Genomic DNA, 57,671 nt, shown 5'->3' with positions numbered 1-57,671 from the left:
GTTCAAACTAAGGAGATATGTCTACTTGCGGTTAAAAGATATGGATTAGCTATTAGAGATATAAAATGGGATGAATTAGATTTCTCTAATGAAGAAATTTATGAAATATATTTAATTGCTGTTAGTAATACTGGATTTGCTTTAGAGTATTTATCTTACAATTTAATGAACTTAACTCAAGTACAAATAGAGAATATATGTATAAAGGCTATTGAATATATTGGATTGGCTTTAAAATATGTACCATGGAGTTTACTTTCATTGTCTGATGAGAAATACAAGTATTTATGTAAAAAGGCATTGGAGAATAGGGGATTTGCTTTAAAATATGTAGAAAATCAAACAGAAGAACTTTGTCTAATTGCAGTAAGAGAAGATCCTGTTGCTCTTGAGTTTGTAAAAAATCAAACAGAAGAAATATGTATTGAAGCAGTTAAAAGAAATGGATATACTCTTAAAGATGTAAATAATCAAACCTATAGAGTGTGCATTGAAGCTGTTAGAAATAATGGTAGGGCTTTAAAATGTATAAAGTGGGATAGTGGTTTTACAGAGGACCAGAAAAAAATAATCCATATTGAAGCAATAAAACAAAATGTTGGAGTTTTAGATATTATAGAAGATAAAGAAAAGTACATGAAACTGATTAACATGAAAATTTTAGAAGATACAGATGAATATATGCAATTAATAGCATTTAGAATAGATGAAAAGTGGCTATTTAATATAGGAAATCAAAAAAATATTACTGAAGAAGAGTTCAAAAAATACTTAGAAGTTCAGTATAGAACAACTGAGAAAATAGCTTATACAAAGTTTTTGGAACAATTAGAAGTTTCAAATTCAAAATAAAGAAAATATTAATAATTATACAATAAAAAAAACCACTTTTTAAAAAGTGGTACAAAAAAGTAAATACTTTATGTAAAAAAAATTAATTTTCTGTACTTTCATTATAATATTTAATTTACAAAATAGTCAATATAAATTAATTTAGAAAAATAAATATATTAAAAAGGAGAAAAAATATGGGGGAAATAATTATTAGTGAGTTAGAAGCGTTAGGAATAGAATCAAAAGAAAGAAGTTTAGAGGTAGTGTCTCATGATGGATTAAATCTTTGTTATGTAGACTGTCAAGATTATGAAATATGTAAAGAAGCAGTTAAGCAAAATGGTAGGGCTTTAAGGTATGTAAAGTGGGACGAATTAAAAGAAGAATTTTCTAATGAACAACTTAATGATCTATATTTAGAGGCCATAAGAGGAAGTGGTAGAGCAATAGCATATATAAGAGAAGAAGACAGAGAAAAATACAAAAATATGTTTAAATATAAAACTTTCTTTGATTACCTTCTTAAGGATGAAGTAGTGGCAATTCAAATAAATGGCGAATGGAGATTTACAGTTAATTCAAAAGATAATATAAATAAAGATGAATTTATAAAATGGATTGATAATGATAGGATTGAACGCATTGAGTTCTCAACATTTGATAGGAATTCATCTCTATTTAAGCAGTTAGAAAATCCAAATAGAGAAAAGTATATGGATTTTTTAAGTGGTATTAATTAAGTTTAAAAAGCTATCTAAGTTAATTAGTTGGTTGATATTTGGATAAATTAAGATATTCTGTACAAAATAGAGATTTTACATAAAATCTCTATTTTATTTTTGAAATATAATACTTTAAAGTGTTATATCTTATGCTATAAATTATAAAATATTATAACAAAAATATATGAATATCTGGAGATAAAGAAAAAATGAAAATATATGAAGATGACTTAGAAATAGTAAGGAGAAATCCTTTTTGGTTAAAGAATATAGATAACCCAAAAGAAGAAATATGTTTAGAAGCAGTTAGAAGAAATGGATTAGTTTTAGAATTTGTAGAGAAACAGACTCAAAAGATATGTCTTGAGGCAGTTGGGCAAGATGGAAGAGCACTTAAGTATGTAAAAAATCAAACTGAAAAGATTTGCATAGAAGCAGTAAGACAAGATGGATTAGCTTTAGAGTATGTAAAGAATCAAACTGAAGAGATTTGTTTAGAAGCAGTAAGACAAGATGGATTAGCTTTAATATTTATAGAAAATCAAACCGAAGAGATTTGTTTAGAAGCAGTAAAACAATATGGATTAGCTTTAGAAGATGTTATTGAACAAACGCCAAGGATATGTTTAGAGGCAGTAAAACAGGCTGGATTAGCTTTATGGTATGTAGAAGAACAAACTTATAATATATGTATAGAGGCAATAAGAAATGATGTAAGTGCTTTAATGTATGTAAAAGATCTGACAGAAGAAATTTGTTTAGAAGCAGTAAAAGAAGATGGTTTGGCCATAAGATATATTAAATGGTTCAAGCTTTTAAATAAGAGAACAACAGAGCTTTATTTGCTTGATAAAAGAAGATTAAGTAAATTATATATGGTATTAAAGAAAATAAAAAATAGGATTTCAAATAAACAAATAAAAGAAATTTGCTTAGAGGCAGTAAAACAGAATGGAAAAGCTCTTCAGTATGTAAAAGATCAAACGGAAGAAATGTGCTTAATAGCAGTAAGAGAAGACAAGGAAAATATACAATATGTAAACAATTTAACTGATAAAGTTTTTAAGGAAGCAAATTTGGATTTAGATATTTAAATTTATTATAAAAAAAATAAAATATATGTATTATTGAAAACAAAAAACTTTAGTAGGAGATTTATGGAATATATAAATAGAATATATATTGAATCAGAAAAAATAGTAGTTGATTTTAATGAAGAATTTTACAAAACGTTATTAGAAGGTGATGAAAATCAAATAATTGAACGTATAGTTACTATTTTTAATATATCAAATTATGACTTGCCACAATTTTTTAAAGATATGTCAGATGGCCTTATTAGAAAGTCTGTAAAGTTATTAAAAAGGTTATACGGGGATAATATGACTTTAATTGATTTAAATAATCTTATTTGGAACTCAAACGGGATTGGCAAAAAAATAGGAAACGATTTTTCAAAGTTACCTGTAAAGGATTCTTTACAACAAAAAGAAAATGAAGAAATAGTTACCTGGTTTTTAAAAGACTATTATTCAGGTATGACAGGCAATAGAAAAGGCACAAAGACTTATGAGCATTGTTTAGGATTTAGGATTCAAATGTCTAAATTAATTTTGTAAAAAAGTATTTGTATAATATATAAAAACAATAGTTCAAATAAATAGAGTCTTAAAAGGAGAGAAGACATGAATAATTATGATATAGATTTAGAAATGGTAAAAGAAAATGGAATGGATATAGTATTTATAGAAGAGCAAACTGAAGAAATCTGTCTTATAGCAGTAAGAGAAAACGGAATGGCTTTACAATATGTAGAAAATCAAACGAATAAAATATGCTTAGAAGCAATTAGACAAAATCCTATGTCTCTTAGAGATGTAATAAAACAGACTTATATAATGTGTCTTGAAGCAGTAAGAAAAAAAGGATTAGCTCTTAAATATGTAAATTGGGATGAATTAAATTTAACTAAAGAACATATTTCTATTTTATATCGTGAAGCAGTTAATCAAAATGCTAAAGCCTTAAAATATGTAAAAAATCAAACAGAAGGAATCTGTTTAATTGCAGTTAAAAAAGATGGAAGAATGATTAAATTCATTGAAAATCAAACAGAAGGGGTCTGTATGGAAGCTGTAAGAAACAATGGGTTAGCTTTAGAATATATAAAAGAACAAACTCCTAAATTATGTTTAGAGGCAGTAAGACAAAATGGCTTAGCTCTAAATTACGCTCAATATAAAACAGAGGAAATTTGTCTTGAAGCAGTTAAGCATAATGGTTTAGCACTTAGATATGTAGAAAATCAAACTGATGAGATATGTATTGAGGCAGTAAAGCAAAATACACAAGCTTTAGAATTTGTATAGTAGGATAAAATATTTAATGAAGCAATATATAGAATCTGATTACAAGCAGTAAAAAGAAAATGGGTTAGTTTTGGAATATGTAAATATTGATAACTTTAACTTATCTAAAGAGAAAATAAGAGATTTGAATGTTGTAGAATTAGAGCAAAATGGACATAGTCATTAAAAAACTTATTGACTTAGAAATATGAAAAATTATATTATTTAGTGATAATGCAGGAAGAAGATTAAAATTTGGATATAAAATTACTCTAATAATAAAAAGGACTCTTTAGTAAAGGGGTCTTTTTTATTCCTAAAAATGTATATAGGAGAAGTTGAATTTAGTATGTGAAGTTCAATTAGTTATAAAAAAAGAATATATAGTATATATTGATAAAAATAAATAAAAATTTAGGAGGTATGTGTGATAAAAAAAGAACTAAATGAATTAGATTTAAATATTAGTTTAGCAAAAGTATGCAAATGCCAATATTGCAATAAAATAAAATTGTGCTTTGAAAAAGAAAAATATAAAAATAAATATTGGCAAAACGTAGTAAAAGATAGGGATTTATTATATGGAGATGAAGATGAAGCTATAGAAAATACGATTATGGCATTAAATATATTAAATTCAGACTCTCCACAATTTTTTAAAGATATGTCAGATTGTCTTGTGAGAAAGTCAGTAAAATTATTAAAAAGGTTATATGGAGATGATGCAACTTTAATTGATTTAAATGATCTTGTTTGGAACTCAAATGGGATAGGGAAAAAAATAGTAAAAGAATTTTCAAGGTTATCTGCAACCAATCCAATTGAACAAAAAGAGAATGATGAGATTGTTATTTGGTTTATAAAAGATTATTATTCGGGAATGACAGGAGGCCAAGGGGGAACAAAGACATATGAACATTGTTCAGGAGCAAGGGCTCAAATATATAAATTAATATCCATAAATAAGAGTTAGAAAAATACTCTTTCTCTTTATATAAATTATAAAAAATATAATGAGTTGCTTCTAATAAATAAATAGTTTAATTTATATAAATATTGACTATATAAAATATTGATAATTGTATATTTTATATGTTATTATATATATGTATTAATGTATTTTAAATAAAAAAAATATAATAGGTTAAAAATCTTAAAAACAATTCAAAGCTTATTGTTATACACATTGTTTGAGCTATCTATTAAATTAGATAGCTTTTTTTTTATAAATATTAATCTATAATATAGTTTTCATCTTGTCTGCAAGAAAAAGGCCATTCAATTTAAATTCTTAAATATTTCATGAATAAATTCTTCTGGAGAAGGTACTATATTCCCAAAATGGTTTTTAAACCATTTTCTTTTTTTTATGTCTGGATGATTTTTAATAAATTCAATTGTTTTAGATATTTTTTTTTAACATCTTCTTCAGAAATACCTTTTTCATTAGCAATAATTTTAAATAAGTTTTCTATTTCTTGTTTAGAGTCAGTCATATATACAATAATTTCCTTTCTATGGTTATATTTACATGTATCTTAATTAAATAAAGTTGAATTCAAGTAAATTTAATCTAAAATATACTACATGAAATTATATTTTATACAGATTATTATAATATACTCTACAAATAGTTACAATATAAAAAAACAGAAAGGGAAATAGTAATATGGAAATGGATTATAAGGCATTAGGAAAAAGGATAAAAATTGCAAGAATTAAAAAAGGTATAACTCAAGAATCAATTGCTAATGAAATAGATATAACCCCATCACATCTAAGTAATGTTGAAACTGGAAAAACAAAGGTAAGTTTGCCTACTTTAATTGATATTGCTAATGCTCTTTCTATTAATATAGATGCATTGCTATGTGATAATATATTAAATTCTAAAATTGTATTTGAGGGAGAAGCTAAAGAACTATTTGAGGACTGTGATGAATATGAGACAAGAATGCTTGTTGACATATTAAAATATATGAAAGAAGTAATTCGTACAGATAGAAAAGTAAGAGATCAATTTAGTAGATAAAATGAGCTTATTTGGTTTATTATATATGTTAAAAGAGTATTATTTTAAAACAATACTCTTTTAAGTTTCAATATATATTAAATTATTCTTGAGTTTTTAAATTTGAATTATATATATTTATTTTCTGTTTCAACTGTATTATTTTCATCCATAATTTTTTTGATTCTTCTAAGCTGGTCTATATTTAGTTTACAATTACTATAAAAATGAACTCCAATTTGAGAACGTAATTCTTCAAGAATAGAATCAGTTTCAATTTCATCTAAAAGATTCTTTTCACTAAGATACAAGTAATAATCCTGAGCATAGTTTGTAACTTGATTTAAAGAATCTTTATCAAATTTATATGAAGAACCTTTTACAGTAACAGTTATATATTTACGCCCAATATTCTCTATAATACCTTCTGTATATAAGTCTTTTAAATCCTTTGTTTTTTTTGTTTCATAGTCCCCATATTTTAAATATACTGTCTGACCTTTTTTTAAATTATCCATATGATATTCCTCCTTTATTTTCATTAAATAAAACCCCTTAATTATATATATTATATCATCTAATTAAGCTATAATTAAAAATACTTATTCTTTAATTCTCTTAATTTAGGACTGCCAAATTCTTCTCTTATTGCATCTTCTAAAAGGTTATATTTTACCTGGGCTTCTCTTTCTTTGGATACACACTGTTTTATTTTGTTATTTAAGTTGTTTATATAATTTTCATTTTCAGTATTGTATAGTTTATCACTGTCTCTTGATAGAGAACGTATCATGCTATACTTAAGTATATCTTCATCAATCTTTAGGATTTGTTTGGTTGCACGTTTAATACATTTGAGGCCTCCAAAGTATTCATATACACCTATCTCAGAGGGGATATCTTGTCTTACTTCTTCATATAATTCTTTAGCCATAACATAATAATTTAAATTTCCATAAAAAAGGCAAAAGGGGACACGCTACTTCAGTGGTGTGAGGAATTTGCCCTCTTTCTATTAAGCAAGAGCCTTTAACTCATATCTATAACCATCACCTTTTTGTATTAGTTTTAAATATTTATGGTTTACATCTATCTGTTTGCCATGTTTCTTTGAATAGATTGCAAATATACCTGTACTTCTACAACTTACATTTGATACATATTGACCTATATATTTTCCTTTTGGTATATTAGCTTTTACCATATCCCCCGATTGATAGCCAAAGAACTGTTTTTGTCTTGGTAAATATGCTCTTGGAAAACCATATTTATTTAATAATGTTCTGCTTCTTGTACCTCTTCCTATAGATTTTATATATAGCTCCTTCAACCCTTTGTGTATTTTGATTTTAGGCGTTTCCTTAACACACAAAGCATCATAGTAATGAGTTTTAGGCAAGTTAGCTTTTACTCTATTATGTTTAGTTACTCCTCCAGTAGAGACTACCACATCAGAAGTTAATTTATACATTTCTCTTAAAACAGCATTCCTACTACTATTTACTTTGGCAGTATCTTTTAGATTTACTGGTTTATTAGTTTTTAAGATTGAGTTTATATTTTTTACTCTTTCTTTATCTAACTTTGATTTACTTAGAGATTGCACCCATTCATCAAGTGTATTATTTCCTTTTTCTTGGTTACAAGTTCTACAAGCTAAGGTTAAGTTTCTAATAGAATTTGAACCTCCTCTTGATTTAGGATACTTATGCTCAATTTCTAATTGATGGTCATTCGTGAGTCCTTTACAATATTGACATGTATGACCATAAGTATATAATAGATACTCACGAATTTCATACCCTAAGAGAGTGCCTTGTTGATAATCTACTCCTTCAATTAAAGGATTCAGCATTAATTGAGTATCAAACCTTACTGTTTCTATATAGATTGTCTTTATATAGCATAACTTTTTAAGTTTTATTATAAAATTTTTGACATTATCCACTATGCTTTGAATTGATGGTGGGTAACCATCCTTCAAGTCGTTTGCGATTCAAAAATCTTGGTGCTCTATACCTTGTTTTTCTATTTCTTCTTGTCCTTCTAAATGCTCTACGAGCTTCTAAGTTTTGTTTAATTTTATTCGCTCTATGCTCTATGGTTGCAAGAAGTACAACTTCGCCATTAGGTTTGTGAAGTGCTACTCCTGTTTGTTTAGCTCCTGGGTCTAATTTAATAATTAAACCTTTAGGATTAGCTTCTTTTAATTCTTTTAATCTAATAGTGAAGGGAAACTGTTTATGAACAACAGCCTTTCCTTGTTTAAGTAATTTTCTTGCTACAGCAAAGTGACAAGGAGTCAATGGTTTTTTGTTTTTATTAATTACAAACACCAAATAAAAAACCTCCTTTAAGAGTAAACTCTATGAAGTTAAGAAATTAACTTCATGGGTAACGCAGTTAGAAACTGCTCTCCTCGATAATATTATTAAGGCTTGATAGCATATTACACTGTTTGTACCCACAAACTGTTTAATAATATGCAACAGAGGCTACAAACTGGAGAAGCATTTGTAGGTGTTATGACCTTAATAATGTAGTTTAAAACTTAATCTGGTCAATATGACTTGTAGATAACTTCAAGCCTACCTCTTTAGAGGTGGGTTATTGACAAAAACTTACTTTGGCTTTACTATAAAAATCTTTCTTTGATATTTTTATTTCATAACACTTCCAAATACCTTTTGTATCATAAGTCATGTAATCAACTCTTTCATTGCCATTAATACCTATTGTAACCTCAAAACATCCAAAAGTACCTATTTTAGAAGTACTATATTTTAATGCTTTCTCTATTTGTCTTGTTAATCCTGTTTTAACCTTAATTCATCCTCCTTAGTTGAAATTTTAAATTTTTCTATTATAAAGTCTGTAATTATAAATTCATTGCAGTTTAAGCATCTGATATATTCACCTAAACTGGATTCTACTTTCGTTTCAGAAGCACATAGTGGGCATATAACAAATTCGAATTTTTGTATTGTCTTAAGCTCTAACATTGAATGAATTTCTTCATATATATCCTCAGTAGAATCATCACTTTTTAATAATAGGTATGCAGTGGATAAATATTCTTGGTTAGACTCCCTAAATAATTTAACTATAGTATTCATAAACTTCTCCAATCTTTCAGTGTTTAAATATAACTTTACCATTTATTAACTATTTAATATACATGAATTATATCAAATATATTTTATATAAACAATAAAAATGGTAATATATATAATATATATAGTATTTAAATTTAAAGAGGGTGAATTTCTTTGATAGAAAATTGTAAAGTTAGAAAACAATTAGAACAATGTAAATTTGATGAATTAAAAGCCATTTTAAGGGGTTTAAGTAAGGGAACTATAATATATCCAGGCATTATTAAAGATAAGCTCAATTTGGCTATGGAAGATGTATATACGATGTTAGAACAGATGGTTAAAGATAAAGCTATTAAAAGAGGATATGAGTTATATTGTCAAAGTTGTATTAATCCAAAAACGAAAATACTTAATTCTATAGCAGGTAGATTTTATTGTGATGTTTGTGGTAAAGAATTATATCCATTAAAAGATAGTATCGTAATATATACAGTTATCTAATTTGAAAAAAAGCTGAAACTAATACAAGATGAGTTAATTATATGAATTGTTGATTATAATCTTGAAATTATTTATAAACAAAATTATATCTCAAATAAAGAATATGTATAATATAAAAACTTTTAATTAGTTTTATTAATATAAATTTTTTAGGGAGAGATATTATATGAACAAATATGAGGCTGATTTAAAAATGGTAAAAGAAGATGGGTACTATTTAAGAACTGTTAAAAAACAAAATTATGAGATTTGTCTCCAAGCGATAGATAACTGGGGGCCAGCAATACAATTTATTAGATGGAAGACAACTAATTTATCTAAAACACAAAGGAATAATCTATGTAAAAAAGCAGTCTTAAAAGATGGTGAATTATTAAAATATGTAAAAAGACAAACAGAAGATATTTGTTTACTGGCTGTTAGAGAAAATCCATGGGCTTTAAAATATGTAAAAAGACAAACGGAAAGAATATGTATTGAAGCAGTAAAACAATGGGGTACAGTATTACAACTTGTAAAGAAACAGACACCTAAAATATGCCTTGAAGCAGTAAAACAGAATTCATTTGCTCTTTACTATGTAAAGAAACAATTTGAAGGAATATGTATGATAGCTGTAAAACAAGATGGATTTGCTTTAGAGTATGTAAAGAATCAAACGTATAAAATTTGTTTAGAAGCAGTCAAGCAAGATGGAGAATCTTTAAAATACGTAAAAAATCAGACCAAAGAGATTTGTATTGAAGCAGTAGAAAATGATGCACGTTCTATTCAGTATATAAAATGGGACCAATTAAAGTTAACTGAGTCAGAAGTTGATGAAATGCATAAACTTGCATTAACTCAGACATCAAGAGCACTTGTGTTTATTAAAGATAAAAGTAAATATATAAAAATGTTTAATATTAAATTTTCAAAAAATGATAGAAAAGTTATGGCTATTAATATAAATGAGGAGTGGCTATTTACAGTAGGATGCCAAGATAATATTACTAAGGAGAAGTTTATTCATAGAATCTATAATGAAGGTGGAGGGTTTGACAAAGAGAAAGGAGTTAATGTTCATAGACAATATTATATAGACTTTTTAGATCAATTCCCAGATAAGAAAGCAGTTTAATAAGTTAAATAAAAAAGTTATCTAAACTATTAGATAACTTTTTTATTTATTATATATGTTTATATAAATTCATTTTGTTATACTTTAAGGTAGATTTTTTTTGTTTTTTTCATAAACTCTTTTAAGGAATCTGTTTCTTCACACAAAACTTCTTCAAACTTAAGTTCATTATTATATCTTTTTATATAATCTTCAAGATTATAATTTTTTAAGTTTCTTTCTGCATGTGATTTCATTCCCATTATAATCATTTTAAAAATATCCACATCAATTTCATTATCAAATATCTCAATAATATCCCAATTAGTAATTGTTTCAAAATATGCTATTTTATTTTTTATATCCTTATATAGTATAGCTATGTTTATCTTTTTTAGTGATGTAAACATAGGCCTATATGTTAATATCGAAAAAGCTATTTTCATTAAATACTCCTTTCTATAAAAAATTCAAAAGGGATATCTATTAATTTAGATATCCCTTTTGAATTTTTTATGTTTGATAGCAGACTATGTTGTGCTAACTAACATGTTTTTAAATTTAATCATCAAATTTTCTTAACTTATTTTAAAGACATTGGCGAGTGTCTTTTTTATATTCCAAATGACCATTCGGATACTTCAAGAAAAAGTATAAATATATTAAATAGTTATGGATTAATTATAACATCAAAGGAAATAAAATACAATATTTTTTATAAACAATATATTTCTATAATAAAAAATATATATTAAACACAAAATATGTATTATAAAAAAATTAACATAAAACTATGATGAATAAAAATATGTATTATAAAAATAATTCTAAAAAGGGGAAATAGCATGTTTAAAAGTAAAGAGGTACTAACTTTGTTAAGGGGAGATGAAATTGATTTAAAGCATTATAAAGTTCAAAGCTATGAGATGTGGTTAAATATCATAAAGAAAAATCCTTTATATATTAAATATATAGGAGTGGCTGAACCCAATCTAAGTAAGGAGCAGATTAATAGTTTATGTTTAATATCAGTAAGAAAGCTACCATGGACTATATCCTATGTACAAAATCAAACTCCAAGATTATGTTTAGAGGCAGTAAAAGATTGGGGGTCGTCTCTTCAATATATAAGAAAACAAACAAATAAAATTTGTCTAAGTGCAGTAAAAGATTATGGGAAAGCCCTTATGTATGTAAAAGAACAGACAGAAGAAATATGTATAGAGGCAGTAAAAGAAGATGGGATGGCTCTTAAGTATGTAAAGAATAAAACAGAAGAGATATGTCTTGAAGCATTGAAACAAGATAAATATTCAATTAAATTTATAAAAAACAAATTAAAGTATGAAAAAATGTTTAATATCAAATATTTGGAACCACGAGGGTATGCAAATGAAGTATTTGCTATAAAAGAAAACGGAATGTGGTTATTTACAGTAGGTTGTCAAGAAAACATTACTAAAGAAACTTTTATTGATAGAATCTATAATGAAGGTGGAGGGTTTGATTTAGAGAAAGGGATTAATATTCATAGGCAGGTTTATCTTAATTTTTTAAAGCAATTTTAAATATAAAAAATTAATAGATACTATTTTTAAGGCTATTCATGAATGTTGACTATTGGCTAATATATTTGATATAATAAAATAAAATTGTATTATTGCTTATTTGTATTAACTAAAAGTTAAAAATAAAAGACCACCTAAAAACAAAGATGGTCTTTTATTTTTTTGTTGATATTTATTAATAAAATTAGAAAGTTACTAATTATTAACCAGGTTGTATTTATATCAAAAAATCTAATATTTACTTAGTATATATACTAAGTAAATAGCAAGATATATAAATTATAAAAATAAAAGTAAATCACTATACTTATATATAATACATATAAAAAAGTTTTATTAAATAAAAAAATAAAAAGGGAGTGGTTTTATGTTTGGGATTTATATATTTGAGTTTTTGTGCATGTTTTTTGAGTAAGGCAATTTTTCTGGTTAGTAGTTATGTTGTTTGTAACAATAAGATTTTTATATCGTAGAGGGGTATTTGACAAATACATAACTAAATGTATAAAAAATTTTGAAAAAAATTAAAAAAACTTTTAATAAAAAATAAATCAGGTTAAAATAGGTAATAAGAGAGGTGCTAAATATGAAATTTTTTGAGATAGGAACATCTGACTTTAAAGAATATATAAATAGTGGTGCATACTTTATTGATAAGAGTTTGTTTATAAAAGAAGTATGGAATGATAATAAGTACATATTAATAACTCGTCCAAGAAGGTTTGGGAAAACTTTAAATATGAGTATGCTTAAATACTTTTTTTCTAATAAAGAGGCTGAAGAGAATAGGGAGCTTTTTAGAAAATTAGAGATTTCAAAATATGAAGAAATTATGAATGAGCAAGGGGAATATCCAGTAATATTTATAAGTTTCAACGGTTGTGATATAAATGATTTAGAAAGTTTAAAAGAGCTTATTGTAAAGAAGATAAAAAATGAGTTGGACCGTTTTGATTATTTAATAGATATGTTACCAGCAAGAAAAGCTAAAAAGTTTGAACGTATATTAGATTCTAATAAGGATTCGGATTTAATTGAATCTGTAGCATATCTATCTGAGATATTACATTCAACTACTGGTAAAAAACCAATATTATTGATTGATGAATATGATACTCCTGTTAATAAAGCATATACAGAGGGGATATATGAAGAAATAATAAACTTTATGAAGGCGTTTTATTCAAATTCAATAAAAGATAATATACATGTAAAAAAAGTAATTATGACTGGAGTTCTTAGAGTAGCAAAAGAGAGTATTTTCTCAGGGTTAAATAATTTAAGTGTATATACAATTAGAGATAAAGGGTATGAAAGTTGTTTTGGATTTACTAAAGGAGAAGTAGAAGAGATACTTAATTATTTTAGTATAGATAGAAATATAAAATCATTAGAGGATTATTATGATGGTTATAAGTTTGGAGATACTGAAATATATAATCCATGGTCAATAATGAAGTATGTAGAAAATGCATCTAAATATAATGATTATATTGAAAAACCATATTGGATAAATACCAGTTCAAATGATATAGTTGTAGAACTGGTAAATATTAAACACAAGGATGGTATTGAAAAACTTATAAGTGGAGAAGAAGTAATAGATATTATTGATGAGAATATAGCATTTAGATATATTGCAGATGAGTCAACTTCTCCATGGAGTTTACTATATTTTAGTGGATATTTAAAAATATCTAATGAATATGATTATGGTCAAGTTGGTTTAGTAATTCCCAATAAGGAAGTTTTGCATTTTTTTAAGAATGAAATAATCAAATGGTTTAATATTGATATGAAAATTGAAGAATATATTCCTATCGTTTTAAGTTTAATAAAAGGAGATACAGAATCATTTAAGAAAGGATTTAAAGAAATATTAGCTGGAGTATTTAGTTATTTTGATTTAAAAGGCGATGAAAGTGAACAATATTATCATGTGTTTACGATTGGTATTATGGCTTTACTTTCAGATAATTATATAATTAAGTCAAATAGAGAAGCTGGAGATGGAAGGGCAGACCTACTTATAATACCTAAAGATGTATCTAAATTAGGAATTATAATGGAATTTAAAAAATCTGATAAAGAAGAATTCTTATTAAAAGATGCCAAAATCGCACTAAAACAGATAAATGATAAAAAATATGATAATGAATTATTAGCATTAGGAATAAATAATATATTAAAAGTAGGAATTTCTTTTTATAATAAAGAATGTGAAATGATTTTTGAACAATAACAAAAAAAAAGAAGTACTTAATTATTAAAATTAAGTACTTCTTTTTTTTGTTTTGAATAAAAATACAGTAGTGATTTTTGTGTTTAAATATATATAGAATTAAGCAATTTAATTATAACATTAAATAAGTAAGATTCCAATATTTTATATAAACAATAAAAATGTGATATAATTATTATAAATAAAAATACTTTGTTTGTATAAATAATAATTTACAAAAAGGATGGTTATATGCTTAGAAAAGAAATAGATTTAGATTGGATAAGAAAATATCCAGGGGATTTAAAAAATGCAAAAAAACAAACCTATGGAATGTGTATAGAAGCAGTGAGAAGGAATGGTCTGTATTTTATGGATATAAGATGGGGTGAAGTAAATTTATCATATGAAGAAATAAATAATATATGTGTGGAGGCAGTGAAAGAAAATTGCTTAATGCTGAGAGTTATTGATAAAGTAGTAAAATTCTATAGGTGTCCTAAAAACACTTTTGAGATATGTATAGAAGTAATAAAAGAGGCTCCAGAAATTTTTAAAGAAATGCCATTTGATGAGATTAATTTAACGCAAAAAGAAATTAAGGCTATTTACTTGGAATATCTAAAAAAAACTGAATGTGATTTAAGTATTGTAGAAGATCAGGCTATAATGTACTTAGAAATAGTAAAGTTAAATGGTCGTTTTTTAAAATATATAAAAAATCAAACAGAAGGAATTTGTCTTGAAGCGGTGAAAAATTATGGACCAGCTTTGAAGTATGTAAGATGGAATAAACTTTCAAATAATAGAAACGAAAAATTATATGAATGTTCCAGTAATCGAGTTAAATATTTTCATGCAAAGTTAAATAAGATAAAAAATAAATTTTCAAGTAAAGAAAATGAGAGAATTTGTCTTGAAGCAGTAAGACAAAATGCCTTAGCTCTTAAGTATGTAAATAAACAAACAGAACCAATTTGTATGGAAGCTCTAAAGCAGAATAAACATGCAATAATGTTTATAAAAGATAAAAATAAATGTTTAAAAGAATTTAATATCAGATACTTAGAAAAACAAGGAGATACAAGAGAAGTAATAGCTATTAAGGAAAATAATAAGTGGTTATTTACCATAGCTTGCCAAAGAGATATTACAAAGGAAGAATTTGTAGATAGAATATACAACACTAATGGTGGATTTGACTTGAAATTAAGAATAAATGTTCATAGGCAAAGATATCTTAATTTTTTAAAAGATTTTTATTAAATGTAAACTGATTTTATTAAATATAAATTTATATATTTAAATAATTATAAATTTTATAAAATAATTATAAATATAAAAATAAAATTAATAAAAATAAATTATAAATAATTATCTAAATTAATATATAATCTTTTTTATTTTGGATAGATAATAAAATTATAAAAAATAGAAAGGCTTACTATAGTTACAGTATAAGATAGAGTTTTTATAAAAAATAAATACTGGGAATGACTTAGAAGAGTTTGATATTAAATATTTAAAAAAACAAGGTAAAGTAAGAGAAGTAATAGCAATAAAAGAAAATGAAGAGTGGTTATTTACAGTAGGTTGTCAATTTAAAATGACCAAAGAAAAATTCATATATAGAATCCATACAGATAATGGTGGATTTAACTTGAGATTAGGTATTAATGTTCATAGAAAAGTATATCTTAATTTTTTAGAACAATTTGATTAATATAAAAGCTATCTATTGATTTAGATAGCTTTTATTATTGTTTATAAATAAAAAACTATGTATGTAAAAATAGAGTTTTTAAATATGTATTAAGTAAATAACAAAAGAAAGATACTTATTGTAAATTAATTAAAACAATAATGTATATGGGAGAGTGTGATATTTTAAAGATACCTGATTTATTAATAATTTATATAAGGAATATATATTATGATATATAAATTATTAAATGAGGTGTGTGTTATGAACCAAGTGGATATAGATTTAAAAAAAATTAAGCAAGTTCCAGGATATTTAAGTCACATAGAAAATCAGACAGATGAAATGTGTATAGAAGCAGTTAAAAGATATGGAATTGCACTTAAATATGTAAAAAAGCAAACAAAAGAAATATGCTTAGAAGCAATAAAACAAAATCCTTCAGCACTTAGATTTGTAGAAGATAAAACGGATGAGATATATCTTGAGGCAGTAAAACAAAATGGTAGAGCCTTAATATATGTAAAAAAGCAAACAGTAGAAATATGCTTAGAGGCAGTAAAACAAAACGGATTAGCACTTGAGTATGTAAATTGGGCAAAATTCTCAAAAGAACAGCTTAATGAAATATATGTAGAAGCAGTCAAACAATGTGGAGGTGCCCTTAAATATGTGAAAGAACAAACTCCAGAAATATGCAAAGAAGCAGTCAAACAGAATGGACAAGCACTTAAGTATATAAAGGGGGACGGATTTTCAAAAGAACAGCTTAATGAAATATGTTTAATCGCAGTTAATCAAAACGGATTGTCTCTTATTTATATAAATTGGACTGAATTAGAAGGTAAATTCTCAAAAGAACAGCTTAATGAAATATGCATAGAGGCAGTAAGGCAAAATGGTAGAGCTTTAGAGTACGTGAGAGAACAGACTGAAGAAATCTGTATAGAGGCAGTAAAAAAAGATGTATCAGCTTTTTATTATGTAGAAAATCAAACAGAGAAAATTTGTTTGATTGTAGTAAGTCAAGATGGGACTTTATTAAGAATGGTAAAAAGACAAACAAAGAAAATTTGTTTAGAAGCTATTAAGAATAAAGCTTGGTCTTTAGAATATGTAGAAAATCAAACAGAGGAGATGTGTTTAATGGCAGTAAGACAAAATGGGACTTTATTAAGAATGGTAAAAAGACAAACAAAGAAAATATGCTTAGAAGCTATTAAAAACAAAGCTTGGTCTTTAGAATATGTAAAAAAGCAGACAGAGAAGATATGTTTAATGGCAGTAAGTCAAGATGGGACTTTGCTGAAATATGTAAGAAAACAAACCTCTAAGATATGTAAATGTGCGTTAATGCAGGATAGAGGAGCAATTATATACATAAAAAATAAAAAATATTTAAAAGAATTTGATATTAAATATTAAATTAGAGATAAGCTTAATTTATTAAGTTCGGTTGTTTATATAAAATATAAATGTTCTTATTATAAAAAATTAAAAATAAACTTTAAATCAAATAATAAAAAAGAAGACATAGAATTGATAAAAGAATATAAATTAAATGAAATTGTCTCGTCTGATAAATTATTTATGAATGAAGATTCAAAGTTTTTAGGTTATAGTCTTAAATTAAATGTAGCTAATTCAATTGTTTTTAATATTAATTTTGAAATGACAAAAGAATTACAGTTAGAACATGAATTATTGCATAAAAAAAGGGCTATAGGATTGAGGTTAGTACAAAGTAATAAGGATGAATCAGTAGTAGATGTAGGAAACGAAGCTCTTACAATATAAAATTAAAAAAGATAGGATGATTTTTAATAACAAAAAATAGCTGTCTATTAATTTAGTAAGTTATTTTTATTTATAAAAAATAAAATATTAGAACAGAAATATACAAAATATTAAAAAAATATTGAATATAAAGAATATTTATGATATTGTATATAGTATACAAAATACTTAGAAATAAAAAAGGAGATAATATTATGGGACAGTATGAAATAGATTTAGGAAGAGTAAAAAGTTATCCTTATTATTTAAAAAAAATTAAAAATCAAACTTATGAAATGTGTATGGTAGCAGTTGAAAAATGGGGTTTAGCAATACAGTTTGTTGTATGGGATGACCTTAATTTGTCTAAAGAGAAACTTAATAAACTATGTCTTAAAGCAGTAAAGAAAGATGGGTATGCACTTGAGTATCTAAATTGGGATGAATTAACTAATAAATTATCTGAAAAGCAGATTGAAAAAATATGTATAGAAGCAGTAAGAAAAAATCCATGGGCTTTAAGATATGTAAAGTTTGAATATTTATCAAAAGAGCAAACAGAAGAAATGTGTTTAATTGCAGTAAAACAAAATGGGGGAGTTTTAAAATATGTGAATGAACAGACTGAAGAAATATGTTTAGAAGCAGTAAAACAAGCTGGATATGCACTTAAGTATGTAAATAATCAAACAGATGAGATATGTAGAGAAGCTTTAAAACAGGATAGATTTGCAATTAAGTTTATAGATATGAAAGAAAAATATTTAAAAGAATTTAATATAAAATATTTAGAACCTCAAGGAGATATAAGCGAAGTAATAGCTATAAATAAAAATGATCAGTGGCTATTTGCTATAGACTATGAAATAGATATGATTAGGAAAGATTTTATAGATTATATTCATTCTATTATTAATGATTTGAATTTAGAAAAAGGTATAGATGCTTATAATCAGGTATATTTTGATTTTTTAGAACAACTTAACTAATAAAAGAAGCTATCTATTAACTTAGGTAGCTTTTTCTTTATTAAGTCTAAAGGATAGTGATCTCATTTTAACTAAAGTTGAAAGATTTTTATACTGCTTATATTATATAGACAAATCTAAAGAAATCAACTTATATAATTTTATAAAAATAGTGATACAAAACTATATTAAATAAAAAAGTTTTATTAAATATAAGTTGAAAAGAGGTCGTATAAAATGAAAAAGAGAGACATCTATTTAGAGGTTGTTAAACATTGTGGTTATAACTTAAAGTATATAGAGAACCAGGACTATGAAATGTGTTTAAGATCAGTTGAGAATTATGGTACTGCATTAAGATATGTAAAGTGGCAGGAGTTAAATTTAAATAAGAGACAAATATATAACTTGTATTTAAAAGCAGTAAAACAAAATGGCAAAGCACTTAAGTATATAGATGAACAAACCGAAGAATTATGTTTAATAGCAGTCAAGCAAGATGGTAATGCACTTAAACATGTAAAGATAGATAAATTCTCAAAAGATCAAATGTATAAGATTTGTATTGAAGCAGTTAAACAGAATGGACGTTCTTTAATATATGTAGACAAACAACTTGATGAAATTTGTATAGAAGCAGTAAAACAAAATGGATTAGCACTTGAATATGTAAAGAATAAAACGTATGAAGTATGTTTACTTGCAGTAAAACAAACAGGATGGGCCTTAACTTTTATAAAAGAGCAAACATATGAACTTTGCATAGAAGCTATAAGACAGGATAGTAGAGCTCTTATGTTTGTAAAGTGGGAAGAATTAAATAATAAATTATCTAAAAAACAGACTGAAGAAATATGTATTGAAGCTTTAAAGCAAGATATAGATGCTTTGGAATATATAGATTTAGATGAATTAAAAGAAATATATTCAAAAGAAGAGCTAAATGAAATGTATACAGAAGCACCAAAAAGAGTTAAGCGTGCTATTAAGTTTTTAAGAAATAAAAAGAAATAGTATTAGATATAAAAGAGTCTTCTAAATTAGCAGAAGGCTTTTTTATTATATTAAATATTTATGATTAAGTAAAATTAGTTTAATATATTTTATATAAACAATTAATATTGTATATTTATTATAACAAGTAGTGAAAAAATGAGAAAATAAGTATACTTATTATAGATAAGATGTTTTATAAAAATAATTTTAGAAGGGGTCAGACAAATGAATCAATATAAAGGAGAAAAGAGGGCTATGTTAAAAGAAAGCTTAAAAAATATAAATAAACAAATAAGTTATTTAACTAATACCAAAAGACAAAATTATAAAATGTGTGTAGAGAAAGTTGAAAAGAATGGATTAATGATTCAATTTTTTAAGTGGGATAAACTTAATTTAACTCAAGAGCAAATCGAAGAAATTTGTTTAGTTGCAGTAAAAGAAGATGGCAGAGCATTAGAGTATATAAATAATCCAACAAAAGACATGTGCATAGAGGCAATAAAGGAAAATGCCTTATCCCTTAAATATATAGATAAGCAAACTATAGACCTTTGTACAATGGCAGTAAAACGAAATGGATTAGCTTTAGAATATGTAAAGTGGAATGAATTAAAGGACAATCTATCAAAGGAGCAAATTGAAAATATTTGCTTAATAGCTGTAAGACAAGTTCCAAACGCTTTAATATTTGTAAATAAAAAAGAACTTAATCTTTCAGATGAACAAATGAGGGATATTTATATAGAAGCTGTTAAACAAAATGGATATGTTCTCCAAGACATAGAAGAACAAACAGAAGAAATATGTTTAATCGCAGTTAGGCAAAATGGCTTTGCTTTGTGTTATGTGAAAGAACAAACTCCAGAAATATGCCTTGAAGCTGTAAGAAATAATGGATGGTCTCTACAAAACGTTGGAGAACAAACAGCAGAAATATGTTTTGAAGCAGTAAGACAATGCTCAAAATCTTTAATATTTGTACACAATCAAACTCCAGAGATTTGTTTAGAAGCTATAAGAAGAAATGGATTAGTTTTAGAATTTATATTTAATCAATACGAAAAAATCTGTGTGGAAGCCGTTAAACAAAATGGTATGGCTTTATACTATGTAAAAAAACAGACTCCAGAGATTTGTCTTGAAGCAGTAACTCAAAATGGCTTAGCTTTACAGTATGTGAGAGAACAGCTCGATGAAATATGTTTAAGAGCTATAAAACAAGATGGAATGGCTATTAAATATGTGAGAGAGCAAACAGAAGAAATGTGTATGGAGGCAGTTAAATTTTACTGGAGAACTTTACAGTATGTGAAAGAGCAGACAGAAGCAATTTGTTTGGAAGCATTAAAGCAAGATAAATATGCAATTGAATATGTTAAAGACAAAGAAAAATATGAAACTATGTTTGGAGTTAGATATTTAAAAGGTAAAGGTAAAGTAAGAGATGTAATAGCAGTTAAAAGATATAGTACATGGTTATTTACAATAGGGTGTCGTTATGAGATAACTAAAAAAGAGTTTATAGAGAATATTTATAATGACAATGGCGGATTTGACTTAGAAAAAGGAATAAATGTTCATAGACAAACTTATCTTAATTTCTTAGAACAATTTAATTAAAAAACTTTAATATAGAAGAGCTATCTATTAATTTAGATGGCTCTTTATCCAAGGCAGGCGAAATACTCCATCCTCAACGTAAGTAGGGTGGAGATGTAAGTCTGAAATATGCTAATATAAACTAAAGGAGGTGAAGAAATGATACAGATGAAAGCTTTTAAGTTTAGAATATATCCAAATCAAACTCAAAAAGAAATAATAGAAAAATCTTTTGGATGTTCGAGGTTTGTGTATAATCACATGTTAGCACTTCAAAAAGAAAAATATGAAAATGAAAGTGAGTCATATTCAAAGTATGATTTAATTAAAAAACTTCCATCGCTTAAAAAAGAATATGAATGGCGCTAATCAAAGGAAAGATTACCTACATCAGATATCAACTAAACTAATTAGAGAAAACCAAATAATTTGTTTAGAAGATTTGAAAGTGAGTAATATGATTAAGAATCATAAATTAGCAAGTGCAATACAGGGATATAAATGCCAGTATAAATATACTAAAAGAAGGATTAAGATTAGTGGGGATGGAACAGCCCTTAGAGCCTATGAATGCTTAGTGCAAAAGTACTATCGAATAGGAATCTCCACCTTCAAATATTACCAAAGGTAGTTAAGGTGGAGTAGTTCAAAGTAGTTTACTTAAATTTAAATAAATTTGAAAATGGGTATATAAAAACAAAAAGCCACTCCCGCACAAAGAGTAACTTTTTGTCCCAACATTGATTATATTTTTTATTTATTATAGCACAAACTTAAGAAGATAGAAAGCCATTAATTTAAAATATATGTATTTTTATCTAAACTAACATATAAAAATAATATGTAATATAAATATCAATTAGTTTGATGTAAATTGAGTATGATATTAAACAGAACAATATAAAATAAAGTGCAAAAAATTAAAATATCAATAAAATCAGTATAGTTATTATAAATAATATGAAAAAATAGTATGTTATCATACAAAATATGTGTTGAAGCAGTAAAGAATAATGGATTGGCTTTAGAGTTTATAAAAAAACAAACCCCAGAGAGATGTCTTGAAGCAGTAAGAAAAAATGGGCTTATTGTTCGTTTTGTAACAGAGCAGACAGACATAGTTTGTAAAGAATCCCTAAAACAGAATAGAGGTTCAATTAAGTATATAAAAGACAAGGATAGATATTTAGATGAGTTTGGGGTTGGATACTTAGAAGCTCAGGGTAATACAAGAGAAGTATTTGTTATCAAGAAAAATGGTCAGTGGTTATTTACTATAGGATGTCAAAACAATATTACTAAAGAAGAATTCATATATAGAATTTATAATACAGATGGAGGTTTTGATTTAGAGAAAGGAGTTAATGTCCATAGGAAAATATATCTTGATTTCTTAAAACAATTTTAACAACATAAAGAGAGATATCTAAATTAATAGATATCTCTCTTTTCTTCTACTCGTGGCAAGAGTAAAAGTGGCTGGGAATTTGATTTTTAAATCAAATTCCATAAATTTAAAAAATAACTTTCAGTTATAGAACTTCACTCTACCGCAAAATAGATTGTAGTTCTTCTTGCTTTTATTATACCACAAACCTAAAAAAATAAGATATCTTAAATGAAAATTTATTATATTTAGAATATGGAGATATATTAATATGAAAAAATATTGAGAATAGATATATAAATGAAAAAATAGAATTAGTGGAAATAAAAAAGATTTCTATGGAATTTGTTATATATACAAAAAATAAATCTATGAAATGTGTATAGAAGTAGTGGCACAAGATAGTTTGTTGATTGAATTAATACTTAGCACTACACTTAGAGGTAACATTTAATTAGTTTTTAAAATCTATTAAGTATTGTGATAGTATGTATTATAGAGAGAGAAATATTGAGGAGGAATTTATAAATGAATGTATGTATATACTCAAAAAAATCTGAGCCAGAAGCAAACTTTAAAAAACAAGAACATATATTCCCAGCTTCATTAGGTGGGAAAAGTACGTTACCAAAAGGATATGTAAGTGATGAAATAAATGAAAAATTTTCTAAGGAGTTAGAATTAGATTTTACAAGAGAGGGTTTTTTAGCTATATTAAGACAATTTATAGGTCCTGGTTCAAGAGGAAATATTAATAATCCTAAAAAGGCTACTCAGTCTAAAGTACACCTTATTTTGGATGAAGATGATAATAATGCATTAGGATATATTGTTAAAGGAGTACCAAAATACATAAAACAAATTATATTTAATTTAGAATATGGAGCTTTATCTAATTCCACTAAATTATTTTTGCCAAAAGCCGAAAATGAAATGGAAGAATTAGAAAAATTCCTTCAAGCAGATTATAGTAATACAACAGTTATAAAAGATAGTTACATTCCTAAAAATAAAATAATGCTTGGATTCAAAGAATATCAAGAAAAAGGTAGAGGCTCTATTAAGCAAAAATGGTTTATAGGGCACAATCCAGAGGTAACAATAAACGATGAATTAAAAGATAAAATGGAAATTCTTATTAAAAAACTTTATGAAAATTCTATAGGGAAGGAAGATGATTCAATTGTAGAATCGCAACATGTGAAATCATATCAAAGTATAAGATTTGATATAGAAAAATTTTATAGAACATGTGCTAAGATAGCTTTTAATTATGTCGCTTCTGTTGTTGGACAAGAAATAGTATTAGGTGAAGAATTTGATGATATTAGAAATTATATTGTAAATGGTGGTAATGGAGATTTTGTTGAAGATGTAAATGCTATTGTAGATCCAAAGGCAAAACAAAGAACCAATTATTTAGGTGTTAAACATGCAATAATAGCTTTTTCCGTAGAAAATGAGATAATAGTTTTTTTGTCTTTTTATGGTGAATTCGATTTTATTGTTCGAATACCATATAAAATTGACATATGTAAATTGCGTGAAGTATTAAATAAACAAGTTATTGTTATTAATTGGGAAAATAGATGCGAAGAGAAGATACCTACAAAGAAAGAGCTCTTAGACCAAAAGTTTGAAGAACTATTAAAAGAAGAGGTCTAAACCAATAGACTTCTTCTTAATAAAAAACATTTTACTTTGGTAATAATATTATGTTGCTATTTGTATTGTCGGAAATATAGGTATTGTTAGTTTCTATTATTGATTTATTGTTGGTTTCTATAAGTATTTCTTGTTTTTTAGTATTTATATTATAGCAATAGAGACCTTTTAAATAATTTAAAATATTCATGCATGTATTCTCTTTTATCTCATAGTATTTAAGAAACGCAGAAAAGTGTATGGCATCTCTAAAAGTACTTGTTTTTTTACAGGGATCAGAACAATTTAAATTAAGCAAAATATCACTCATTAAATGAAAAGCAGAGTTATATAGTGAACCAAAATCAAATGTGAATGGGATTTTACAATGTATAAAACTGTTTTTACCAGAATTATTTTTTTTGTATATCAAGATAGTATCTATTGTAAAGTTTCTCTGCTGGGTCGAATGAAATTCCAATAGATAGACCATTATAGCATTTCATTTGATTTGTATTCCATTTAACTGTTGTGGCATACCAAGTACTACTATTCTCTTTTTTTACAAATAAATCCGTTTTCCATATGCCACTTATATTGTTAGGGAGGTTTTGTCTATGTTTTTTCAGATGAAATGAATTATATACACAATCAATATGATTTTTAAAATTATATTGGTTATTTAGACTCCAAATAGTATTCTCATTACTAAGAAGAGTTTTTATATAATCTACAGATAAATCTGTTCTTTCTCCTGCCCATAAAATAGCATCTATATTATCAAAGGTATTCTCAAAAGAAAGTAAGTTTATTGCCTCATTAATTAAACCTTGTATGTAAAAATTTTTATTTTTTATTGAATTAAAGATATAATATTCCCAACAGATACCTTTCATTCCACTATTTTTATGAAAATAGGATTCATAGATCAAACTCAATTGTGCCAAAGTAACATCTTCTTTGCGCCTACAATTTAGATGTATTAAATGTTTATTTGTGATTTTAGAAAAATAGACTTCTAAAATACATATAGTTGAGATAAGTACTTTATTTTGATAATCATAATAAGATATTATTTCCCCATGGTTTTCTGTCACTAAACTGTTCATATTAATTTCACCTTTCTTATATTTTTATATGTACATTATATAATTTATCAATTGGTTGTTAAAGATATATATAAGATTTCCAATATAGATAGTAGATAATTACTATTTAGTATGGTAAGTTCAAATTATAATTATATTGATATATGTGTATATCAATTATATATATTTAGTTTTATTTTATTTGTTTATGATAAATTTTAAAAGGTTTTATTTTGAACTGAAGAAAGATAGGAAAAGTAAAAGTGATATAATAATTTTAAGGAATATTAAGGGGAGAAACGAAAATGAAAATGTATGAATATGACTTAGAGAGAGTAAAAAGAGATCCAATGAGTTTGAGAAAAGTTGAAAACCAAAATTATGAAATATGTAAAGAATCTTTAAGTAGAAGTGGATTAGCTCTTGAATTTGTTAAATGGGATGAGTGTAATTTTACAAATGAACAGATACGCAATTTATATATTATTGCTGTAAAAGAGAATAGAGAAGCTTTAAAGTTTGTAAAAGAACAAACAGAAGAGATTTGTATTGAAGCAGTCAAACAAAATGGATATGCAATTGGATTTGTAGATAACCAAACTGAGAAACTATGTATAGAAGCAATTAAACAAAGAGTAGAGGTTTTTAGTCATATTAAACTAAGAAATCGTACAGAGAAAGTTTGGATGGAAGTAGTAAGAAAAGATGGACAATATTTAAATCATGTTGAAAAACAAACAGAAGAGATATGTTTAATAGCAGTAAGAGAGAACGGATTTGCATTAGGGTTTGTAAAAAATAAAACATTTAGACTATGTATAGAAGCAGTTAGACAAAATCCAATGGCTATAAGTAGGATTGCTTATATTAATCTGACAAAAGAACAACTTACAGAGATTTATATAGAATATATAAAAGGTATAAAAAATAATATAAAAGAAGACTTGAAATACATAAAAAAATATCCAAAATCAGTATATTTAGAGTTGATAAAAATTAATTATTATTTTTTAAGTTATATTGAAGAACAAACAGAAGAGATGTGTCTAATGGCAGTAAGACAAAATGGATGGTCACTGCAATATGTAAAGAATCAAACAGAAAAAATTTGTAAAGAAGCAGTAAGACAAAATGGTAGGGCTTTATTTTTTGTAGAAAACCAAACTGAAGAAATATGCTTAATAGCATTAAAACAAGATATAGAATCTTTTGAATTTGTAGAAGACCAAACAGAAGAGATGTGTCTAATGGCAGTAAGACAAAATGGCTTATTTCTTAAATATGTAAAAGAACAAACTACAGAAATATGTATGGAGGCAGTAAGACAAGATGGATTAGCTTTATTTTTTGTAGAAAACCAAACAGAAGAGATATGTATGGAAGCAGTTAAACAAAATGGATATGCTCTTGAAGATGTAAAAGAGCAAACAGAAGAAATATGTTTAAAAGCAGTTAAACAAAATGGAGGATCATTATTTTGGGTAATAGAGCAAACGGATAGAATCTGCATGGAAGCAGTTAAAAATGATGAAAAAGTACTTAGATATGTGAGATCACAAACAGAAAATATGTGCTTAAATGCAGTAAAAAAAGAATGGTTAGCCTTAAAGTATGTTAAAGTACAAACAGATGAGATATGTATAGAAGCTCTAAAGCAAGATAAACATGCAATTAAATATATAAAAGATAAGGATAAATATTTAGAAGAATTTAATATTAAATATTTAAAAGAACAAGAAAATACAAAAGAAGTAATAGCTATAAAAGAAAATGGAAAGTGGTTGTTTACTATAGAATGTGAAGAAGATCTTACTAAGAAAGAGTTTGTAGATTATATTTGCTATGATTATATTTGTCCTGAATATATGTGTTGTGAACATATCTCTTATGATGAAGGATTTAATTTAGATGAGGCTATAAATACTCATAAGCAGGTATATTTTGATTTCTTAAAGCAATTTGAATAAAAAAGATATATGTTAATTCAGATATCTACACAGAATATTAATGTTTAATTCAGTAATTTTAAATACATAGAAAGTTTAAATTAATTAATTTAAACTTTCTATCTCAACTAATACTTAAAAATATTAAATTTATATTACTTAATTTGGAATAAGTTGATTATATAACTATATAAACATATTTGCAATATTTTATATAAACAATAAAAATGATATAATTATTATAATTTAAATTAAAAATAATATAATATAATAAAAAATAGTATTGTAAAAATATAATCGAAAAGAGGAAAGATTAAATGAAATGTATAGATTTAGATTGGGTGAAAAAACATCCATGGGATTTGATAAATGCAGAAGAACAAAGTTATGAGATGTGTATTAATGCTATAGGGGAAAATGGATATTTGCTTAAAGATGTAAGATGGGATGAACTTAATCTAACTGATGAGCAGATATATAACTTATGTATAGAGGCAGTAAAAGAAAATGGGAGGGCTTTAAAGTATGTGATAAAACAGACTCCCGAAATATGTATGGAGGCTATAAGGCAATGTGGAGAAGCTTTACAGTATGTAAACAATCAGCTTAATGAAATGTGCCTAATGGCAGTAAAACAACATGGAGATTATATATTTTATGTAAAAGATCAAACAGAGGAACTTTGCTTAATTGCTTTAAAGAAAAACGGATTAACTCTTGAGTATATAAAAAATCAAACAGAAGAACTATGTCTTGAAGCAGTAAAACAAAATGGATATGCTCTTAGGTTCGTAAAAATACAAACACCAGAAATATGTATTAATGCTGTAGGGGAAAATGGTTTATCTCTTAGATTTGTAAAGTGGGATGAACTTAATTTAACTAAAGAACAGATATATAACTTATGTATAGAAGCAGTAAGACAAAATGGATATGCTATTAAGTATATAAAGTGGAATAAATTAAAAGGCAAATTCTCAAAAGAACAAAAAGATGAAATATGTATTGAAGCAATAAAAAAAGATGTCTTATTGCTTAATAGTTTAGAGGATAAAACAGAAGCAATATGTATTGAAGCAGTTAAAAAGGATATATTAGCTCTTAAATATATTGAAAATCAGTTCGATGAAGTATGTAGAGAAGCTCTAAAACGAGACAAAACCGCAATTAAATATATAAAAAATAAGGATAAATATTTAAAAGAGTTTGATATTAGATATTTAAAAAACCAAGAAAATATAAAAGAAGTAATAGCTATCAAGGAAAATAATAAGTGGTTATTTTCTATAGGGCATGAAAATAATATTACTAAGGATGAGTTTATTTATAGAATTTATAATGAAGGAAGAGGTTTCGATTTAAGATTAGGTATAAATACTCATAGAAAGGTATATGTTGATTTTTTAGAACAACTTAACTAATAAAAGGGGCTATCTATTAATTTAGATAGCTTCTTTTATTTTATATAAACAATAAAAATGATATAATATATTATATAAAATTAAAAAAGATGGGGATATTATAAAAAATATATATAATAAAGAATATAGAGTTTATTTTAAAAAGATTCATAGAGACTGGAGATATTTATCACTTACAAGTGAATTAATATTCTACTAAATATTAAAAAATATAAATTTATATTTTTTAATAATTATAAATTCATAGAAATAATTTAAAATAATTAGTAATGATTAGAAATAATTAGAAATATTTAAAAATAGTTTTAAATATTTAAAAAAATAAATTATAAATAATTATAATATAAAAAGCTATTTAAATTAATAAATAGCTTTTTATATGCAGTTTAAATACACGTAGTGTTAATTAAGGTTTAACAGCAATGAATGAGCTAAGAAACTTAATTAAATAGTGGTTTGAATACACATACTGCTAAGGTTTAATTGATGTAAGTAAGTCATTTATTAATTTTAGAAATGCTTAAAATATAGTAAATTCAATTAGGATAAACGGTTATATCCCAACTAACAGTTAAAAATAAGAATGTAGACATTCCAAATGATGCATCAATTATCTTGGAATAATTTAATTATAGCACTATATAAATTGATTTATAATATTTTATATAAACGATAAAAATAATGTATTTATTATAAATATAATTAAAAGTAATATAATAAATAAAAAATAGTGTTATAAAAATAAAATTAAAAAGGTGGAAGAATAAATGAATAGTAGAGAATTAAATTTAAAAAAAGTTGAAAAACAAAATTATGAAACATGTAAGAAGGCTTTAAATAGAAATGGATTAATGCTTGAATTTATAAAATGGGATGAGTACAATTTTACAAAGGAACAAATGTATAATTTATATCTTATTGCTTTAGAAAATAATGAAAATGCTCTTAAGTATGTAAATTGGGATGAATTAGAAGGGGGCTTCTCAAAAGCACAAATAGAAGAACTTTGTTTGATAGCAGTAATGGAAGATGGATTAACTTTAGAATATGTAACAGAGCAAACTCCTAAGATATGTATAGAAGCTCTAAAACAAAATAAATATGCGATTAAATATGTTAAAGATAAAGAAAAATATGAGAAAATGTTTGACCTTAAATATTTGGAATCTCAAGGAGATGCAAGTGAAGTGTTTGCAATAAAAGAAAATGGAGAGTGGTTATTTACTATAAGTTATAAAGAAGATCTTACTAAGAAAGAGTTTGTAGATTATATTTATAATACAGGTGGTGGATTTGATTTGAGATTAGGAGTAAATATTTATAAACAAATATATTTTGATTTTTTAGGACAATTTGAATAATATAAAAAGAGCTATCTATTAATTTAAGATAGTTCTTTTACTCTTCTACTGTGGTTTTTTCTGGTGCTATCTTACTTAAGCTAAATTATTCATCTATTTATCTTTATAATGTATGTTATTATAATTGTCTTTCTAATTTAAAGTATTCAGATTCAAATTATCATATATTAGGAATCAGTATATCTGCAAAAAAATAAGAAAGCCACCCTGGGCGGAGTGACCTTCTTTACCACCCAAACACCTAAGAGTGGTTTCAAAAAATAAATTGATTTATTAATTCTATTATATCACAAATTTAATTTAAGTACACCTGTAGTTTGATAAAAAATTTAAATTAATATATCTCTTTTTTCTATATTATATATATTAAAACAGTAAAAAACTACCCTTGCAAGGGTAGTTTTTCTGCACTCAAAGTTGGAGCTAAGAGTGGTTGGGAACTTTATTTTAAAATCAAATTCCATAGATTTAAATAATTACTAATTGTTTAAATTACGAACTCTACTCTTGTTTGAAATAGATTGTAGTTCTTCTTGCTTTTATTATACCACAAATATAAAAATTTAAATACACAAAATGTTAAGGTTTAATTATATAAAAGTTCTATATTTTTGACAAGTGGAGTGGTTCAAATACACAAAGTGTTAAGGTTTAATTTAATTATTGCATCAAAAAAACTAAATAGCAAAAAAAGACTAATTTAAATACACAAAGTGCTAAGGTTAAAATAATTCATTCCTTAAATTAAGAAATGTTCACAAGATAGTAGTTTTAACTAATATAAGCTTTTTTATCCTAATCTATAGTTAAAAATAGAAAGTAGGTATTATATTAATAATCTTGGGATAATTTGATTATATCACTAAGTAAGTACACTTACAATATTTTATATAATCAATAAAAATAATATAATTATTATAAATAAAATTGAAAAATAATATAACAAATAAGATATATAGTATTATAAAAATAAATATAAGGATGGATATGTAAATGAGAGAAGTAAGTTTAAAAGAGATAAAAAGATTACCATGGGAATTTGAATATGCAAAAAACCAAACTTATGAAATGTGTGTAGAGGCAATAAAACGACAAGGGTTGTTACTTAAATATGCAAAATTAAATGAACTAAATTTAACTAAGGAACAGATATATAATTTATATCTTATTGCAGTTAAGCAAAATGGAGAAGCACTTAAGTATATAGAGGAACAAACCGAAGAATTATGTTTAATAGCAGTCAAGCAAGATGGTAATGCACTTAAACATGTAAAGATAGATAGATTATCAAAAGAGCAAGTAAATAAAATACATTTTGAAGCAGTAAGTAACTTTGGTGGAGCATTAGAATATATAGAAAATCAAACTCCTGAACTTTGTTTAATAGCAATTAAAAATTATGGAAATTCCTTAAAGTATGTAAATTGGAATATATTATCAGAAGAACAAGCCTATAAATTATATATAGAAGCAGTAAAGGAAAATGGATTAGCTTTGTATCATGTAAAAAATCAAACTCTTGAAATATGCACAGAAGCAGTTAAGCGAGATGGGATAGCTTTAATGAGTGTAAAGTGGGGAGAATTCTTAAAAGAACAAAGTTATGCAATCTGTATAGAAGCAGTTAAACGAGATGGAATGGCTTTAAATTTTGTAAAATGGGATGAATTCTCAAAAGAACAAACATATGAATTATGTTTAATAGCAGTAAGAGGGAATGGATTTGCCCTTCAATTTGTAAAAGAACAAACAGAAGAGTTGTGTCTTGAGGCAGTTAGGCAAGATGGAATGGCACTTCGATATGTAGATAAACAAACACCAGCACTTTGTATCGAAGCTATTAGACAAAATGGCTCAGCTCTTGAGTATATAGAGTGGCATATGTTATCAGAAGTACAAATAGATAAGATTTGTAGAGAAGCTCTAAAGCAAGATAGGCATTTAATTAGATATATAATAGATAAAGAAAAATATTTAGAAGAGTTTGATATTAAATATTTAAAAAAACAAGGTAGAGTAAGAGAAGTAATAGCCATTAAAGAAAATGGTAAATGGTTATTTACCATAGGTTGCCAATATAAAATTACCAAAGAGACTTTTATTGATAGAATCTATAATGAAGGTAGAGGATTTGATTTAGAGAAAGGTATTAATGTTCATAGACAAGTTTATGTTGATTTCTTAAAAGAGTTTGAATAGTAAAGAAGCTATCTATTAATTTAGATAGCTCTTTTTTATTACACATAGTGTTAAGGTTTAATAACTGTAAATAAGCTATTTATAAAATAAAAAAATGCTTACTATACATCAACTTCAATTCTTTTAAACTTTTTATACTATCAGATAATTAAAAAAGAGTGTAGACATTTCAAATCCTATATAATTAGCTTAACGATAAACTAATTATATAACTATAGAAACAAATTTATAATATTTTATATAAACAACAAAAATGGTATAATTATAATAAAAAATATTTAAGAAATATTATAAAGGGGATATATAAATGATTGAATTAAATTTAGACCTTAGAACTTATGAAACGTGTCTTAAAGTTGTAAAAAGTTCAGGTTGGTTAATACAAGAGATAAAGTTAGATGAACTTAATTTAAATAAAGAACAAATATATAATCTATATTTAAATGCACTTGGGAATTTTGGAAAAGGATTGAAATTTATAGAAGAACAAACTGAAGAATTATGTTTAATAGCAGTAAAAGAAAATGGGATGGCTCTTGAGTATGTAAAGAATAAAACTTCAAAAATATGTCTTGAAGCAGTAAAACAAAATTGGTGGGCAATTATATTTGTGGAAGACCAAAACAATGAAATATGTATTGAAGCTTTAAATCAAAATGTTAGGGCTCTAAAATACATGAATGACCAGTCTGAAGAAATATGCCTTGAAGCAGTGAAAAAGAATGGAAAGGCTCTTAAGTATGTAAATTGGGATAAATTCTCAAAGGAACAAGCTTATAAATTATGTTTAGAAGCAGTAAAACGAAGTGCAGAGGCTATTGAGTATGTAAAAGAAGATATTCTAAATATATGGTTAAAAGAACAGAATCTATAATGAAGATATGGGAATCTAACTTAAAGTTAGAAATAAATATTTATAGAGAAATATACTTTAGATTATTGAAAAATTTTATGGAATTTATTTAAATTATATAGAATAAAAAATTATATTTATAAATCAATATAAATAATTATAAATATTATAATAAAATTAATAAAAATAAATTATAAATAATTATAATGAAAAATATGTTTAAATTAATTGATATCTTATTTTTTTAACTTTATTTATAAAAAAATAGGAAAATTTACTATATCTATAGTGAGAAAATATAGTTTTATAGAAAATAAATTAAAAAGGGGAATATATAATGACTAAACAGGAGAGTGCTTTAATAGAACATCAGGAAATAGATTTAGAAGTAATAAATAGAAACCCTATTAATTTAAAATATGCTAAAGTTCAAACCTATGAAATGTGCCTTAAAGCTATAGAAAAAAATGGACTGTTACTTAAAGATGTAAGATGGGATGAAGGTAAAAAGAGATCCATCTGCAATTAGGTTTGTAAAAAGAAAAGGATTATCAGAGGATCAATTTGATAAAATATGTAAAACAGTTTTAAAACAGGATAAGCATTTAATTGAGTATATAAAAGATAAGAAAAAATATTTAGAAGAGTTTGATATTAAATATTTAGAAGAACAAAAAGGTGCTCAGGAAGTAATAGCAATAGAAGAAGATGGTCAGTGGCTATTTGATATAGGTTGCCAAGAAGATATAGACCTTGAAGAGTTTATATACAGAATTTATAATGAAAATGGTGGATTTGATCCAGAAGAAGGAATAAATGTCCATAGAGAAATATATCTTAATTTCTTGAAGGATTTTGATTAAATATAAAAAAAAGAACTATCTATTAATTTAGATAGTTTTTTTTGTTTATAAATGGAAGTTATTACTGACTATTATACACACTAAAAAGTAGTTGATACCTTGTTTGAAAACAGTTTATATCAAAATCAAAAGATGATATAATTAGAAATACAAAAAGAACTATATTATTGAGATATTATGCTTAGGGAAGATATATATATAGGCTGGATAAAAGAACATCCATGGGATTTAAAAGATGCACAAACTCAAACTTATGAAATGTACATAGAATCTATAAAAAAGATGGATTATTTCTTAAAGATATAAGGCTGGATGAACTGAATTTTAACAAGGAGTAGGTTAATAACTTATGTCCTATGGCAGTAAAAGAAAAAGGCTTAGCACTTGAGTATGTAAAGAATCAGACTGAAGAAATATGTAGAGAAGCATTAAGACAAAATAAACAAGCAATTATATATATTGAAGATTGGAAAATACCAAAAATAAACTAATAAGAAAACTTTCAAAGAAAATATGGAAGTTTGAAAGTAAAAAATATAAAAAAAAGGAGTAGCTACTCATCAAAACATTCAAAAGTAAGTAGACAAAACGAGCTTCTATAAAGAAGAAATTTTATCAATATGGATGTATTTGACCTTATTTTGAGTAGCAGACTGGTTAAATGACTCAATTAGAAATGGATTTAAAAAAAATTAAAAAAAATCCTCGAAATTTAAAAGATATTAAAGAACAGGCAATAGAGGTATGTATAGAGGCAGTAAGACGGAATGGATTAGTTCTTGAATACATAAAGTGGAATGAATTCTCAAAAGAACAACTTAATGAAATCTGTCTTAAAGCAGTCAAACAAAATGGAAACTCTCTTAAATATGTAAAATGGGATGAATTCTCAAAAGAACAATCTTATGATATCTGCATGGAAGCCGTTAAACAAAGACCTTCATCATTGCAATATGTAAATGAACAAACCCCTGAGATATGCATAGAGGCAGTAAGACAAAATGGATTGGTTCTTAAGTACATAAGGTGGGACGAATTAAAAGGCAAATTTTCAAAGAAACAGATTGATGAAATCTGTTTAGAGGCAGTAAGAGATGATGGATATGCACTTGAGTATGTGAAAGAGCAAACCAAAGAAATCTGTTTAGAAGCAGTTAGTAATAAAGGGAGAGCTTTTAAATTTGTGAGAGAACAGCTCGATGAAATCTGTCTTATCGCAGTAAAAAATGATTCATATTCTCTTAGATATGTAAAAAATCAAACACCAGAACTTTGTGTAATTGCTGTAAAAGAAAATGGATTAGCTATTAGGCAAGTGAAAGAGCAAACAGAAGAACTATGTTTAATAGCATTAAAGCAAAATCCAAGGGCACTTCAATTCATAAGAAAACAAACAAAAGAGATGTGTTTAAATGCAGTAAGACAAAGAGCTGAAGCTCTTTATTATATAAAGAAACAGACAGAAGAAATGTGTTTAATTGCAATCAACCAGGACCCACAAACACTTAAGTATGTAAAAAATAAGACTCTAAATATCTGTCTTGAGGCATTAAGAAGAGATGGTATGGTTTTAGAACATATTGAAAAACAAACAGAAGGAATGTGCCTAATAGCAGTAATGCAAAATGGATTAGCTCTTCAGTATGCGAAGGTGCAAACGGAAGAGATCTGTTTAGAAGCAGTGAGAGAAAATGGGTTAGCTTTAGAATTTGTATATAAACAAACATTGAAAATTTGTAAAGAAGCTGTAAAACAGAACAAGAATGCTATTGATTTTGTAGAAATTAGATTTTTGGAAATAGATATGAATTTATGATTAACTTTAAAATACATATATGAAAGATAAAAGGCCATTTTAAATAATTAAAGATGGTCTTTTATTTATTTTTAAATAGCAAATTCAAGAAATTTTAAGCCTTGGAAATTATAAAAATTAAAAACAATTACTATAATAGGACATATTACATAAATAAAAAAGTTTATTAAACAAAATAAAAAATAAAAAGGAAGTGTTTTTATGTTTGGGATTCATCCATTTAGATTTTTGTACATACTTTTGAGTGGTGAGTTTTTCTGGTCATGGTTCTTTATAGGAGTTATGTTGTTTGCAACGATAAGATTTTTATATCGTAGAGGGGTGTTCAACAAATACATAACTATGTTTAAAAAATTATATCAAAAGTTTTAATCAACTTTAAAAAGCTATCTATTAATTTAGATAGCCTTTTTTGTTATATATATAATATTAATGTTTTTTACTAATCTATGACTAAAAATAATAAATATATATACTTTAAACCTACTTAAAATATTTTATATAATCAATATAAATGATATAATATATTGTACAAAAAGAAAAATATAATTCATATATTATAGATAAAGTTGAAAAGGAGAAAGCCTTATGAGGATGGAATCAAATAATATAATAGAAAATTCATGGGATTTGAAAGATTTTAAAGAACAAACTTATGAAATATGTCTTAAGGCTATAGGACAAAATGGCTTGTTGCTTAAGGATATAAAATGGAATGAACTCAATTTAACAAAGGAACAGTTTTATGAATTATGTTTCAATGCAGTCATACAAAATGGATTAGCTCTTAAATATGTGAAGTTAGATAAATTATCAAAAGAACAAATAGATGAAATTTGTTTAATAGCAGTAAGACAAAATGAAGAAGTCTTAGCATATGTAAAAAATCAGACTCCTAAGATGTGTATAGAAACTCTACGACAAAATAAACATGCAATTAAATATATTAAAGACAAGGAAAAGTACTTAGATTTATTTGAAATTAAATATTTAGAAGAACAAGAAGATATAAAGGAAGTAATAGCAATAAAAGAAAAAGGAGAATGGCTTTTTTCTATAGGTGATTATAAAAATATTACTAAAAAAGAATTATTTAACCTAAAGGAAGGGATAGATATCCATAGGCAAGCTTACATTGATTTCTTAAAAGATATTGAAACTAATAAAAGAACATTATCTATTAAGTCCATTCCAAAAGAAGTATATTTATATTATTTCTTACATAAGTTCTATAATTCAACAATTATATTCTTTTTTACTATGATCTTGTTGAGTCCTGCTATTCTTATTCTATTTGATTTTCCACTTGCTTTTACCTATATTATTGTTGGTTTTATTTTACAAATAGCATTCTTTTCTATAGTTGAATAAAAAGGAGATATAAATGAAATATATAGATTTAGATAGGATAAAAAATTATCCATGGGATTTGAAATTTGCACAAACACAAACATATGAGATGTGTATAGAAGCCATAAAAATAGATGGATTGTTACTCAAAGATATAAGATGGAATGAACTCAATATAACTAAAGAGCAGGTTTATAATTTATATCTTACAGCAGTTAAAAATGATGGATATGCACTTGAATATGTAAAGTGGAGTGAATTAGAAAGCGGACTTTCAAAAGAACAGATTAATGAAATCTGTTTAATAGCAGTAAAAACTGACGGATTAGCTTTAAAATATGTAAAAAATCAAACTGAAGAAATCTGTATGATAGCAGTAAGAAATAATGGGCTTGCTCTTGAATATGTTGAAGAACAGACTATGGAAATCTGTATAGAGGCGGTTAGAAATGATGGTGAGGCTTTAGAGTATGTAAAAAAGCAAACTCCAGAAGTATGTATGGAAGCAGTTAGGCGAGATGGTGAGGCTTTAGAGTATGTAAATAATCAGTTCTATGAAATATGTATTGAAGCAGTCAAACAAAATAGTTTAGCTTTAGAATATGTAAATTGGGACAAATTCACAAAAGAACAATTCATTGAGATGTGTTTAATGGTAGTAAAACAGGATGGATTGGCACTTGCGTATATAGATGATAAGCTTGATGAAATATGTAGAGAAGCTTTAAGACAAAATAAACATGCAATTAAATATATAAAAGATAAAGATAAATATTTAAAAGAATTTGATATTAAATATTTAGAAAGACAAGAAGAAGCAAGTGAAGTAATAGCTATAAAAGAAGAAGGGAGATGGCTATTTACTGTAGGGTGTCAAATCAACATTACTAAAGAAGAATTCATATATAGAATCTATAATGAAGGTGGAGGGTTTGACCCAGAAAAAGATATTAATGTCCATAGACAAGTATATCTTGATTTCTTAAAAGAGATTCGAGAATATGAAAATGGATATCTGTTAATTTAGATATCTTTTTCTGTTACACAAAGTGTTAAGGCTTAAATAATCCATTTCTAAAATTAAAAAATGTTTACAATTCAGTAATTTTAACTAATGTAAGCTTTTTATACCAACTAATAGTTAAAAATAAAAAGTAGCTATTATGTTAATTATCTTATGCTAATTTAATTATAGCAGTATATATACTAATTTATAAAATTTTATATAATCAATAAAAATAGTGCAATTATTATAAAAAAAATTAAAAATTATATAATAAATATAAATAAAAGTGTTATAAAAATAAAATTAAAAAGAGGGGAAAGATTAGATGAAATGTATAGATGTAGATTGGATAAAAAAACATCCATGGGATTTGAAAAATGCAAAAACACAAACTTATGAAATGTGTATAGAGGCAGTAAAAAAAAATGGGATGCTACTTGGAGATGTAAGATTTGATGAACTTAATTTAACCAAAGAACAAACTTATAATTTATATCTTACAGCAGTAAAAGAATATGGATATGCTCTTGAATATGTTATTGAACAAACACCAGAAATATGTTTAGAGGCAGTAAGAGATAGAGGATATGCTTTAAAGTATGTAAACAATCAAACAGATGAAATATGCATGGAAGCTGTAAGACAAGATAGCTTAGCTTTAGAAGATGTTATTGAACAAACGCCAAGGATATGTTTAGAGGCAGTAAGAAATAGAGGATATGTTTTAAAGTATGTAAACAATCAAACAGATGAAATATGCATGGAAGCAGTAAGAGAGAACGGGTTAGCTTTGGAGTATGTAAATAATCAAACAGATGAAATATGTAGAGAAGCAGTAAAAGAAAATGGATTAGCACTTCAATTTGTAGAAAAACAAACAGAAGAGATATGTAGAGAAGCTCTAAAACAAGATAAACATGCAATTAAGTATGTAATAGATAAGGAAAAATATTTAGAAGAATTTAATATTAAATATTTAAAAAAGCAGGGTAAAGTAAGAGAAGTAATAGCAATAAAAGAAGATGGGAGATGGCTATTTATAGTAGGTTGTCAAGATAATATTAGCAAAGAAATTTTTATTTATAGAATCTATAATGAAGGTGGAGGGTTTGACCCAGAGAAAGATATTAATGTCCATAGACAAATATATCTTAATTTCCTAAAAGAGTTTGAATAGTAAAGAAGCTATCTATTAATTTAGATAGCTTCTTCTTAATTACACATAGTGTTAAGGTTTAATAATGGATAATATTATAATAAATGAATTAGATACATTGTTTAAATACACATAGTGTTAAGGTTTAATTTGATAGACCAAAAGAAAATATAAGACCTAAATTATAGTTTAAATACACGTAGTGTTAAGGTTTAATAAGCTTCTTATTATGTAATAGAAAGAAAAAAAATAGGGTTTAAATACACATAGTGTTAAGGTTTAATCTTTAAATATATCAATAGTATATAATAATAATGCAACGTTTAAATACACATAGTGTTAAGGTTTAATATATTAAAGGTGGTATTTATCTATGGTAGAAAGATTGTTTAAATACACATAGTGTTAAGGTTTAATTTATGTAGATGAGCTGGATAACCACCACAATGATAGGTTTAAATACACATAGTGTTAAGGTTTAATTTTAAAATTTGCCTAACTCACCATGCTAATAAAAGAAGGTTTAAATACACATAGTGTTAAGGTTTAATAGCTGTAAACAAGCCATTTCTAAAATTAAGAAAATCTTATAATATAGTAGTTTCAATTAATTTAAGCTTTTTATCCCAAATAATAGTTAAAAATAAAAATATAGATATTTCAATATATACATAAAATAGCTTGGGATAATTTATATTATATCACTATATAAATTAACTTACAATATTTTATATAAACAATAAAAATGATATACTTATTATAAAAAAAAATAAAAATAATATAATAAATATAAATAAAAGTGTTATAAAAATAAAATTTAAAAAGGGAGAGTCAAATGAAAAAAATAGATGTAGATTGGATAAAAAAACATCCATGGGATTTGAAAAATGCAAAAACACAAACTTATGAAATGTGTATAAAGGCAGTAAAAAAAGAGGGGATGCTACTTAGAGATGTAAGATTTGATGAACTTAATTTAACCAAAGAACAAACTTATAATTTATATCTTACAGCAGTAAAAGAATTTGGATATGCTCTGGAATATGTTATGGAACAAACACCAGAGATTTGTATAGAAGCAGTAAGAAATAGAGGATATGCTTTAAAGTATGTAAAATGGAACAAATTAAGAGGTAAATTCTCAAAAGAACAGCTTGATAAAATTTGCATTGAAGCTGTAAGACAAGATGGCTTCGCATTACAATTTGTAGGAAATCAAACTGAGGAAATGTGCATATATGCATTAAAACAAGATAAATATGTAATTAGATATGTTAAAGATAAAGAAAAATATGAAGATATGTTTAACATCAAATATTTAAAAGAACAAGAAGAAGCAAAAGAAGTGTTGGCAGTAAAAAAAAATGGAGTATGGCTATTTACAGTAGGTTGCCAAAGAGATATTACTAAAGAAACTTTTATTGATAGAATCTATAATGAAGGTGGAGGGTTTGACCCAGAGAAAGATATTAATGTCCATAGACAAGTATACCTTGATTTCTTGAAGGAATTTCAATAAAAACTAAGTGGCTATATAATTATAATATTTTATATAAACAATACAATTATTGTGATTTAAATTAAAAAATGACATGTAATAGATAAAAGAGGAAGCTCTTTATAAGCCAAATAGATTAAGTTGTAAAAATTAAATTATGTATGGAGGGTAATTATGATGAATATTTATATGGTAAAGACAAATAAGGAATGCTTTATAACTGATTGCGAGGTGTTTCAAGGGCATGATTATAGCTATCATAGAACTAAGCTAACAGATTTATATTTTGATAAAGAAAAGCCAAAGGAAACATATTGTAAAAATTGGTATGTTATAGATAAATATCCAGAAAAAATTGAAACTGAGTTAATAGAGTATACAAATGAAAGATATGAAATTGATAATAAAAATCTGATATGTGAAAAGTTCCCTGAAATAATAAGAAGAGAAGATAGGGGGAAACTTGATTTTGATATATCTGAATTTTATTCTATTAAAAGAGATAAACGTCCTTTTAGATTAGTTGAAGTAGAAAATGTAAAAATAGAAGTAATTATGGAATTAGATAGTTTTGAAATGCCAAATAAGATAGAATATGAGGCTACTGGTGATAAAGAAAACTATAAAAGCAATTCTGTATATAAAATAACAAATACAGATGTAAAACATCAGTTATTAGATAAAATAATTTTTCCAGAACTAATGTTATCATCAATGCCATGTAAATTTACTTCAAAACAAATGTTTGACATAACAAGACAATATATAAAAGAGAATATAGATTTAAGTAAAGCTAAAATAACATCTGATTATGATTTCTGTTTTACTGTTAAAAAAATAGTACCATTATTAACGCCAGAAAAAATAACTTATCAGAATGTTTTTGCAAGAACTAAAAAAGAACGTAATAAGATTCATTATGGAATTAAAGAATATAAAGAAGTAGAAATATTTTCAATGACTCATAATCAGCGTAATTATGATGGATATACAGCAATAGATGCTATGTATGCAAATAATGAGAATGAATTAAAAGAAAAAGTTGATACATGGTTAAAAGGAGCTATAGAAATAATCAATAAACCATTAGAATTATGCCCTCATTGTAATGGAACAGGATATATGGACGAAATAAAAAAAATAAAGATTAAAAATATATAAAAGGAGATTTAAATGATAAAATATTGCAAAGAAAAGTGGATAAAAAATAAAACAAGATTACGAGAAGCATTGTTAGAGTCTGATTTCATTAATAGTGATAGTTATTGTAGTTATGAAGATTTGGTTAAATTATCTGTAAAATATATTTTGAATGATGATATAGATGAGGATGATAAATGGGATAGTGACAATATAACTGAAATAGATAATGGACATTATCAAGGTACTTTATTATATTTAATACCTAAAAAAACATATCAGCCCGATGAACGTGAATATCTTATGACATATGTTGGTTATGGAAGTTGTAGTGGATGTGATGTATTAGAATGGATTTTAGATAAATCAGAAAATAAAATAAAAGATTATATGCTTTTATGTAAAGATATAATATCTAACATTATAAAACCATATAATTTCGGATGGAGAGAAGATAATAAATATAATATTGTAAATAATTAATAAAATATTTATATAAAAAAGAATTAGAAATAAATACTCTAATAAAATAGTAAGAGAAATATTAACAGGAGAAATACTATGAAAATTGAAAATTGTTATAATTGCGATGGTGCTTTAAATGAAGAATATCAAGTAATAATATATGATCCAGGATTACAAATTGTGAAATGTTGTTGTATAGATTGTGCAGAAGAATTAAAAGAAAGGAATCAAGAGCTTTTGTATGAAAGAGCAGATGTCAATAACCCACCTCTAAAGAGGTAGGCTTGAAGTTATCTACAAGTCATATTGACCAGATTGAGTTTTAAACTACATTATTAAGGTCATAACACCTACAAATGCTTCTCCAGTTTGTAGCTTCTGTTGCATATTATTAAACAGTTTATGGGTACAAACAGTGTAATATGCTATCAAGCCTTAATAATATTATCGAGGAGAGCAGTTTCTAACTGCGTTACCCATGAAGTTAATTTCTTAACTTCATAGAGTTTACTCTTAAAGGAGGTTTTTTATTTGGTGTTTGTAATTAATAAAAACAAAAAACCATTGACTCCTTGTCACTTTGCTGTAGCAAGAAAATTACTTAAACAAGGAAAGGCTGTTGTTCATAAACAGTTTCCCTTCACTATTAGATTAAAAGAATTAAAAGAAGCTAATCCTAAAGGTTTAATTATTAAATTAGACCCAGGAGCTAAACAAACAGGAGTAGCACTTCACAAACCTAATGGCGAAGTTGTACTTCTTGCAACCATAGAGCATAGAGCGAATAAAATTAAACAAAACTTAGAAGCTCGTAGAGCATTTAGAAGGACAAGAAGAAATAGAAAAACAAGGTATAGAGCACCAAGATTTTTGAATCGCAAACGACTTGAAGGATGGTTACCACCATCAATTCAAAGCATAGTGGATAATGTTAAAAATTTTATAATAAAACTTAAAAAGTTATGCTATATAGAGACAATCTATATAGAAACAGTAAGGTTTGATACTCAATTAATGCTAAATCCTTCAATTGAAGGAGTAGATTATCAACAAGGCACTCTCTTAGGGTATGAGATTCGTGAGTATCTATTATATACTTATGGCCATACATGTCAATATTGTAAAGGACTCACGAATGACCGTCAATTAGAAATTGAGCATAAGTATCCTAAATCAAGAGGAGGTTCAAATTCTATTAGAAACTTAACCTTAGCTTGTAGAACTTGTAACCAAGAAAAAGGTAATAATACACTTGATGAATGGGTACAATCGCTAAGTAAATCAAAGTTAGATAAAGAAAGAGTAAAAAATATAAACTTAATCTTAAAAACTAATAAACCAGTAAGTCTAAAAGATACTGCTAAAGTAAATAGTAGTAGAAATGCTATTTTAAGAGAAATGTATAAATTAACTTCTAACGTAGTGGTATCTACTGGAGGAGTAACTAAGCATAATAGAGTAAAAGCTAACTTGCCTAAAACTCATTACTATGATGCTTTGTGTGTTAAGGAAACTCCTAAAATCAAAATACACAAAGGGTTGAAGGAGTTATATATAAAATCAATAGGAAGAGGTACAAGAAGTAGAACATTATTAAATAAATATGGTTTTCCAAGAGCATATTTACCAAGACAAAAACAGTTCTTTGGCTATCAATCAGGAGATATGGTAAAAGCCAATATCCCAAAAGGGAAATATATAGGTCAATATGTATCAAATGTAAGCTGTAGAAGTACAGGTATATTTGCAATCTATTCAAAGAAACATGGCAAACAGATAGATGTAAACCATAAATATTTAAAACTAACACAAAAGGGTGATGGTTATAGATATGAGTTGAAGACTCTTGCTTAATAGAAAGAGGGCAAATTCCTCACACCACTGAAGTAGCGTGTCCCCTTTTGCCTTTTTTATGGAGATCTGATTGATATTGTATATGATACAAAAAAATAAGAGGGTGGTGATTATTATTAAAAGTTTAAGATGTATATTTAGGCACCTGTTTTCAAGAGTTAAAGATTGTGAGCTGATTACAACAAGAAGTCAGCAGTATACTTGTAAGATTTGGATGTGTAAACATTGTGGACAAATTGTAGCTGGCTCAACACCTGTATATCATCCTAAAATGGAGAAAAACGAATACTATATAAAGTGTGATCAATTAGCATGTGCTAAGAATGATGAAGGATATTGTAATTCTAAAGATAAAGAAATTGAGTTTAAATCGGTTTGTTTAGATGATGGAAAGCAGTTCTTAAAATGTGAAAATTTTGATTGGGAATAAAAAGAGAATAATGAAACCATATATTATGATGATAAGAAGTTGATTTTTAGGGATGTCTTTTAATTTAGATATCCCTATTTATATAAAAAACTATACTTAAAATATACATAGTGTTAAGGTTTAATTATTGTAATTTCTCCTTAAATTTTTTATGAATCTTTGTTTAAATACACATAGTGTTAAGGTTTAATCTACTAACGTATTAGTGTAGTTGTTTAAATACACAAAGTGTTAAGGTTTAATTTAATTATTGCATCAAAAAAATTGAATAAAAAAAAGACTAATTTAAATACACAAAGTGCTAAGGTTAAAATAATTCATTTCTTAATTTAAGAAATGTTCACAAGATAGTAGTATTACCTAATCTATAGTTAAAAATAGAAAGTAGGTATTGCATTAATAATCTTGAGGTAATTTAATTATAGCACTAAGCTAATTTATTTACAATATTTTATATAGTCAATAAAAATGTTATAATAATTATAAAAAATAACAAATAATAATATACTTATTACAAAACATAGTGTTATAAATATAAAAACTAAAAAGGAGATAGATAAAGGAATGTTATGTGGAGGAAGTATATAAATTTGATATTAGAAATAGATATTCAATATTATAGGAGGAAAGAATTATTATGAGAGCATTATTAAATATGTATGACAGTTGTTCAGAAAATGTTGAGGTTAAGGTAGGCGATTATGTAATAGCAAATATAAATGACTTTGGATTAGAAAAAGGTAAAAAGTATAAAATTTTAGGTATCGATTCTATAGATTTAATAACAGTAGAAGTTAATGGGTGTGCACATGATTATACAATTGAATATTTTAACGAATGTATATACTAATAAGATTGTATTTTATTAGAAAAAGGGGTGGAGTAATTATGCATGGAGAAATAAATGCTGAAGATTATAGATATTTTAAACAACTTCAGGAAGAAAAAGATAATGTATATAAGAATTATGCTAATGGAGAATATATTTCTAAATCACAACTTATTGAATTTTTAAAAAACAAATTTCATGTTTTAAATGAAATAAATGACAAATATAAATTCTATTATGACAGTGCGATATCAACATTAGATGAATTAAATGATCAATTAGCAAAGGGAAATTTTGATGTAGTTAATAAATAATCCAAAATGAGAGTAAAAGGGGAGATAAATATGAGAGTATCAATATATACAAGTGATAATAGTTATACACTACAAGAACAAATAAATAAAGCTTTATCTGAGTGTAAAAATGATAAAGTTATAGATATTAAATATTCTGGAAAAGGAAGTTCGGCTCCTTATAGTAGTGATGAGTATAGTGCTATGATTATATTTAAATAATTAAAATAAAGGAGCGATTTTATGGAGTGCGAAAAATGTAATAGTGAAAATATAGAAGTAATAGAACAAAAAGAAGGTTTGGTATTAAATCCTTATATTTGTGATTATGAGTATACTTGTACTTTAGTTATAAAATGTAAAGATTGTGGACATCAATTTGAAGATTGTATAGCTTAAAGTTTAATAATAAAAAAGAGTTAGCTATTATTTAGATGACTCTTTTTTTATGAGATATGTGTATATGCTTTAAAGAAAGATAAGTAAGCAATTAAGTATATAAAAAATAAAGATAAATATGAGAAAATATTTAATATTTAGAAGAACAAAAATAATCTCAGAAAGTAATAGCTATAAAAGAAAATGGAGAATGGTTATTTACTAATGAAGGTGGAGGGTTTGACCCAGAAAAAGATATTAATGTTCATAGACAAATATATCTTAATTTCTTGAAAGAGTTTAAATGATATTAAGAAGAAGCTATCTAAATTAATAGATAGTCCTTTTTTCTTTATGAAGTCTTGTTTTAACATCAAAATTAAGAAATCGTCCTGATGCCAGTCAGGACGATTTCGATGTTGAATAGTTCTATATTATTTTTTGAATTATGAACTCCACTCTACTAACAATAGATTGTAGTTCTTCTTGCTTCCATTATACTACAAATCTAAGAAAGATAAAAGTACATTAATTTAAATAGACAAAGTGTTAAAGTTTGATTAAAAAATAGCTACGCACACTCGTGACTTTAGTCATGAGTTAGTAGCTAAAATAGTCAGCATATAGGGAAACTTATATGTAGAGATAGGATAGAACCTATCCAATACTACTTGAATTGCTGGAAACCCCTAAAACTAACCAAACTAAAACATAAGGATGAAATAAACCTAAGTGTGAAAGTTACGAAAGTAGAAAAAATTGGTTAGATGATATAAGGTTAAACCCTAAGTACTTTAAAATGGGCAACCAGCAGGTAAGCTCCTAAGTAGGAGAAACTTCAACGACTATTCCTCTTGAGGGAAGTACACTACAAGTTATCGGTAGTGGAAGTGGGTAGACCTTAACGGATAATGCCGAAGGATAAGATATAGTCTGTGTTTGCATGAAAGTGTAAGAAGTTCATAAGAGAACTGCATAGGTAGTAGCGAACTTATGTGAACGACAACCTCAAAAATGATAAAAGTTAAGGGCTTACAGTTCTTATATATGTTATTTAAAAAATAAATATAAAAACCTTCCAAATAATTGTTTTAAATAATTACGTTTGTTAATATTATAATGGGTGATGAAAAATAGAAGTTACTCGGATATGTATATTAATAATCATAAAAAACAATTAAAGTGAGGTGATAGTAGTGGAAAAAGCTTATAAGTTTAGAATGTATCCAAATAAAAAACAGCAAGAGCTAATTAACAAAACTTTTGGATGTTGTAGATTTGTATATAATAAGTATCTTGCTAAAAAAATAGAAGTTTATGAAAACAATAAAGAAACTTTTACTTATAAACAGTGCAGTTCTGATTTGACCAATTTAAAAAAAGAATTAGAGTGGCTTAAAGAGCCTGACAAATTTTCACTACAAAACACTTTAAAAGATTTAGAAAACGCATATAAAAAATTCTTTAAGGAAAATACAGGATTTCCTAAATTTAAATCAAAGAAAACTAATAGATTTTCATATAGAACTAACTTTACAAATGGAAATATTATGCACCTTGGTCAATATATAAAATTACCTAAACTTGGTATGGTTAAAGTAAGAGATAAACAAGTACCTCAAGGTAGAATTCTTAATGCTACTGTATCCAAAGAACCAAGTGGTAAATATTATGTATCACTATGTTGTACTGATATAGATATTGAAGCATTTGAAAATACTAATAATCAGATAGGTTTAGATTTAGGAATTAAAGAGTTTTGTATCTCAAGTTGTGGAGAATTTATAGAAAATCCTAAGTATCTTCAAAAGTCATTAAATAAACTTGCTAAATTACAAAGAGAATTATCAAGAAAAACAATTGGTAGTTTAAATAGAAATAAAGCAAGGTTAAAAGTTGCAAGACTTCAAGAACATATAGCTAATCAAAGGAAGGATTTTCTACAAAAACTATCTACTAAATTAATACGAGAGAATGATATTATTTGCATAGAAGATTTACAAGTAAAGAATATGACTAAAAATCGTAAATTATCTCGTTTAATTTCTGATGTGTCATGGTCAGAATTTGTTTGTCAATTAGAATATAAGGCTAATTGGTATGGTAGACAAATCGTAAAGGTAGGTAAATTCTTTGCAAGTTCACAAATATGCAATAAATGTGGGTACAAAAACGAGGAAATTAAGGATTTAAATATAAGAGAATGGATTTGTCCTTATTGTAATGAAACTCACAATAGAGATATAAATGCAAGTATAAATATACTAAAAGAAGGATTAAGACTAATAAGAGTTTAAAATAAATAACGTATGTAAGAACCGTAGGAACTACGGGGATAGCCTGTGGAGAATTGGTAAGACATATTTTAGTATGCGAAATTCTATGAAACAGGAACCCTGTGACTTTAGTCATGGGAGGTTCAGAGATATAAATAAGCTATTCTTAGAATTAAGAAATACTTATAGTACAGTGAAATTGATTTATATAAATAATATTTAATAGCTAAGAGTAAGAATGCATACTATATAAATATGCTTATAATATTTTATATAAACAATAAAAATATCAAAATTTATTGACAATTTATAAAAAAATACATACAATGATATTAAAATAGATAAAAATGAGGTGTTTTAAATTGAATAAAAATATAAAAAAAATAACTATAGCTGGTCTAATTATGGGTTGTGTATTAGGTCAATGCTTAACTATAAATGCAGAAGAGATAACTATAAAACCTACAGTAGATAAAGAGATTAAAATTTTTGATCTGGCCAATAAATTGGGTCAAAAGGGAACTAAGGTAGAAAGTGAAAAATACGGCTCAGGGTATTCATTAAATTTAAATGATAATTTATTTACATTTTATGAAAATTCACCATATGTTTATGTTAATGGATATATGTTGCCTATAAAAACTAAGAAGATTAAAGACTCAGTTTCTAAAGAAGAATTTAATATTCCTGATGATGACCAAAAATTAAAAAAAGATGGAGATGATTTTCTTATCCCAAAAGAAATATTGGTTAATTATTTAGGATTTAAAGAAGATAATAATGGAATTAAAATTAATGCTATAAATGTAAAGGACCAGGATAAAAAAGAAGAAGATAAGAATGATGTGGATTTGAGTGTTAGCAATGAGGTGTTTAGAAATAAACTGGAAGACTTAGGTTGGATGAAAGATGGCAAAACAACATATGTATATAAGCAAAAAACTGACAAAGGTGATTGGGACGTAGAAATGGGAATTGTAAATGCAGAAAACGATGTAGTTGGATTTGGTTTATTTGCCAATTCCAAAGAATTTGATAGCTCTGTAAAAGAATGCTTTAAGTTGCTTCTGCCAAATAAAGGAGAAAAACTTTTTAATATTGTAAAAGGAAAATTCGAAGACCAAACTTTACAGTTGGATGGCAAGAAAGTCGAAATTAGAAATGGAAGCATGGGAGTTTATGTAGACATTTATAATAAATAATATAAATAAAAAGAAGTTATCTAATTTATAGGTAACTTCTTTTTTACACAAAGTGTTAAGGTTTAATTATGTAAATTCTAATACCCTTTCATTAGTAATGTTTGTTTAAATACACATAGTGTTAAGGTTTAATAAACCCAGAAAAAATAAAAATAGGTATAACCTCTTTGTTTAAATACACATAGTGTTAAGGTTTAATATTAAGTATTTCTTTTACTATAGAATAAACTATTGGGTTTAAATACACATAGTGTTAAGGTTTAATATGCTAATATCAATAAAACCTTGTTGTTTGAACTCGGTTTAAATACACATAGTGTTAAGGTTTAATTTAAAAGAAAAATATGGAATAATTGTAGATTTTGAGTTTAAATACACATAGTGTTAAGGTTTAATTTGAAGATGATATTTATAGTAAATTAAACAAAGTATTGTTTAAATACACATAGTGTTAAGGTTTAATTAAAAATCTACCTTTAGCAATGTTCTTAGAAAAAGAGTTTAAATACACATAGTGTTAAGGTTTAATAAAATTCTTGCATAACTTGTTACATATGCAGATATTGTTTAAATACACATAGTGTTAAGGTTTAATTATTCTTAGTGAGTATGATTTTACAAAGGAAGATGTTTTAAATACACATAGTGTTAAGGTTTAATAGCTGTAAATAAGCCATTTCTTAATTTTAGAAATGCTTATAGTACAGTAGCTTCAATTAATCTAAGCTTTTTATCCCAACTAACAGTTAAAAATAAGAATATAGATATTTCAATAAATACCTTAATTAGATTGGGATAATTTAATTATATCACCATATAAATTAACTTGCAATATTTTATATAATCAATAAAATTCATTAAAAATATTGACAATTTCCAAATAAATACATATTATATAATTAAAGTTAATATTATATAAAAAGGCAACTTTCACGAAAGAGATGTTATAAGATAAATTGTTTTGTATATAATGTATTGGTAAAAAAATTACTATTAAAATAAGAAAATAGAACAGTTTTTTTATAAAAAAACTTATATAAATAGATAGACTCCCTTATTTATAATTAAGTGACAATATTTTACATATTTTTTATAGTATGTATTATATAATGTTTACTATAAATAGAGGGGATATGGAGGGAAATAAAATGAAAAAAATAAAACAATTAGGGATAGTAGCTTTAGCTGGATCTTCTGCTTTAGGAGCTACAATGATGGGTTCTTCTGCCATGGCACCACAAGAATTAGTGCTTGCAGGGGAAGATAGAATAGATACAAGTTTAAAAATAAGTAGTTATAAATGGCAAAATGCAGAAAATGCCGTTTTAATAAATAGCAATACAATTGCAGATGCTTTATGTTCTGCACCTTTAGCTACAGCAAAAAATGCACCTGTACTTTTAACAGAAAAAGATAAGCTAAATACTAAAACAAAAGAAGAAATAAAAAGATTAGGTGTTAAAAACATTTATATAATTGGTAGTACAAATACAATAAGTGCAAATGTAGAAAAAGAACTTAATAATTTAAATATAAATGTAAAAAGAATTGGTGGAACAGACAGAATAGATACAAGTTTAAAAATAGCAAAAGAGTTAGAAAATGTAGATTCTGTTGCAGTTGTAAATGGATATAAAGGTCTTGCAGATGCAGTAAGTATAGCATCTCCAGCTAAAAGTAACACTGCAATTTTATTTGCAGAGAAAGATACTTTAAATAAAAATATAGAAGATTATGCAAAAACTTTTAATAAAACTTATGTAGTAGGTGGAGAAAGTTCTATTTCTAAAAATATAGTAAATAAATTAAAGAATGTAATTAAATTTGCTGGTACAGACAGAACAGATACTAATGCAAAAGTAATGGATTATTTTTATGCAGATAAGGCATTAAATAATGTATTTGTTGCAAAAAACGGGATGTTAGGAGAGGGAGACCTAATAGATGCACTTTCTGTAGGGCCTGTAGGAGCAAAAGAAGATTCTCCAGTGCTTTTAGCGGACAAAGCTTTAAGTACAAGTCAGAAAAATTTTATAAAAAAACATGAATTTAGTAAAGTTACACAAGTCGGCGATGGAGGGAATGAAAATGTTTTTAGAGAAATTTTAAATATATTAAAAGGAGAAGAGACTCCTGGAACTATTACAAATGCAGAGTTTAGAAATAAATTACCTGGACTTGGGTGGACACTTGAGGGTGAAACAACTTATAATTATAAGCAGAAGTCTACCAAGGGAGATTGGTATAACGAATTAGGAATTGTAAATGCAGAAGATAATGTAGTTGGATTTGGCTTATTCGCTAATTCTGAAGAGTTTGATTCTTCTGTAAAAGAGTGCTTTAAACTGCTTCTACCAAATAGAGGAGAAGAACTTTTTAATATTGTAAAAGGAAAATTTGAAGACAAAGTTTTAGAGATGGATGGCAAGAAAGTGGAAATTAAAAATGGAAGCATGGGAGTCTACGTAGACATTTATAATAAATAATATAAATAAAAAGAAGTTATCTAATTTATAGGTAACTTCTTTTTTTACACATAGTGTTAAGGTTTAATAGCTGTAAATAAGCCATTTCTTAATTTTAGAAATGCTTATAATACAGTAACTTCAATTAATCTAAGTTTTTTATTTTAACTAAAAATAAGAATGTATATACTTCAACATATACATCAATTAGATTGGGATAATTTAATTATATAACCATATAAATAAAGTTACAATATTTTATATAAACAAAAAAATGATATAATTAATATAAAAAATAAAATAGAGGTATATATATGAATAAAAATAATTTAGAGTATATAAAAAAATTCCCATGGGATTTAGAATTTATAGAAAAACAAAGCTATGAGATGTGTATAGAGGCAGTAAGACAAGATGGGTTATTAATTGAAGATGTAAAATGGGATGAACTTAATTTAACCAAAGAACAAACTTATAATTTATATCTTCTTTCAGTTAGGGAAAATGGATTAGCACTTAAGTATATAAAAGAACAAACACCCAGAATTTGTATGGAAGCAGTCAAACAAGATGGTAAGGCACTTAAGTATGTAAAAAATCAAACTCCTGAGATTTGTATTAAAGCAGTAAAACAAAATGGATATGCTCTTCAGTATGTAAAGTGGGATGAACTCAGTTTAACCAAAGAACAGATATATAATTTATATTTAGATGCAGTGAAAGAAAATGGATTCGCTCTTAGATATGTAGAGTTGGACGAATTAGAATGTAATCAAACATATGAACTTTGTCTTGAGGCTGTTAAACAAAATGGAAGGGCTTTAATGCTTGTGGAAGAACAGTCTAATGAGCTTTGTACTGAAGCAGTCAAACAAAATGGAAACTCTCTTAGATATGTAAAGTTGGCTAAATTATCAAAAGAACAAATAGAGAAGATATCTCTAATAGCAGTAAGACAAAATGGATATGCTCTTGAAGATGTAAAAGAACAAACTCCAGGAATATGTTTAGAGGCAGTAAAAGAGAATGGATTAGCTTTAATGTATGTAAAAGAACAGTCTAATGAGCTTTGTACTGAAGCAGTCAAGCAAAATGGATTAGCTCTTGGATATGTAGAAAATAAAATATATGAGGTATGTAAAGAAGCTCTAAAACAAAATAAACTTGCAATAAAGTATATAATAGATAAAGAAAAATACTTAAAGGAGTTTGGGATTAAATATTTAGAAGCTCATGGTAAAGTAAGAGAAGTAATAGCGATAAAAGAAGATGGGGAGTGGCTATTTGCTATAGGTTACCAATATAAAATAACTAAGGATGAATTTATAGAAAGAATCTATAATACAGATGGAGGGTTTGATTTAGAGAAAGGTATTAATGTTCATAGACAAGTTTATGTTGATTTCTTGAAAGAGTTTGAATAATACAAGAAGAGCTATCTAAATTAATAGATAGCTCTTTTTTATTACACATAGTGTTAAAGTTTAATTTTTGCAAATTAATGCTCTCTATGTTTAAATACACAAAGTGTTAAGGTTTAATACTCTTATATATCTTTGTGTAGTTGCGATGTTTAAATACACGTAGTGTTAAGGTTTAATTTTCACCATCCTCGGATTATTTATAATCGTTTAAATACACATAGTGTTAAGGTTTAATGATGAATACTAAGCTAAATGAAGTATATAGCGTTTAAATACACATAGTGTTAAAGTTTAATCTTACTATTTTCATTTCAATCCCCCTTTGAATTTATGTTTAAATACATATAATGTTAAGGTTTAATCACTGTAGATAAATCAGATTGTTATATAGTTTAAATACATATAATGTTAAGGTTTAATATGGGTATCTATAGAGATATATGGTTTGATAATAAGTTTAAATACATATAATGTTAAGGTTTAATTATCGAATTTTGTTATTCCTATTTATTTTTGTTATGTTTAAATACATATAATGTTAAGGTTTAATCACTGTAAACAAGCCATTTCTAAAATTAAGAAAATCTTATAATACAGTAGTTTCAATTAATTTAATCTTTTTATCCCAACCAATAGTTAAAAATAGAAAGTAGGTATTATATTAATAATCTTGGGATAATTTATATTATATCACTATATAAATTAACTTACAATATTTTATATAGTCAATAAAAATGATATAATTATGATAAATAAAATTGAAAAATAGTATATTATATATAAAAAAGTATTATAAAAAATAACAATAAGGATGGATAGATAAATGGAGAAAATAGGGTTAGAGTGGATAAGAAAATTTCCATGGGATTTAAAATTTGCAAAAACGCAAACTTATGAAATGTGTATAGAAGCAGTAGGACAATATGGATATTTACTTAAAGATGTAAGATTTGATGAACTTAATTTAACTAAAGAACAGTTATATAATCTATATCTTATTGCGGTATTCAAAGATGGTGGGACTCTTAAATATGTGAAGTTTGATGAATTATCAAAAGAGAAAATAGATAAAATATGTTTATTAGCAGTAAGAAATTATGGTGGATCATTAGAATATGTAAAAAATCAGACAGAGGAAATGTGTCTAATTGCAGTAAAAAATTGGGGCTGGAATTTATATTATGTAAAGAATCAAACCGAAGAAATTTGTATAGAAGCAGTCAAGCAAAATGGAAGTAGTCTACAATATGTAAACAAACAAACACCAAAGATATGTTTAGAGGCAGTCAAGCAAAATGGATTAGCTTTAGAGTATATAAAATGGGATGGATTCTCAAAGAAACAGATTGATGAAATATGCAGAGAAGCTTTAAAGCAGAATATATGTGCAATTAAGTATGTAAATGCTAAAGAAAAGTATTTAGATGAATTTGGTGTTAAATATTTAGAAAAGCAAGGAAAGGCCAGAGAAGTATTCGCAGTAAAAAGATATAATAAGTGGTTATTTACAATAGGTTGCCAATATAAAATTACCAAAGAGACTTTTATTGATAGAATCTATAATGAAGATGGTGGATTTGATTTAGAGAAAGGTGTTAATGTTCATAGACAAACTTATGTTGATTTCTTAAAAGAGTTTGAATAATATTAAGAAGAAGCTATCTAAATTAATAGATAGCTTCTTCTTAATTACACATAGTGTTAAGGTTTAATTTTAATTTATATATGTACGTAGTTTAAATACACATAGTGTTAAGGTTTAATTCTACATATAGTTGTCTTTTATACTCTTTTCTGGTTTAAATACACATAGTGTTAAGAGCAGGGGATACGTTAGTAATTAAGTTTAAATACACATAGTGTTAAGGTTTAATGAAGATTTAAATAAGGCTATAAAGCCACAAATGAGTTTAAATACACAAAGTGTTAAGGTTTAATATATTATAGATACATTAGTAACTAAAGGCGTTACAGGTTTAAATACACAAAGTGTTAAGGTTTAATAATAATGTTGGAATTCTTCTGGGTCACCATTATATTGGGGTTTAAATACACAAAGTGTTAAGGTTTAATATCACTAATTTTTACATATTCATCAACAATATTGTAGGTTTAAATACACAAAGTGTTAAGGTTTAATATAATTACAGAAACTATATTCTTGACTTGGAAAAAAGGTTTAAATACACAAAGTGTTAAGGTTTAATAGCTGTAAACAAGCCATTTCTAAAATTAAGAAAATCTTATAATTCAGTAGTTTCAATTCCTATGAGCTTTTTATCCCAACTAATAGTTAAAAATAAAAATATAGATATTTCAATATATACATAAATTAGCTTGGGATAATTTATATTATATCACTAAGTAAATTAACTTATAATATTTTATATAAACAATAAAAATGGTATGATTATTATAAATAAAATTAAAGTATAATATATAATGTTATGAAAATAAAAAGGTGATAGGTAAATGCGTAAAACAGATTTAGAGTGGATAAAAAAATACCCCTGGGGATTGGCACACATGCAAAAGCAAAGTTATAAGATGTGTATAGAAGCAGTAAAGCGACAAGGGGGATTGCTTAAAGATGTAAGGTGGGATGAACTTAATCTAAATAAGAAGAAGATATATAATTTATCAATAATAGGCGAAATACTCCATCCTCAACGTAAGTAGGATGGAGATTAAAGCCTGTAATATAAAAAACTAAAGGAGGTGAAAAAATGATACAGATGAAAGCTTTTAAGTTTAGAATATATCCAAATCAAACTCAAAAAGAAATAATAGAAAAATCTTTTGGATGTTCAAGGTTTGTGTACAATCACATGTTAGCACTTCAAAAAGAAAAATATGAAAATGAAGGTGAGTCATATTCAAAGTATGATTTAATTAAAAAGCTTCCATCACTTAAAAAAGAATATGAATGGCTTAAAGAAGTTGATTCAACCAGCTTGCAAGCTACTATTGATGATTTAGATAGTGCATATAAGAACTTCTTTAGAGAAATTAAAAAAGGTAATAAACAAGGCTTTCCAAAGTTCAAAAGCAAAAGAAATCCTAAAAGAAGTTTTGAAAGTAAATGCGTGAACAATAACATAACTATTAAGGATAACTTAATTAAACTACCAAAATTGAAATGGGTTAAGGCTAAAGTTACTAAAAATATAAATGGCCGAATATTAAATGCTACTGTATCAAAAACACCTACAAGTAAATATTTTGTTAGTATATGTTGTGAAGTTGACATAAAACAATTAGAAGAATCTAATAAGTATATTGGCATAGATTTAGGCTTAAAAGATTTTGCAATATGTTCTAATGGAGACATATTCAACAATCCTAAATGGTTAAGAAAAGCTAACTATAGATTGAAGTTGGAACAAAGAAGATTATCAAAAATGAAGAAGTTTAGTAATAATTGGAATAAGCAAAAAAATAAAGTAGCTAAGATACATGAAAGAATATCTAATCAAAGAAAAGATTACCTACATCAGATATCAACTAAACTAATTAGAGAAAACCAAATAATTTGTTTAGAAGATTTAAAAGTAAGTAACATGATTAAGAATCATAAATTAGCAAGTGCAATAAGTGAAGTTAGTTGGTATGAATTTAGGAGATTGCTTGAGTATAAAGCTATTTGGTATGGAAGATTAATTTCTATAATAGGAAATACATATCCATCAAGTCAGTTATGTAGTGCATGTGGTCATAGAAATAAGGATGTAAAAAACTTAGCACTTAGAAATTGGATTTGCCCAGACTGTAATACACAACATGACAGGGATATAAATGCAAGTATAAATATACTAAAAGAAGGATTAAGATTAGTGGGGATGGAACAGCCCTTAGAGCCTATGAATGCTTAGTACAAAAGT

General features: G+C 25.8%; 59 protein-coding genes, 2 pseudogenes and 3 CRISPR repeat arrays (1 of these 64 running past the window's edge). Of the genes and pseudogenes, 53 read left to right on the top strand and 8 right to left on the bottom strand.

Going from position 1 to position 57,671, the window contains the following annotated elements:
- From IC218_RS16565 to IC218_RS16540, 6 genes are all read left to right on the top strand, one after another.
- On the top strand, nucleotides 1–852 hold the 3' portion of the coding sequence (locus IC218_RS16565) for a DUF4116 domain-containing protein (protein ID WP_227824940.1). Its footprint begins 360 nt before the window's first position; 852 of the gene's 1,212 nt are visible here — the last part of the coding sequence; its start codon lies beyond the left edge, outside the window; it ends in the stop codon at nucleotides 850–852.
- Between the two features lie 176 nt (nucleotides 853–1,028).
- The gene (locus IC218_RS16560) at nucleotides 1,029–1,574 is read left to right on the top strand and encodes a DUF4116 domain-containing protein (RefSeq protein ID WP_227824939.1); all 546 of its coding nucleotides are present in this window, start codon (nucleotides 1,029–1,031) and stop codon (nucleotides 1,572–1,574) included.
- Between the two features lie 191 nt (nucleotides 1,575–1,765).
- Nucleotides 1,766–2,650 (top strand): DUF4116 domain-containing protein, encoded by an 885-nt coding sequence (locus tag IC218_RS16555; RefSeq protein ID WP_227824938.1) that lies wholly within the window; start codon nucleotides 1,766–1,768, stop codon nucleotides 2,648–2,650.
- Nucleotides 2,651–2,713: 63 nt separating this feature from the next.
- The gene (locus IC218_RS16550) at nucleotides 2,714–3,175 is read left to right on the top strand and encodes a conjugal transfer protein TraG (protein WP_227824937.1); all 462 of its coding nucleotides are present in this window, start codon (nucleotides 2,714–2,716) and stop codon (nucleotides 3,173–3,175) included.
- A gap of 66 nt (nucleotides 3,176–3,241) precedes the next feature.
- A complete protein-coding gene (locus IC218_RS16545) occupies nucleotides 3,242–3,925 on the top strand; it encodes a DUF4116 domain-containing protein (RefSeq protein WP_227824936.1) in 684 nt (227 codons plus the stop codon).
- Nucleotides 3,926–4,331: 406 nt separating this feature from the next.
- On the top strand, nucleotides 4,332–4,877 hold the full coding sequence (locus IC218_RS16540) for a conjugal transfer protein TraG (protein ID WP_227824935.1): 546 nt from the start codon (nucleotides 4,332–4,334) through the stop codon (nucleotides 4,875–4,877).
- A 394-nt stretch (nucleotides 4,878–5,271) separates the two neighbouring features.
- Here the strand turns inward: IC218_RS16540 and IC218_RS22005 are convergent, their stop codons facing one another.
- A complete protein-coding gene (locus tag IC218_RS22005; protein ID WP_255613225.1) occupies nucleotides 5,272–5,400 on the bottom strand; it encodes a hypothetical protein in 129 nt (42 codons plus the stop codon).
- Between the two features lie 173 nt (nucleotides 5,401–5,573).
- Here IC218_RS22005 and IC218_RS16535 point away from each other — a divergent pair, with 173 nt between their 5' ends.
- Entirely contained in the window at nucleotides 5,574–5,936 is a 363-nt protein-coding gene (locus IC218_RS16535) for a helix-turn-helix domain-containing protein (RefSeq protein WP_227824934.1), read from the top strand.
- Between the two features lie 107 nt (nucleotides 5,937–6,043).
- Here IC218_RS16535 and IC218_RS16530 read toward each other — a convergent pair whose 3' ends face one another.
- The 5 genes from IC218_RS16530 to IC218_RS16515 form a co-directional block, all read right to left on the bottom strand.
- Nucleotides 6,044–6,433: a hypothetical protein gene (locus tag IC218_RS16530; protein ID WP_227824933.1), complete on the bottom strand. Its 390-nt coding sequence runs from the start codon at nucleotides 6,431–6,433 to the stop codon at nucleotides 6,044–6,046.
- 74 nt (nucleotides 6,434–6,507) lie between these two features.
- Nucleotides 6,508–6,849 carry a hypothetical protein gene (locus tag IC218_RS16525; RefSeq protein ID WP_227824932.1) on the bottom strand — a complete coding sequence of 114 codons (342 nt, stop codon included), beginning with the start codon at nucleotides 6,847–6,849 and terminating at the stop codon, nucleotides 6,508–6,510.
- A gap of 81 nt (nucleotides 6,850–6,930) precedes the next feature.
- Complete coding sequence (gene iscB / locus IC218_RS16520) at nucleotides 6,931–7,899, bottom strand: RNA-guided endonuclease IscB (RefSeq protein WP_227861010.1); 969 nt, start codon at nucleotides 7,897–7,899, stop codon at nucleotides 6,931–6,933.
- Nucleotides 7,856–8,251 (bottom strand): RRXRR domain-containing protein, encoded by a 396-nt coding sequence (locus tag IC218_RS22000; RefSeq protein ID WP_227861009.1) that lies wholly within the window; start codon nucleotides 8,249–8,251, stop codon nucleotides 7,856–7,858. The genes iscB (IC218_RS16520) and IC218_RS22000 overlap by 44 nt, the downstream gene beginning before the upstream one ends.
- Before the next feature lie 471 nt (nucleotides 8,252–8,722).
- Nucleotides 8,723–9,031, bottom strand: coding sequence for a YgzB family protein (locus IC218_RS16515; protein WP_227824931.1), 309 nt, complete (start codon nucleotides 9,029–9,031; stop codon nucleotides 8,723–8,725).
- Nucleotides 9,032–9,184: 153 nt separating this feature from the next.
- On the opposite strand from IC218_RS16515, the gene IC218_RS16510 reads away from it, so the two are divergent.
- Nucleotides 9,185–9,514, top strand: coding sequence for a hypothetical protein (locus IC218_RS16510; RefSeq protein WP_227824930.1), 330 nt, complete (start codon nucleotides 9,185–9,187; stop codon nucleotides 9,512–9,514).
- Between the two features lie 166 nt (nucleotides 9,515–9,680).
- Nucleotides 9,681–10,634 (top strand): DUF4116 domain-containing protein, encoded by a 954-nt coding sequence (locus tag IC218_RS16505; protein ID WP_227824929.1) that lies wholly within the window; start codon nucleotides 9,681–9,683, stop codon nucleotides 10,632–10,634.
- A gap of 77 nt (nucleotides 10,635–10,711) precedes the next feature.
- Here the strand turns inward: IC218_RS16505 and IC218_RS16500 are convergent, their stop codons facing one another.
- A complete protein-coding gene (locus IC218_RS16500; RefSeq protein ID WP_216187986.1) occupies nucleotides 10,712–11,059 on the bottom strand; it encodes a hypothetical protein in 348 nt (115 codons plus the stop codon).
- Between the two features lie 399 nt (nucleotides 11,060–11,458).
- Here IC218_RS16500 and IC218_RS16495 point away from each other — a divergent pair, with 399 nt between their 5' ends.
- The 13 genes and pseudogenes from IC218_RS16495 to IC218_RS16440 all read left to right on the top strand — a co-directional run bounded on the left by IC218_RS16495 (nucleotide 11,459) and on the right by IC218_RS16440 (nucleotide 24,498).
- On the top strand, nucleotides 11,459–12,181 hold the full coding sequence (locus IC218_RS16495; RefSeq protein WP_227824928.1) for a DUF4116 domain-containing protein: 723 nt from the start codon (nucleotides 11,459–11,461) through the stop codon (nucleotides 12,179–12,181).
- A gap of 586 nt (nucleotides 12,182–12,767) precedes the next feature.
- Nucleotides 12,768–14,423, top strand: a complete 1,656-nt coding sequence (locus IC218_RS16490) for an AAA family ATPase (protein WP_227824927.1) — start codon at nucleotides 12,768–12,770, stop codon at nucleotides 14,421–14,423.
- A 231-nt stretch (nucleotides 14,424–14,654) separates the two neighbouring features.
- On the top strand, nucleotides 14,655–15,668 hold the full coding sequence (locus IC218_RS16485; protein ID WP_227824926.1) for a DUF4116 domain-containing protein: 1,014 nt from the start codon (nucleotides 14,655–14,657) through the stop codon (nucleotides 15,666–15,668).
- A gap of 232 nt (nucleotides 15,669–15,900) precedes the next feature.
- Nucleotides 15,901–16,125, top strand: a pseudogene (locus IC218_RS16480) (hypothetical protein); the annotation flags it as partial.
- Nucleotides 16,126–16,368: 243 nt separating this feature from the next.
- Complete coding sequence (locus IC218_RS16475; protein WP_227824925.1) at nucleotides 16,369–17,529, top strand: DUF4116 domain-containing protein; 1,161 nt, start codon at nucleotides 16,369–16,371, stop codon at nucleotides 17,527–17,529.
- Between the two features lie 114 nt (nucleotides 17,530–17,643).
- Entirely contained in the window at nucleotides 17,644–17,901 is a 258-nt protein-coding gene (locus IC218_RS16470) for a hypothetical protein (RefSeq protein ID WP_227824924.1), read from the top strand.
- A gap of 194 nt (nucleotides 17,902–18,095) precedes the next feature.
- Nucleotides 18,096–18,869 carry a DUF4116 domain-containing protein gene (locus tag IC218_RS16465; protein ID WP_227824923.1) on the top strand — a complete coding sequence of 258 codons (774 nt, stop codon included), beginning with the start codon at nucleotides 18,096–18,098 and terminating at the stop codon, nucleotides 18,867–18,869.
- Nucleotides 18,870–19,085: 216 nt separating this feature from the next.
- Nucleotides 19,086–19,862, top strand: coding sequence for a DUF4116 domain-containing protein (locus IC218_RS16460; protein WP_227824922.1), 777 nt, complete (start codon nucleotides 19,086–19,088; stop codon nucleotides 19,860–19,862).
- Between the two features lie 207 nt (nucleotides 19,863–20,069).
- A complete protein-coding gene (locus tag IC218_RS16455) occupies nucleotides 20,070–21,467 on the top strand; it encodes a DUF4116 domain-containing protein (RefSeq protein ID WP_227824921.1) in 1,398 nt (465 codons plus the stop codon).
- 138 nt (nucleotides 21,468–21,605) lie between these two features.
- Entirely contained in the window at nucleotides 21,606–21,815 is a 210-nt protein-coding gene (locus IC218_RS16450; RefSeq protein WP_227824920.1) for a helix-turn-helix domain-containing protein, read from the top strand.
- Nucleotides 21,811–22,024, top strand: a pseudogene (locus IC218_RS22280) (hypothetical protein); the annotation flags it as partial. The gene IC218_RS16450 and the pseudogene IC218_RS22280, both read left to right, overlap by 5 nt.
- Nucleotides 22,025–22,419: 395 nt before the next feature.
- A complete protein-coding gene (locus IC218_RS16445) occupies nucleotides 22,420–22,854 on the top strand; it encodes a hypothetical protein (protein WP_227824919.1) in 435 nt (144 codons plus the stop codon).
- A gap of 507 nt (nucleotides 22,855–23,361) precedes the next feature.
- A complete protein-coding gene (locus IC218_RS16440; RefSeq protein WP_227824918.1) occupies nucleotides 23,362–24,498 on the top strand; it encodes an HNH endonuclease in 1,137 nt (378 codons plus the stop codon).
- Nucleotides 24,499–24,890: 392 nt separating this feature from the next.
- Here IC218_RS16440 and IC218_RS16435 read toward each other — a convergent pair whose 3' ends face one another.
- The gene (locus IC218_RS16435; RefSeq protein WP_227824917.1) at nucleotides 24,891–25,586 is read right to left on the bottom strand and encodes a hypothetical protein; all 696 of its coding nucleotides are present in this window, start codon (nucleotides 25,584–25,586) and stop codon (nucleotides 24,891–24,893) included.
- Nucleotides 25,587–25,870: 284 nt separating this feature from the next.
- On the opposite strand from IC218_RS16435, the gene IC218_RS16430 reads away from it, so the two are divergent.
- The 31 genes from IC218_RS16430 (at nucleotide 25,871) to tnpB (IC218_RS16290) (ending at nucleotide 57,662) form a co-directional block, all read left to right on the top strand.
- Entirely contained in the window at nucleotides 25,871–27,532 is a 1,662-nt protein-coding gene (locus IC218_RS16430) for a DUF4116 domain-containing protein (RefSeq protein ID WP_227824916.1), read from the top strand.
- A 296-nt stretch (nucleotides 27,533–27,828) separates the two neighbouring features.
- The gene (locus IC218_RS16425; protein WP_227824915.1) at nucleotides 27,829–28,932 is read left to right on the top strand and encodes a DUF4116 domain-containing protein; all 1,104 of its coding nucleotides are present in this window, start codon (nucleotides 27,829–27,831) and stop codon (nucleotides 28,930–28,932) included.
- Between the two features lie 767 nt (nucleotides 28,933–29,699).
- Nucleotides 29,700–30,293, top strand: coding sequence for a DUF4116 domain-containing protein (locus IC218_RS16420; protein WP_227824914.1), 594 nt, complete (start codon nucleotides 29,700–29,702; stop codon nucleotides 30,291–30,293).
- Nucleotides 30,294–31,286: 993 nt separating this feature from the next.
- Complete coding sequence (locus IC218_RS16415) at nucleotides 31,287–32,492, top strand: DUF4116 domain-containing protein (protein WP_227824913.1); 1,206 nt, start codon at nucleotides 31,287–31,289, stop codon at nucleotides 32,490–32,492.
- Nucleotides 32,493–32,799: 307 nt separating this feature from the next.
- A complete protein-coding gene (locus IC218_RS16410; protein ID WP_227824912.1) occupies nucleotides 32,800–33,366 on the top strand; it encodes a DUF4116 domain-containing protein in 567 nt (188 codons plus the stop codon).
- Between the two features lie 316 nt (nucleotides 33,367–33,682).
- On the top strand, nucleotides 33,683–33,874 hold the full coding sequence (locus tag IC218_RS16405; RefSeq protein ID WP_227824911.1) for a hypothetical protein: 192 nt from the start codon (nucleotides 33,683–33,685) through the stop codon (nucleotides 33,872–33,874).
- Nucleotides 33,843–34,208, top strand: a complete 366-nt coding sequence (locus IC218_RS16400; RefSeq protein ID WP_227824910.1) for a hypothetical protein — start codon at nucleotides 33,843–33,845, stop codon at nucleotides 34,206–34,208. The genes IC218_RS16405 and IC218_RS16400 overlap by 32 nt, the downstream gene beginning before the upstream one ends.
- A 177-nt stretch (nucleotides 34,209–34,385) precedes the next feature.
- Complete coding sequence (locus IC218_RS21995) at nucleotides 34,386–34,514, top strand: hypothetical protein (RefSeq protein ID WP_255613219.1); 129 nt, start codon at nucleotides 34,386–34,388, stop codon at nucleotides 34,512–34,514.
- Nucleotides 34,515–34,564: 50 nt separating this feature from the next.
- Complete coding sequence (locus IC218_RS21990; RefSeq protein ID WP_255613220.1) at nucleotides 34,565–34,699, top strand: hypothetical protein; 135 nt, start codon at nucleotides 34,565–34,567, stop codon at nucleotides 34,697–34,699.
- 170 nt (nucleotides 34,700–34,869) lie between these two features.
- Nucleotides 34,870–36,024 (top strand): DUF4116 domain-containing protein, encoded by a 1,155-nt coding sequence (locus IC218_RS16395; RefSeq protein ID WP_227824909.1) that lies wholly within the window; start codon nucleotides 34,870–34,872, stop codon nucleotides 36,022–36,024.
- 201 nt (nucleotides 36,025–36,225) lie between these two features.
- Nucleotides 36,226–36,396, top strand: a complete 171-nt coding sequence (locus tag IC218_RS16390) for a hypothetical protein (RefSeq protein WP_009899159.1) — start codon at nucleotides 36,226–36,228, stop codon at nucleotides 36,394–36,396.
- Nucleotides 36,397–36,612: 216 nt separating this feature from the next.
- Nucleotides 36,613–37,395 carry a hypothetical protein gene (locus tag IC218_RS16385; protein ID WP_227824908.1) on the top strand — a complete coding sequence of 261 codons (783 nt, stop codon included), beginning with the start codon at nucleotides 36,613–36,615 and terminating at the stop codon, nucleotides 37,393–37,395.
- 13 nt (nucleotides 37,396–37,408) lie between these two features.
- A complete protein-coding gene (locus tag IC218_RS16380) occupies nucleotides 37,409–38,401 on the top strand; it encodes a DUF4116 domain-containing protein (protein ID WP_227824907.1) in 993 nt (330 codons plus the stop codon).
- A 304-nt stretch (nucleotides 38,402–38,705) separates the two neighbouring features.
- Complete coding sequence (locus IC218_RS16375; protein ID WP_227824906.1) at nucleotides 38,706–39,557, top strand: DUF4116 domain-containing protein; 852 nt, start codon at nucleotides 38,706–38,708, stop codon at nucleotides 39,555–39,557.
- Nucleotides 39,558–39,590: 33 nt separating this feature from the next.
- Nucleotides 39,591–40,087: a CRISPR direct-repeat array (repeat unit 30 nt; unit sequence GTTTAAATACACATAGTGTTAAGGTTTAAT).
- Between the two features lie 284 nt (nucleotides 40,088–40,371).
- Nucleotides 40,372–41,055 (top strand): DUF4116 domain-containing protein, encoded by a 684-nt coding sequence (locus IC218_RS16370; RefSeq protein ID WP_227824905.1) that lies wholly within the window; start codon nucleotides 40,372–40,374, stop codon nucleotides 41,053–41,055.
- 153 nt (nucleotides 41,056–41,208) lie between these two features.
- Entirely contained in the window at nucleotides 41,209–42,195 is a 987-nt protein-coding gene (locus tag IC218_RS16365; RefSeq protein WP_227824904.1) for a hypothetical protein, read from the top strand.
- A 12-nt stretch (nucleotides 42,196–42,207) separates the two neighbouring features.
- Nucleotides 42,208–42,657, top strand: coding sequence for a hypothetical protein (locus IC218_RS16360; protein WP_227824903.1), 450 nt, complete (start codon nucleotides 42,208–42,210; stop codon nucleotides 42,655–42,657).
- 78 nt (nucleotides 42,658–42,735) lie between these two features.
- Nucleotides 42,736–42,921 (top strand): hypothetical protein, encoded by a 186-nt coding sequence (locus tag IC218_RS16355; protein ID WP_227824902.1) that lies wholly within the window; start codon nucleotides 42,736–42,738, stop codon nucleotides 42,919–42,921.
- Between the two features lie 252 nt (nucleotides 42,922–43,173).
- Nucleotides 43,174–44,493 (top strand): RNA-guided endonuclease IscB, encoded by a 1,320-nt coding sequence (iscB, locus tag IC218_RS16350; RefSeq protein ID WP_227825041.1) that lies wholly within the window; start codon nucleotides 43,174–43,176, stop codon nucleotides 44,491–44,493.
- Between the two features lie 106 nt (nucleotides 44,494–44,599).
- Nucleotides 44,600–44,923: a hypothetical protein gene (locus IC218_RS16345; protein ID WP_095903858.1), complete on the top strand. Its 324-nt coding sequence runs from the start codon at nucleotides 44,600–44,602 to the stop codon at nucleotides 44,921–44,923.
- Nucleotides 44,924–45,560: 637 nt separating this feature from the next.
- Nucleotides 45,561–45,773, top strand: a complete 213-nt coding sequence (locus tag IC218_RS16340; protein ID WP_227824901.1) for a hypothetical protein — start codon at nucleotides 45,561–45,563, stop codon at nucleotides 45,771–45,773.
- Between the two features lie 38 nt (nucleotides 45,774–45,811).
- Nucleotides 45,812–46,066, top strand: a complete 255-nt coding sequence (locus tag IC218_RS16335; protein ID WP_227824900.1) for a hypothetical protein — start codon at nucleotides 45,812–45,814, stop codon at nucleotides 46,064–46,066.
- 30 nt (nucleotides 46,067–46,096) lie between these two features.
- Nucleotides 46,097–46,267: a sporulation protein Cse60 gene (locus tag IC218_RS16330; protein ID WP_227824899.1), complete on the top strand. Its 171-nt coding sequence runs from the start codon at nucleotides 46,097–46,099 to the stop codon at nucleotides 46,265–46,267.
- A gap of 21 nt (nucleotides 46,268–46,288) precedes the next feature.
- A complete protein-coding gene (locus tag IC218_RS16325) occupies nucleotides 46,289–46,444 on the top strand; it encodes a hypothetical protein (protein ID WP_227824898.1) in 156 nt (51 codons plus the stop codon).
- A 1,166-nt stretch (nucleotides 46,445–47,610) separates the two neighbouring features.
- Nucleotides 47,611–48,720 (top strand): IS200/IS605 family element RNA-guided endonuclease TnpB, encoded by a 1,110-nt coding sequence (gene tnpB / locus IC218_RS16320; RefSeq protein WP_227824897.1) that lies wholly within the window; start codon nucleotides 47,611–47,613, stop codon nucleotides 48,718–48,720.
- A 341-nt stretch (nucleotides 48,721–49,061) separates the two neighbouring features.
- Nucleotides 49,062–49,901: an S-layer protein gene (locus IC218_RS16315; protein ID WP_227824896.1), complete on the top strand. Its 840-nt coding sequence runs from the start codon at nucleotides 49,062–49,064 to the stop codon at nucleotides 49,899–49,901.
- Nucleotides 49,902–49,938: 37 nt separating this feature from the next.
- Nucleotides 49,939–50,561: a CRISPR direct-repeat array (repeat unit 30 nt; unit sequence GTTTAAATACACATAGTGTTAAGGTTTAAT).
- Nucleotides 50,562–51,049: 488 nt separating this feature from the next.
- On the top strand, nucleotides 51,050–52,387 hold the full coding sequence (locus IC218_RS16310) for a cell wall-binding repeat-containing protein (protein ID WP_227824895.1): 1,338 nt from the start codon (nucleotides 51,050–51,052) through the stop codon (nucleotides 52,385–52,387).
- Nucleotides 52,388–52,680: 293 nt separating this feature from the next.
- Nucleotides 52,681–53,790: a DUF4116 domain-containing protein gene (locus IC218_RS16305; protein ID WP_227824894.1), complete on the top strand. Its 1,110-nt coding sequence runs from the start codon at nucleotides 52,681–52,683 to the stop codon at nucleotides 53,788–53,790.
- 823 nt (nucleotides 53,791–54,613) lie between these two features.
- The gene (locus IC218_RS16300; RefSeq protein WP_227824893.1) at nucleotides 54,614–55,435 is read left to right on the top strand and encodes a DUF4116 domain-containing protein; all 822 of its coding nucleotides are present in this window, start codon (nucleotides 54,614–54,616) and stop codon (nucleotides 55,433–55,435) included.
- A gap of 198 nt (nucleotides 55,436–55,633) precedes the next feature.
- A CRISPR array of direct repeats spans nucleotides 55,634–55,997; the repeat unit is 30 nt.
- Nucleotides 55,998–56,262: 265 nt separating this feature from the next.
- Nucleotides 56,263–56,469 carry a hypothetical protein gene (locus tag IC218_RS16295; RefSeq protein WP_227824892.1) on the top strand — a complete coding sequence of 69 codons (207 nt, stop codon included), beginning with the start codon at nucleotides 56,263–56,265 and terminating at the stop codon, nucleotides 56,467–56,469.
- A 47-nt stretch (nucleotides 56,470–56,516) separates the two neighbouring features.
- Nucleotides 56,517–57,662: an IS200/IS605 family element RNA-guided endonuclease TnpB gene (tnpB, locus tag IC218_RS16290; protein WP_227824891.1), complete on the top strand. Its 1,146-nt coding sequence runs from the start codon at nucleotides 56,517–56,519 to the stop codon at nucleotides 57,660–57,662.
- The last annotated feature ends 9 nt before the right edge of the window (nucleotides 57,663–57,671 follow it).

It is taken from the genome of Clostridioides sp. ES-S-0005-03 (genome assembly GCF_020658455.1).
Classification (GTDB): domain Bacteria; phylum Bacillota; class Clostridia; order Peptostreptococcales; family Peptostreptococcaceae; genus Clostridioides.
The sequence above is the reverse complement of the archived record's forward strand: the minus strand, read 5'-3'. Positions and strand labels throughout refer to the sequence as shown.

Bases quoted from the DNA above. Each gene is read 5' to 3' on its own strand.
- IC218_RS16305 (WP_227824894.1), top strand. From the start codon at position 52,681: ATGAATAAAAATAATTTAGAGTATATAAAAAAATTCCCATGGGATTTA.
- IC218_RS16545 (WP_227824936.1), top strand. From the start codon at position 3,242: ATGAATAATTATGATATAGATTTAGAAATGGTAAAAGAAAATGGAATG.
- IC218_RS16450 (WP_227824920.1), top strand. From the start codon at position 21,606: ATGATACAGATGAAAGCTTTTAAGTTTAGAATATATCCAAATCAAACT.
- tnpB (WP_227824891.1), top strand. From the start codon at position 56,517: ATGATACAGATGAAAGCTTTTAAGTTTAGAATATATCCAAATCAAACT.
- IC218_RS16395 (WP_227824909.1), top strand. From the start codon at position 34,870: ATGACTCAATTAGAAATGGATTTAAAAAAAATTAAAAAAAATCCTCGA.
- IC218_RS16335 (WP_227824900.1), top strand. From the start codon at position 45,812: ATGCATGGAGAAATAAATGCTGAAGATTATAGATATTTTAAACAACTT.
- IC218_RS16380 (WP_227824907.1), top strand. From the start codon at position 37,409: ATGAAATATATAGATTTAGATAGGATAAAAAATTATCCATGGGATTTG.
- IC218_RS16495 (WP_227824928.1), top strand. From the start codon at position 11,459: ATGTTTAAAAGTAAAGAGGTACTAACTTTGTTAAGGGGAGATGAAATT.
- IC218_RS16505 (WP_227824929.1), top strand. From the start codon at position 9,681: ATGAACAAATATGAGGCTGATTTAAAAATGGTAAAAGAAGATGGGTAC.
- IC218_RS16560 (WP_227824939.1), top strand. From the start codon at position 1,029: ATGGGGGAAATAATTATTAGTGAGTTAGAAGCGTTAGGAATAGAATCA.
- IC218_RS16530 (WP_227824933.1), bottom strand. From the start codon at position 6,433: ATGGATAATTTAAAAAAAGGTCAGACAGTATATTTAAAATATGGGGAC.
- IC218_RS16300 (WP_227824893.1), top strand. From the start codon at position 54,614: ATGGAGAAAATAGGGTTAGAGTGGATAAGAAAATTTCCATGGGATTTA.
- IC218_RS16425 (WP_227824915.1), top strand. From the start codon at position 27,829: ATGAAATGTATAGATTTAGATTGGGTGAAAAAACATCCATGGGATTTG.
- IC218_RS16330 (WP_227824899.1), top strand. From the start codon at position 46,097: ATGAGAGTATCAATATATACAAGTGATAATAGTTATACACTACAAGAA.
- IC218_RS16490 (WP_227824927.1), top strand. From the start codon at position 12,768: ATGAAATTTTTTGAGATAGGAACATCTGACTTTAAAGAATATATAAAT.
- IC218_RS16500 (WP_216187986.1), bottom strand. From the start codon at position 11,059: ATGAAAATAGCTTTTTCGATATTAACATATAGGCCTATGTTTACATCA.
- IC218_RS16310 (WP_227824895.1), top strand. From the start codon at position 51,050: ATGAAAAAAATAAAACAATTAGGGATAGTAGCTTTAGCTGGATCTTCT.
- IC218_RS16535 (WP_227824934.1), top strand. From the start codon at position 5,574: ATGGAAATGGATTATAAGGCATTAGGAAAAAGGATAAAAATTGCAAGA.
- IC218_RS16455 (WP_227824921.1), top strand. From the start codon at position 20,070: ATGAATCAATATAAAGGAGAAAAGAGGGCTATGTTAAAAGAAAGCTTA.
- IC218_RS16460 (WP_227824922.1), top strand. From the start codon at position 19,086: ATGAAAAAGAGAGACATCTATTTAGAGGTTGTTAAACATTGTGGTTAT.
- IC218_RS16370 (WP_227824905.1), top strand. From the start codon at position 40,372: ATGAAAAAAATAGATGTAGATTGGATAAAAAAACATCCATGGGATTTG.
- IC218_RS16340 (WP_227824901.1), top strand. From the start codon at position 45,561: ATGAGAGCATTATTAAATATGTATGACAGTTGTTCAGAAAATGTTGAG.
- IC218_RS16555 (WP_227824938.1), top strand. From the start codon at position 1,766: ATGAAAATATATGAAGATGACTTAGAAATAGTAAGGAGAAATCCTTTT.
- IC218_RS16475 (WP_227824925.1), top strand. From the start codon at position 16,369: ATGAACCAAGTGGATATAGATTTAAAAAAAATTAAGCAAGTTCCAGGA.
- IC218_RS22005 (WP_255613225.1), bottom strand. From the start codon at position 5,400: ATGACTGACTCTAAACAAGAAATAGAAAACTTATTTAAAATTATTGCT.
- IC218_RS16525 (WP_227824932.1), bottom strand. From the start codon at position 6,849: ATGGCTAAAGAATTATATGAAGAAGTAAGACAAGATATCCCCTCTGAG.
- IC218_RS16430 (WP_227824916.1), top strand. From the start codon at position 25,871: ATGAAAATGTATGAATATGACTTAGAGAGAGTAAAAAGAGATCCAATG.
- IC218_RS16435 (WP_227824917.1), bottom strand. From the start codon at position 25,586: ATGAACAGTTTAGTGACAGAAAACCATGGGGAAATAATATCTTATTAT.
- IC218_RS21990 (WP_255613220.1), top strand. From the start codon at position 34,565: ATGGCAGTAAAAGAAAAAGGCTTAGCACTTGAGTATGTAAAGAATCAG.
- IC218_RS16355 (WP_227824902.1), top strand. From the start codon at position 42,736: ATGAAAATTGAAAATTGTTATAATTGCGATGGTGCTTTAAATGAAGAA.
- IC218_RS16375 (WP_227824906.1), top strand. From the start codon at position 38,706: ATGAAATGTATAGATGTAGATTGGATAAAAAAACATCCATGGGATTTG.
- IC218_RS16410 (WP_227824912.1), top strand. From the start codon at position 32,800: ATGATTGAATTAAATTTAGACCTTAGAACTTATGAAACGTGTCTTAAA.
- IC218_RS16400 (WP_227824910.1), top strand. From the start codon at position 33,843: ATGAAGGTAAAAAGAGATCCATCTGCAATTAGGTTTGTAAAAAGAAAA.
- IC218_RS16295 (WP_227824892.1), top strand. From the start codon at position 56,263: ATGCGTAAAACAGATTTAGAGTGGATAAAAAAATACCCCTGGGGATTG.
- IC218_RS21995 (WP_255613219.1), top strand. From the start codon at position 34,386: ATGCTTAGGGAAGATATATATATAGGCTGGATAAAAGAACATCCATGG.
- IC218_RS16465 (WP_227824923.1), top strand. From the start codon at position 18,096: ATGGGACAGTATGAAATAGATTTAGGAAGAGTAAAAAGTTATCCTTAT.
- IC218_RS16445 (WP_227824919.1), top strand. From the start codon at position 22,420: ATGTTATCATACAAAATATGTGTTGAAGCAGTAAAGAATAATGGATTG.
- IC218_RS16365 (WP_227824904.1), top strand. From the start codon at position 41,209: ATGATGAATATTTATATGGTAAAGACAAATAAGGAATGCTTTATAACT.
- IC218_RS16385 (WP_227824908.1), top strand. From the start codon at position 36,613: ATGAGGATGGAATCAAATAATATAATAGAAAATTCATGGGATTTGAAA.
- IC218_RS16325 (WP_227824898.1), top strand. From the start codon at position 46,289: ATGGAGTGCGAAAAATGTAATAGTGAAAATATAGAAGTAATAGAACAA.
- IC218_RS16405 (WP_227824911.1), top strand. From the start codon at position 33,683: ATGACTAAACAGGAGAGTGCTTTAATAGAACATCAGGAAATAGATTTA.
- IC218_RS16485 (WP_227824926.1), top strand. From the start codon at position 14,655: ATGCTTAGAAAAGAAATAGATTTAGATTGGATAAGAAAATATCCAGGG.
- IC218_RS16550 (WP_227824937.1), top strand. From the start codon at position 2,714: ATGGAATATATAAATAGAATATATATTGAATCAGAAAAAATAGTAGTT.
- IC218_RS16440 (WP_227824918.1), top strand. From the start codon at position 23,362: ATGAATGTATGTATATACTCAAAAAAATCTGAGCCAGAAGCAAACTTT.
- IC218_RS16390 (WP_009899159.1), top strand. From the start codon at position 36,226: ATGTTTGGGATTCATCCATTTAGATTTTTGTACATACTTTTGAGTGGT.
- IC218_RS16360 (WP_227824903.1), top strand. From the start codon at position 42,208: ATGATAAAATATTGCAAAGAAAAGTGGATAAAAAATAAAACAAGATTA.
- IC218_RS16415 (WP_227824913.1), top strand. From the start codon at position 31,287: ATGAGAGAAGTAAGTTTAAAAGAGATAAAAAGATTACCATGGGAATTT.
- IC218_RS16420 (WP_227824914.1), top strand. From the start codon at position 29,700: ATGAATAGTAGAGAATTAAATTTAAAAAAAGTTGAAAAACAAAATTAT.
- IC218_RS16515 (WP_227824931.1), bottom strand. From the start codon at position 9,031: ATGAATACTATAGTTAAATTATTTAGGGAGTCTAACCAAGAATATTTA.